This window comes from Phytobacter sp. MRY16-398 (assembly GCF_003925915.1).
Lineage (GTDB): Bacteria > Pseudomonadota > Gammaproteobacteria > Enterobacterales > Enterobacteriaceae > Phytobacter > Phytobacter diazotrophicus.
In genome coordinates this window covers 1-47,417 of record NZ_AP018758.1, presented here as the reverse complement: position 1 = coordinate 47,417, position 47,417 = coordinate 1, and the positions used below count along the sequence as shown (strand labels likewise).

Genomic DNA, 47,417 nt, shown 5'->3' with positions numbered 1-47,417 from the left:
TTATTTATGATTTTAAATCAATGAGTTATATAGCTCTAAAAGACTTTAAAAAGATAAAAAATCTATAAAATACCTTTTAAAAATATGCCTGTGGATATGTGCATATCATCGCTTACCAGCGCCGCTTCGCGGCTCGGTCAACCCCTCAGAACCGCGAAAACAAGTTTCGCAGTTCTTCACGGTTCATGTTTTAATCCAAGCATGGCGCCAGCACCTTCGCGGCACCATCGAGGCCCGCGCTGCTGCCGCACCGGGCCTCACCCTCAAATAAAATAAAGTTTATAAAAATCGTACTTGTATTGACCCCAGTTTATTCTGAGTATATCCTTTCTGTAACCAAAACTACGGAGGCGCCACAGATGGCTCAGAAAAACAGAATTTCAGAAACAGAATGGAAACAGCTGCTGCCGCAAATGGCTTCCTTTGCACACATCACAACAGATATTGGCTATTCCGTGCTTGTCAAAGGTGAGAAATCATCAGACGTAGCCACGCGAGTAGGCCGTTCCAAGCAAAACATTTCCAGCACCGTTAAGCGAATCTGGGATTTGTACCAGAACACCACTCTTAAAGCCGAGAACGGCGAACCATTAAAATTAGTTCAGGTCTGGATACCAGCAAGCCTTGCTGAAACTGTTTTAAAAGAAGCCGCGAAGTACAGCATTAATAACATCACGACCTCGGAAATGGAAAAAAAATAAAGTCCGAAAGGACTTTATTTTAAGACTACTAACGCGGCTTTATTACAGTGCTCGCCACCACAGTAAACCACTATCCCCGGTTTACCCCAGAGATTGATATGACACACCGGGCAGCTGTACTTTTCCCGGTTTGTTTTGTTCACCGGCGCTTCAGGCGGCGGGGTTACAAATCGCATGGCCTCTATGATCTCGTCGTCGAGTTCAACCGGGTCGCGCCCTTCCTCCACCTCCTGTTCGTGTTCGCTATCATCTTCCTCGTCGTCAATATAGCCTTTTCCTGTAGGGCTTAGCACAGCGCCAGGCTTAGGCTGGTAAGGCGGAAACCTGTCCATCCAGGAAAGCCGGAAATGGCCTGTCAGCAGTTCATCACAGGCCATATCGAAAGGGCCACCGGCAATAATATAATGGGTCATGCTCTGGCCCACTTTCCTGCCTCCCGGTTCGCCGGTATCAGAAGGCATTAGTCCTACCCGTTCCATCCGGGCCGCCCACTGTTTGTTGTGATAGCCACGGCGGCCAGGCTCGCCAAAATGGAATTGCCACTGATGAACCATCTCATGCACCAGTGTTGAAAGCGTGGCCTTTATGGTTCTGATCGAGAAATACACCGGATTCATAGCGATCTCGTCTACCGTGTACCCACTCTCACGGCCGACGAAACGCTTAAAGGAACAATAGCCATACGTTCGCTTCTCACGCTGCAACGTTATCAGGCATGGCGGCAGCTCGTTGCTGAATAGCTTCTCATTAAAAAAATCGTAGGCTCTCTGAAGTTCATCGTAGGTTTCGGGCGTAGGCAAATTCACTGTTAACCTCACATATATGTATTGTGCAATACACATAATTTAGCTGATCTTTTATACAGATGAAACGCCTTTTACCGAAAACCGCGAAACCGCGCCGAAACTCGTTTCGGCCGGTTGAGGGGTTGACCGGCCCGCGTGCGGCGCCGGTAATTATTTGATGGTTGCTGTTGGTATCGAGCGCCAGTCTGTCGTGTAATCAGGTGACAACATCTGACGGCGCATGGCAAAGGAGTTATCGATGCCCTGGCCTGCAAAAAACAGCTGGCTCTTGCCACGCCGGTTTATGCCATCGAGAACAGCCATTAACGCCTCGCTGCCAGCTGAAGGCGTAGCAGAGTCGAATAAATCCAGCTGGGCCTCCTTTCCGCTGAAATCGGCCAGCATGATCCCTGCTTTTGCATACGCAATATCTTCCCGCCAGATCCGCGCCAGCGCGGCTTGTGCCGCCTGAATTATCGTGCGGCTGTCCTGGGTTGCCACCGTCAGTTTTTCGGTTGCCTGATTGGCATACTGTGTATCACGCACTGAATAAGGACTGGTGCGGATAAAGACGCTTATGACGCGGCAGTATTGCCGCTCATTACGCAGTTTTTCAGTACTATTATTTTACCATATATCGAGTCATAAAAGCTGATAATTTAACATATTTTTGAGCACTTTTCTTTCACCCAATGGGTGAAAGCTGAATTTCGAAGGAATGCATATTTATCAAGGCTTTGATTATGCTTTTTGAAGTACTGACGTAGAATCTAGGTAGTAAGAAAAGTAGTAAAAAGGGGTTCTAATTATGATTAATAAAATTGATTTCAAAGCTAAGAATCTAACATCAAATGCAGGTCTTTTTCTGCTCCTTGAGAATGCAAAAAGCAATGGGATTTTTGATTTTATTGAAAATGACCTCGTATTTGATAATGACTCAACAAATAAAATCAAGATGAATCATATAAAGACCATGCTCTGCGGTCACTTCATTGGCATTGATAAGTTAGAACGTCTAAAGCTACTTCAAAATGATCCCCTCGTCAACGAGTTTGATATTTCCGTAAAAGAACCTGAAACAGTGTCACGGTTTCTAGGAAACTTCAACTTCAAGACAACCCAAATGTTTAGAGACATTAATTTTAAAGTCTTTAAAAAACTGCTCACTAAAAGTAAATTGACATCCATTACGATTGATATTGATAGTAGTGTAATTAACGTAGAAGGTCATCAAGAAGGTGCGTCAAAAGGATATAATCCTAAGAAACTGGGAAACCGATGCTACAATATCCAATTTGCATTTTGCGACGAATTAAAAGCATATGTTACCGGATTTGTAAGAAGTGGCAATACTTACACTGCAAACGGTGCTGCGGAAATGATCAAAGAAATTGTTGCTAACATCAAATCAGACGATTTAGAAATTTTATTTCGAATGGATAGTGGCTACTTTGATGAAAAAATTATCGAAACGATAGAATCTCTTGGATGCAAATATTTAATTAAAGCCAAAAGTTATTCTACACTCACCTCACAAGCAACGAATTCATCAATTGTATTCGTTAAAGGAGAAGAAGGTAGAGAAACTACAGAACTGTATACAAAATTAGTTAAATGGGAAAAAGACAGAAGATTTGTCGTATCTCGCGTACTGAAACCAGAAAAAGAAAGAGCACAATTATCACTTTTAGAAGGTTCCGAATACGACTACTTTTTCTTTGTAACAAATACTACCTTGCTTTCTGAAAAAGTAGTTATATACTATGAAAAGCGTGGTAATGCTGAAAACTATATCAAAGAAGCCAAATACGACATGGCGGTGGGTCATCTCTTGCTAAAGTCATTTTGGGCGAATGAAGCCGTGTTTCAAATGATGATGCTTTCATATAACCTATTTTTGTTGTTCAAGTTTGATTCCTTGGACTCTTCAGAATACAGACAGCAAATAAAGACCTTTCGTTTGAAGTATGTATTTCTTGCAGCAAAAATAATCAAAACCGCAAGATATGTAATCATGAAGTTGTCGGAAAACTATCCGTACAAGGGAGTGTATGAAAAATGTCTGGTATAATAAGAATATCATCAATAAAATTGAGTGTTGCTCTGTGGATAACTTGCAGAGTTTATTAAGTATCATTGCAACAAAGATGAAATCAATGATTTATCAAAAATGATTGAAAGGTGGTTGTAAATAATGTTACAATGTGTGAGAAGCAGTCTAAATTCTTCGTGAAATAGTGATTTTTGAAGCTAATAAAAAACACACGTGGAATTTAGGTTCAATGAATACTTGAAGGCCAAGGGATAATACTAATAGAGGATTTTTAATGATGACTCAGAGCATTCGCCGCTCAATGTTAACGGTGATGGCGACGCTACCCCTGCTATTTAGCAGCGCAACGCTGCATGCGCAGGCGAACAGCGTGCAACAGCAGCTGGAAGCCCTGGAGAAAAGTTCGGGAGGTCGGCTTGGCGTTGCGCTGATTAACACCGCCGATAATTCGCAGATTCTCTACCGTGCCGATGAACGTTTTGCGATGTGCAGTACCAGTAAGGTGATGGCGGCCGCGGCGGTGCTTAAACAGAGCGAGAGCGATAAGCACCTGCTAAATCAGCGCGTTGAAATCAAGAAGAGCGACCTGGTTAACTACAATCCCATTGCGGAGAAACACGTTAACGGCACGATGACGCTGGCTGAGCTTGGCGCAGCGGCGCTGCAGTATAGCGACAATACTGCCATGAATAAGCTGATTGCCCATCTGGGTGGTCCCGATAAAGTGACGGCGTTTGCTCGCTCGTTGGGTGATGAGACCTTCCGTCTGGACAGAACCGAGCCCACGCTCAATACCGCCATTCCAGGCGACCCGCGTGATACCACCACGCCGCTCGCGATGGCGCAGACCCTGAAAAATCTGACGCTGGGTAAAGCGCTGGCGGAAACTCAGCGGGCACAGTTGGTGACGTGGCTTAAGGGCAATACTACCGGTAGCGCGAGCATTCGGGCGGGTCTGCCGAAATCATGGGTAGTGGGCGATAAAACCGGCAGCGGAGATTATGGCACCACCAACGATATCGCGGTTATCTGGCCGGAAAACCACGCACCGCTGGTTCTGGTGACCTACTTTACCCAACCGGAGCAGAAGGCGGAAAGCCGTCGGGATATTCTGGCTGCGGCGGCGAAAATCGTAACCCACGGTTTCTGATGCAATAAATGGAGCGAGGTATCGCTCCATTTACGTTAAAAATGTGCTCCTGAACTTCAGTCTTGTCTTGCAACGAACCCTCATCTCTTTCTATCATTCCGCTCTTTTTTCTGGACCAAATATCTTAGCTTCAGGAAGGTAATAGATAACAATTTCTTATGTAAACTATTTTATTTTAAATAATGTTTAAGGCATTTAATTATTAGGTTGTTTGTTTTTATTGTAATTATCTGATTTACACTTGCAGTATTCCTAATCGACCTTCATAGCGATCTTCCAAATCACTGTTTACTTATACAGTATCGCTGTTATGGTCAGGTTGGCAAGTTTTACAGGTACTCTACTATATGTAGTGCTGCTTCAGCTGCCAACGAACGCTATATATAGTGTTTGTTGGCTTTCTGCTTTCTCAGTGTCCCCTGTAACCGGCCGCGTGGCGGCGGGCTAGCAGGGAGGGGGGTGGCCTGTCGCTCCGGTCAGTCCCGCAGTTTCCGGCGATTTGCCCCCGGTGTCCGGTGGAGTCCGGCGAGGTCGCCTTCCATGCTCTGACGGGCATAAAATTAGGTAAATATAATCCGTACTTGTATTGACTTTAACGCCCCATTGTACGATAATTAAAAAGTGGCAGGTGATGTGCCTGCCGCTTAACCATCGCCGGTATCGGCTTAAAGAGGAAGTATCATGGAAACTATCGAAATCACCGCCCGCTACATTTCTGAAAACGCCCGCATGAACTTCATGCCTGCGGCATTTCGTGGCGCTTTCTTCAGCGCAGATCACTTCATTCAGTCCTTTCTGAATCGTTACGCTAAAGACTACCAGGGAGGGTATTGGGAATACCTTCAGGCCAGCAATGGCGCGTTTTTTATGGAAGCGCCCCAACCTCTTTGGCTCTCGTTACCTAACTATTTTGAAGGTGAATGCAGCGCGCGCGAAGTAGGGATTATTGTTTGTCTGTATGCCTACAGTTACTTTTGCGGGCTGGCATATGAAGAAGGCAAAGCCGAACTGAACGAAACGATGGCTAACCGGTATCACCTGTTGCGGGAGTACGTTAATACGCTGGAGAACGAAAGCCAGAATCGTATTTATCGTGCCATTGATTAACTGATAACCAGGCGGGCAAAGCCCGCCTTATCGTGACTGTCACGCTCAGGGGAAACTATGTTAGCGACACTTCAACACCCTACCGCCTGGCAATTGCCAGATCGGTTAATGCTTTTGGAACTGTTAATGTTCGATTACCGTAATTCCGATCAGGAGCGCTACGGCCAGCAAATCTATCACCACTATCGTAAACAGGGTAATCATCGCTGGGATACTTCTGTTCATCAGGATAGCGGCGGCCAATACGCGATTATTTTCCGGCACTCCTTCAGCAAAAAACAGGCTGATGGCGTTAAGCGAACGATGATCCGCGATGAAACCGTTATACGGGCAGGTACGGCGCAGGAGCTGACAGAAGCGACATTTCCCGACTTCCAGGATAGCGATATTCTGAAGGCGTCGGATTTCTTTAAGTCGCTTATCCAGCGCAAAGCGGCAGACGTAACACAAACCGATATTTGAGGATCAGCGATGCTGAACAAAACCGAAAACAACACCAACATTAGTAGTATCAACCCCTGTTCTACAGAGAGCCTAATAGCCGTGACGGGAAATGATGGAGAGACGCATATCATTCAGCGTGAGTTAATATCCCACTCTGTTGAAGGGCATGAAGCCACAATCATTCACCTTGTAACCGGGAAGTCGATAAGGGTTTCTTTGTCATCTGAAATTCTGGCAAAAAAACTAGGCATTACCGTGTCTGAATAACGGGTTTTGTTGCTTTGTTATAAGGTTTTATCCGTGTGTGGCAGAGTTCTAAAAAGGGAAACGTGAGAGATTATGAATACGATTAGCATAACGGAAATCGTGTTGAGTGTGCTTCTTGCGGGCGCTTTGGGGCCGGTTTTATTACGTCGAAAAAAAGGTCTGCTGTTACTGTTGTTGATTCTGGTCTGCACGATACTTTTGCTTCATGGTGTCACTACGATTTACTGATGTGGTCGAAAATCTTTAAAAGCGAACCCCCGGACGTCACCCCTCCGGGGCCGTTCTGCTGTGCTGCGCATCGAGCCGCTACGCGTCTCGCCCCGCTCACGCGGGCAGCTGCCACTGACGCCTCCGGCCTGCGGCCTCCGCGCTCCGCTTGGCAACCCCTTCCCCTGCTGCCGCTCATTTCCCCTTCAGCCTCCTATCATGATTCGTCTCCTGCATTATCCGTGGATTGTGCAGCTCAGTGGGGCGCTGGCCGTGACGGTGCGGTGTCCCCCGTAACCGGCCGCGCGGCGGCCGCTAACTCGCAGTACGGCGCCGCGACCCGCAGGCGGGCCGCCGTACCCGCGCGCAGGCGCGCGGCGCCCACTGCGCACCCCCGTGGGGGACGTGCGGCAGCTGCGTGGCGGCGGGCTGGGTTATGGCTTAGCAGGAAGGGGGGTTGGCCTGTTGCTCCGGTCAGTCCCGCAGTTTCCGGCGATTTGCGGCCGGTGTCCGGTGGAGTCCGGCGCGGTCGCCTTCCATGCCCTGACGGGCATAAAAACATGTAAATAAATTCCGTACTTGTATTGACTTTAAAGGCGTAATCACCGATAATTAAATCATCGGGAGGCAACACCGCCACCCGAAAAATTGCCGGTATCGGCGCTTACAGGAGTCGTCATGCACTTTACTAACTTCCTTCAGCGTTACTTCGATATAGAGATTGAACATACCTTTGACCCTACCATTCAGGGCAGCAACGAAACGGGTAAAGACGTCACTAAAATCTGGATCTATGAGAAGGGCGAGGATAGCGAACCGCTGCTTACTCTGACAGAAGCATGGTGGTATACCGAGACAAAAACGGCTGGTAACTGGCTTATCGGCAACGTGTATTCAACGCTTGAGCATGGGCGTGAAATTCATGAAAGCGAATTTCGTAAACTGGTAACAGCTGGCAAGGTGATATCAGCATGAGTAAGGGGAATAAAATGCTTATTAATCGGATAGCGGTTATCGGGCTTGCAGTTGTCGCAGCCGCTACGCAGGCAGGTGTGCCGCCGGTTAAGTTTTTTTACCGGGATACAGTCCCGGTAAGCATTACGCTGGACGAACCCGCAACGGGTTGCAGCATGGCCGGTGTGATTGTTCATCCAGTGGATCGGCCAGCGGCAAAAGTGGCGTGGTTTAGCGAGCGGATTTGCGGTAAAAAACGTTACCCGGTTAGCTTTATCAGTGATGAAATTAGCGCCCCGCATAACGTGATCCATAAAGGGGAAAAGTTTCACGTTACCCCGGCTCAGGTCAATCTCCTGGACGCGCAAAACCTCTAATTAAATCATCGGGTGGCAATACCGCCGCCCGAACAATCGCCGGTATCGGCAACCATCAAGGAGTTCACATGTATCACTATCTCGTTTTTGTCCCTCTCGCATTAATTTTTAGCGCCGCTGCGCTTGCCCTGCCCTGGTTTATCGTTCGTGCGGGATACAGGGATCTGGTGCAGATCACCTGCGCCTGCGTCTCTGTTCTGGGCCTGTGTGCGGCGACAGGGGTTTTCAGCTACTTCGATAATAAGCCGCTTGCGTTTCTGTACGGTTGCGGCGCGCTGGCGTGCTTTTTGTACGCGGTAGACTGCGCGATACCGTTGTATATGACGCGTAAAAAGCCACGTAAGCAGCTGTAAGAAAAAAGGCGGGTAATCCCCGCCTTTTTTATTGAGGCTGTCAGAAAGCGATTCAGGCACTCTATGAACGCTTTGCAAGATATAAAATTTTGTATGCACATTCCGTACTTATATTGACTTTGAGGACATAATCACCGATAATTAAATCATCGGGAGGCAACACCGTCGCCCGCAAAATTGCCGGTATCGGCGCGCAAAGGAGTACATCATGGATTACCAGACCCGCTTAAATTCTGATATAACCAAAGAGATTGATTATCTGGCATCACTGCGTAAACAACGCATGGTGGCGGATCTGCGCACAGAGCTGGTTTACGGCTCCCTGGAGCGTCTGGCAGATATGATCTGCAACACCGTCACTGACTGGTCGCTTCCCTGCCCTGTTCTGCCGCTTTCTTCCGTACAGCAATGGCACAAAGCCCGCGAAATCGTCCTGGCAGATTATGAGGACTTCGGCCACGATGCCTGGGACTTTGCCCGCCACTATATGAAAACAGAGCTTAGCTTCGGTTATGCCTGCTACAAAGACGATATTGCCTGATGATTAACAACATGGGGGGCTAACGCCCCCCTGATAAACTGACCCTTTTAATGGCCTTACCGCCGATTTCAGATGGAACGAGAGATAAACAGCGGCAGACTCCGGGCGTTACCCCTTCGGGGCCGCTCTGCTGTGCTGCGCATCGAGCCGGTTCCCGTCTCGCCCCGCTTACGCGGGCAGCGGCCGCTAACGCCTCCGGCCTTCGGCCTCCGCGCTCCGCTTGGCCTCCGGGCTTCGCCCTCCGCGCTGGCGCTTGGCGGCTGGCGTCAGCCGCCAGCCAGGTTCGCCGGTATCTCAGCTGCCCGGTCATAAAGCCGTTCCGTTGGCGTGGGTCGTTCCGCCTATGACCGCAGTGAAACCGGGCGCGGCAGGTTGTCAACAGACGCTTCGCTCAAGCTGTTGACAACCTGCCTTATTCGCCCGGTTACAGTGCGGCCGTCGGAAACGACACCCCGCCAACTTCTCTACAGGTGCTATATGACCTCTACCATCCTCGAAAACCTACCGCAAATCATCACCTCGCTGGCCGCTCTGATTACGGCCGTAACCGGCCTAATCAAAGTGCTACGCGACAAAGACAAGTAACAGCCATCGGGGCGGCTGTGCCGCCCCTTTGCAGCTGCTTGCCGGTGATCTCTCCAGTTTATGTTCTGACATTGTGCTAAATCCTGATGCCACACAGGGCGTTACCCCTTCGGGGCCGCTCTGCTGTGCTGCGCATCGAGCCGGTTCCCGTCTCGCCCCGCTTACGCGGGCAGCGGCCGCTAACGCCTCCGGCCTTCGGCCTCCGCGCTCCGCTTGGCAGGCCACACCCTGCGCCGGACTCGCCCGGCCGCAAGCGGCCGCCCCGCCCCTTCGGGGTGCCAACGCCCTTCAGGCGTCGGCATCCTTTGCCAGTGCGCTATTGTGTTATCCGTGGATTGTGCAGCTCAGCGGGGCGCTGGCCGTGACGGTGCGGTGTCCCCCGTAACCGGCCGCGCGGCGGCCGCTAACTCGCAGTACGGCGCCGCGACCCGCAGGCGGGCCGCCGTACCCGCGCGCAGGCGCGCGGCGCCCACTGCGCACCCCCGTGGGGGACGTGCGGCAGCTGCGTGGCGGCGGGCTGGGTTATGGCTTAGCAGGAAGGGGGGTTGGCCTGTTGCTCCGGTCAGTCCCGCAGTTTCCGGCGATTTGCGGCCGGTGTCCGGTGGAGTCCGGCGCGGTCGCCTTCCATGCCCTGACGGGCATAAAAACATGTAAATAAATTCCGTACTTGTATTGACTTTAAAGGCGTAATCACCGATAATTAAATCATCGGGAGGCAATACCGCCGCCCGAAAAATTGCCGGTATCGGCGCTTTAAGGAGTACACCATGACTGATATTACGACCCCTTCTGTTTATGTTGGCACTTACCATAAATACAACTGCGGAAGCATTGCGGGAGCCTGGCTCGATCTGACCGATTTTGATAGCTCAGAGGAGTTTTACGAGCGCTGCCGCGAGTTACACGCAAATGAGGCTGATCCAGAATTTATGTTCCAGGATTGGGAGGGTATTCCGTCTGATATGGCGTCAGAGTGCCATATCAACTGGGATTTTATTAACGGCTTTAAACAAGCCCGCGAGGAAGGAAACGAAGCGGCGTTTGTGGCCTTTGTTGATCTGTTTAATAGCACTGATTTCGACCTGTTTAGAGATGCCTATATGGGCGAAGCTAAGGACGAAGAAACTTTTGCAGAGGAATACCTGAATGATAGCGGTCTACTGAATGAAATTCCTGAATCCGTAGCCCGATATTTTGACATCGTAGCCTATGCGCGGGATCTGTTTATTGGGGATTTCAGTTTACATGACGGACACGTATTTAACATGACTTGCTGAAACCTAGTCCCCCGCCACGCGGGGGATATTAAACACCGCTCTAATTAATCGCCGGTATCGGCAAACAGCCATCTGGGCGGCTGCGCCGCCCCTTTGCTGCTGCTTGCCGGTGATCTCTCCAGCTCATGTTCTGCCATTGCGCTAAATCCTGATGCCACACAGGGCGTTACCCCTTCGGGGCCGCTCTGCTGTGCTGCGCATCGAGCCGGTTCCCGTCTCGCCCCGCCCCTTCGGGGTGCCAACGCCCTTCAGGCGTCGGCATCCTTTGCCAGTGCGCTATTGTGTTATCCGTGGATTGTGCAGCTCAGCGGGGCGCTGGCCGTGACGGTGCGGTGTCCCCCGTAACCGGCCGCGCGGCGGCCGCTAACTCGCAGTACGGCGCCGCGACCCGCAGGCGGGCCGCTGTACCCGCGCGCAGGCGCGCGGCGCCCACTGCGCACCCCCGTGGGGGACGTGCGGCAGCTGCGTGGCGGCGGGCTGGGTTATGGCTTAGCAGGAAGGGGGGTTGGCCTGTTGCTCCGGTCAGTCCCGCAGTTTCCGGCGATTTGCGGCCGGTGTCCGGTGGAGTCCGGCGCGGTCGCCTTCCATGCCCTGACGGGCATAAAAACATGTAAATAAATTCCGTACTTGTATTGACTTTAAAGGCGTAATCACCGATAATTAAATCATCGGGAGGCAATACCGCCACCCGAAAAATTGCCGGTATCGGATCACTAAGGAGTAAGCATGACCACTGTTACCACCCCTTCCCAGCTGAAAAAAGAAGTCGAATCTCAGAAAGAATTATTGCTGCGCGCCTGCCTCGAAGCGTTCAACCAGCTGCCTAATCAGCGCCTGCAAGGCGCTTTCACATCGACGTATGCACTGGCGGCAAAATTAGACCAGCTGCTGCAACAAACTAAATAGCACTGACGACCCGGCCAAGCCGGGTCTTTAACAGAAAGATCGAGGACAAACGACATGACCACACAAACCCTTGAGCAGACTCTTGAAGATTTTCGTCGCCAGTGTGAGAGTTTTGCGCGCGAACAGCAGCCCCGCTGCGGCCTGATTTATGAACTGTATCAGCGCCGCCTGAGCGCGGTTATTGACGGCTATCTTGCTGGCGTTCCGGCCGAGTATCGGGAAGAACTGATCGCGGTAGCGCGGCGTGAATTTGACTATCTGACCCAAGACGAGATCGCGGAAGAAATCCGGCAGGATCGGGAAAACGATTATTGCAGCCACGGTATTGAGCGTAATTGTTGCCCGCTGGGCTGCGGAGATCTAGACGATTACTGAGCCGCCGAAAGAAAAAAACCCGGATTGACCGGGCTTTTTTCTTTCCGCTGCGCGGCCGTTTCAGTTATTACTCCGCGCTGCTTTTGGCAATTTCTGTATAGCACAATACACTACACATTAAGCTCGTTTGCTTCGACGGCTAGCCAGCAGTTAAAGGTTTCGCTCTGCCGTTCGCCGCCGCAACCTCCCTCCGCTTTCAGCTTTCCGCAAGCCTGGCATTTCCCCAGCTGCGCCTTTTGCTCCTGCCACTGTTGCCAGTTTCGGATCAGCAGCAGTTGGAAAAACTCATTCGTGGAATAGGCTGTTCGTCCTGGACGACGAACCCGGCAAAGCTCCTGTAACATTGCTTCTTCCTGTTTTGTTAGCGTGACTGTCACGCTAGCGCCTTCCTCTTTGAGTCGCGCGCGGCGCCGGGCCTGGCGAATACGGGCTTGTTCACGCTGTCGGTCATTCATATTTTTCCTCCACGTGACTGTCACGTTGAATTAAACCGGGCATTACCCCTGCGGGGCCGTTCTGCCGTGCTGCGCATCGAGCCGCTACGCGTCTCGCCCCTTCGGGCGGCGGCCACTAATGCCTCCGGCCTGCGGCCTCCGCGCTTCGCTTGAAAAAAAACCGGGACATGCCCGGTTTACATTATCTCAGTAGAATTATGGCTATCGCGGCACCCACGGCGGCGCCCACAATAGTGCAGCCAGCTGTAATAAAAAGGATCTGACGGGTTAACGTCTCAGCTCTGGACGCCTGCGCGCGGCGGAACTTCGTCAGAAATTCCTCACGCGCCTTAGCATCATCACTAATTGCCAGGCTAATTGAACGCTGGTTTTCTACTAAAGTCCGTTTAAGAGAGTCTGCCGTCTCTCCTAAACTTTCGGTGTCTTTTGCCAGCTTTTCCGAAAGCGCAGAAAGTATCTCAGTCATTTCTTTCTGACTTGCGGTGATTTCCTTCGCGTCACCTAAAAACCAATCCATCAGAACTTCAAATTTATCTGGCTGCTTTTCCATTTTATTCTCCCATTAAAGCCGCATATGCTTTATCGAGATTAGCTTTAACAGGAATTGCCTGTTTCATGTAGGTATAACGGCGGGCCAGTTTTTTGCGCTCGTCAGCATCCGTTGTTTGTTTAGCGCGGGCTTTAAATTCTTCTGGATCTTCAGCGGTCAATGCTTCGAATGAGATACGGTGATACGCGAGATATTCGAAAACTTCACTGTTATAAATAACAGATTTCTTGCTGATTTTGCCAACTTTCGTTCGTTTGACAAATTCAAATACCGGCGCCAGTACATCCTCTACTTCACTATCTGGACTAATGCGGTTTGGAACAAAGATGATTTTATCGCTGCTTACACCTGCCTTACTTAACGTATGTGCTGTTTTCAGGCTTTCATCAATGGCCTTATTATCAGGCGTAACCGGGATTACATACTTATCAAATTCATTCGCGCCACTGTCAAAGCGGGACATTGCCATCAGGAACGCTTCTACGTTTGACGCACCAATATCAATAATCCCGGCATCTTCAAAAACAATATCTTCAATCAACCGTGAAAAGTCATCACCTTTAAAAATGGAAACATTCTCAATCCCCAGATCGGAAGCAGACTGGTTGATAGTTTCAACCGCATAGAATTTTGCTCCAGTCAGACGCGGGGCTAACAGGTAGGATGAAATTAAGGTTTTACCAACGCTGCCACTGTAATTAATTACCGCTACTTTCATAAATCACCTCAGAATTTTTTATTGAACATCTTAGGGTCGAAATCTTCACTGATTTTATTGAAGAACTCTTTATCAATAATGCCGGGACTTTCTTTTTTTTCACTTCCTTGCGGTTCAGGCTCAGGCGGCGTTTGTGTATTGTGCAATACACTTTCCTCTGCACCTTTCTCGCTACCTCCTTTTTGTGTATTGTGCAATACACTATCATCATTGTTCGGCATCCTTTCATGTGTATTGTGCATTCCATTTTTCCGGATTTGCCGCGCTCTATATAGGGACGTATCAAAGCTACGAACGTTCACACCTTCCAGGCCGAAGCGTTCAGAAACTGCCTTATAAATTTCCTCCCTGGAAACTCCCAGTGACAGCATTTCTTCTATTTCCGGCAACATCAACTGAAGTGCCGCCCTGATACTTTTGGGCTTCATAGTACCCTCATTTAGAATGATGTAATTTTGATGTAATTTTGATGTACTTTTGATGTACTTTTGTTGTACTGGCTACCTCATGACCAAAGAATGATGTAATTTTGTTGTACTGTCAACCTTCAAGTGATGTAATTTTGATGTAATTTTGATGTACTTTTGTTGTACTGGTATTCATGCAAGCATGAATACGGAATATTGAACGCTTTTTAGCCAGTTAGTCCTTAACCTACGTAGATCGCCCCTACCAAAAAAGATGATTTTTTATCCCTTAACCTGCTATACACCTAACGCAGCGCGATAAATCACGCTATCATACTGATTTAAAAGATAAAAAAATAAATAGCAACAATATTCGGTAATAATTAGGTATTAAAAACACCCAATAACTCATTGTTTTATAATGAGTTTGCTTTATTACTTTGGTAATACTAAGATTTCAGCTTGTTAGATCCCAATTTTTTGTTTAAAAAATGCACAATGTGAGGACTGAATGCCAATAATAACCGCAAAAGTATCAGATGAACTTTTGGCCTATATAGACCTGGTTTCAGGAGGTAATCGGTCAGATTATCTGCGGCGCTGCATTGAAGCTGGCCCAGGTGATCGGGAGTCCGGGTTGAAAATAGTTGCCGACCGGCTGAGCGACGTAAATCGCAAACTGGATTATCTTTTTGACCGTGCTTCAGATGCGGATTTTGGCCCACTGCGCGATGAGCTGAAGGCAATAACCGAAACGCTATCTGGCGTAAAATTCCCACCGGCAGGACAGATGATGTTGCATGAATCACTCGCTATTGAAACGCTAATCCTCCTGCGCTCGATAGCAGAACCGGGCAAAACCAAAGCGGCAAAAGCAGAGGTTGAACGTAACGGCTACAAAGTCTGGGAACCAAAAAAGGAGCGCTGAAATGGACGATAGAGAAAGAGGCTTAGCATTTTTATTTGCAATTACTTTGCCTCCAGTGATGGTATGGTTTCTAGTTGCAAAATTTACCTACGGTATTGATCCATCCACGGCTAAATACCTGATTCCGTATCTGGTTAAGAATACTTTTTCGCTATGGCCTTTATGGTCAGCTTTAATTGCTGGCTGGTTTATTGGTGTTGGCGGTCTGATCGCTTTTATCATTTATGATAAATCACGCGTGTTTAAAGGCGAAAGATTCAAAAAGATTTATCGTGGTACAGAGCTTGTTAGCGCCAGAACACTCGCTGATAAAACACGCGAAAGAGGTGTCAACCAGTTAACCGTGGCTAATATCCCCATACCTACATACGCTGAGAACTTGCATTTTTCGATTGCCGGTACAACCGGTACTGGTAAAACCACAATTTTCAATGAACTGTTATTTAAGAGCATCATTAGAGGCGGCAAAAATATTGCTTTAGATCCAAATGGGGGGTTCTTAAAGAATTTCTATCGTCCCGGCGATGTTATTTTAAACGCCTATGATAAACGCACTGAAGGCTGGGTGTTTTTCAATGAAATTCGCCGTTCATATGATTACGAGCGCTTAGTGAACTCTATTGTTCAGGAAAGCCCTGATATGGCTACTGAAGAATGGTTCGGCTATGGCCGTCTTATTTTTAGTGAAGTTTCGAAAAAACTTCACAGCCTATACAGCACAGTAACTATGGAAGAAGTTATTCACTGGGCCTGTAACGTTGACCAGAAAAAATTAAAAGAATTTTTAATGGGGACGCCTGCCGAAGCTATTTTTTCCGGGTCTGAAAAAGCAGTTGGAAGCGCGCGATTTGTTCTCAGTAAGAATCTTGCCCCACATTTGAAAATGCCGGAAGGTAATTTTTCCCTGCGTGACTGGCTTGATGATGGAAAGCCGGGAACCTTGTTTATCACCTGGCAGGAAGAAATGAAAAGGTCACTTAATCCGCTAATTTCCTGCTGGCTGGATTCGATTTTTTCTATCGTGCTGGGTATGGGTGAAAAAGAAAGCCGCATTAATGTATTTATTGACGAGCTGGAATCACTCCAGTTTCTGCCAAACCTCAACGATGCACTGACCAAAGGGCGTAAAAGCGGTCTGTGTGTTTATGCTGGCTATCAAACCTATTCTCAGCTGGTTAAGGTTTATGGTCGGGATATGGCTCAGACAATTCTGGCTAACATGCGTTCTAACATCGTGCTGGGCGGCAGCCGTCTCGGTGATGAAACGTTGGATCAAATGTCGCGCTCACTCGGTGAGATAGAAGGCGAAGTTGAGCGTAAAGAATCCGATCCTCAGAAGCCCTGGATTGTCCGTAAACGCCGCGACGTTAAAGTTGTTCGTGCCGTAACGCCTACCGAAATATCAATGTTGCCAAACCTCACCGGCTATCTGGCGTTGCCTGGTGATATGCCCGTCGCTAAGTTCAAGGCTAAACACGTTAAATACCATCGCAAAAACCCTGTTCCTGGCATTGAACTGAGGGATATCTGATGCTTGATATAACCACGATTACCCGCCAGAACGTCACTAGCGTTGTGGGCTACTACTCTGATGCAAAGGATGATTACTACAGTAAGGATTCATCATTCACGTCCTGGCAGGGAACCGGAGCTGAAGCCCTCGGCTTATCCGGGGACGTTGAATCAGCCCGGTTTAAAGAGCTGCTTGTCGGTGAGATAGATACCTTCACGCATATGCAGCGACACGTGGGTGATGCCAAAAAAGAGCGTCTGGGCTACGACCTGACGTTTTCAGCGCCTAAAGGGGTATCCATGCAGGCGCTGATACACGGCGATAAAACCATTATCGAGGCTCATGAAAAAGCTGTTGCCGCTGCTGTGCGTGAAGCTGAAAAACTCGCGCAGGCCCGGACGACTCGCCAGGGGAAATCAGTAACCCAGAATACCAATAACCTTGTCGTCGCTACTTTCCGCCACGAAACGTCCAGGGCGCTAGATCCTGATTTGCACACACACGCTTTTGTCATGAACATGACCCAGCGCGAGGACGGCCAGTGGCGCGCGCTCAAAAATGATGAGCTGATGCGTAATAAAATGCACCTGGGCGATGTTTACAAACAGGAGCTGGCGTTGGAGTTGACCAAAGCCGGTTATGAGCTGCGTTACAACAGCAAAAATAACACGTTCGATATGGCCCATTTTTCAGATGAACAGATTCGCGCTTTTTCCCGCCGGTCGGAGCAAATTGAAAAGGGACTCGCTGCAATGGGGCTGACGCGGGAAACCGCCGATGCTCAGACGAAAAGCCGCGTCTCGATGGCTACGCGTGAAAAGAAAACAGAGCATTCCCGTGAAGAAATTCACCAGGAATGGGCCAGCCGCGCCAAAACGCTCGGCATTGATTTTGATAACCGTGAATGGCAGGGACACGGTAAACCTCTGGAGGCTGATATAGCGCGCAACATGGCCCCGGATTTTACCAGCCCGGAGGTTAAAGCTGACCGGGCTATCCAGTTTGCAGTTAAGTCGCTGTCAGAGCGCGATGCCAGCTTTGAACGCCAGAAGCTGATTCAAATCGCTAATAAGCAGGTGCTGGGCCATGCCACAATAGCCGATGTTGAAAAAGCGTACCTGAAGGCGGTACAGAAGGGCGCCATCATCGAGGGCGAAGCCCGGTATCAATCAACTCTGAAGGTCGGTGCTTCAGTTATGGCCGAAACTCTGACGCGCAAAGAGTGGATCGACTCGCTGACGAATAGCGGGATGCGTGCGGATAAAGCCCGTTTTGCGGTAGATGATGGTATTAAAAACGGCAGGCTTAAAAAGACCAGCCACCGCGTCACTACCGTGGAGGGTATTCGCCTTGAGCGTTCCATTCTGACTATCGAATCACGCGGCCGGGGGCAGATGCCGCGACAGCTGACCGCAGAGATTGCAGGCCAGCTGCTTGCCGGGAAAACCCTCAAGAAGGAGCAGATGCGCGCGGTTACAGAAATTGTGACGAGCAAAGATCGGTTTGTGGCCGCACATGGTTACGCCGGTACCGGTAAAAGCTATATGACGATGGCCGCTAAAGAGCTGCTGGAGTCACAAGGGCTGAAGGTCACGGCGCTGGCCCCCTATGGGACACAGAAAAAAGCGCTTGAAGATGATGGATTACCGGCCCGCACCGTTGCCGCTTTCCTCAAAGCGAAGGATAAAAAGCTGGATGAAAAATCAGTCGTATTCATTGATGAAGCCGGGGTTATACCCGCCCGACAGATGAAACAGCTGATGGAGGTGATCGAGAAGCATAACGCTCGCGCGGTATTCCTGGGGGATACGTCACAGACGAAAGCGGTAGAAGCCGGTAAGCCTTTTGAGCAGCTGATTAAAGCAGGTATGCAGACCAGCTACATGAAAGACATTCAGCGACAGAAGAATGAAGTTTTGCTTGAGGCGGTTAAGTATGCCGCTGAAGGTAATGCCGCGCGCGCCCTGAAAAATATCACCGGCGTGAACGAACTGAAGGAAGAAGCGCCCCGACTCTCTCAACTAGCCGATCGCTACCTGTCTCTGTCCTCAGAACAACAGGATGCCACCCTGATAATCTCTGGTACGAACGCCTCACGCAAAACCCTCAATGACTACATCCGGGGCAATCTGGGGCTTGCCGGAACCGGCGAAACGTTCACGCTACTTGACCGCGTGGATTCGACACAGGCGGAACGCCGCGACAGCCGTTATTTCAGTAAAGGGCAAATCATTATCCCCGAACAGGATTACAAAAATGGTATGAAGCGGGGCGAGTCTTACCAGGTTCTTGATACCGGGCCGGGCAACAAATTGACGGTTGAAAGCAGCAGCGGTGAGCAGATCGCTTTCAGCCCGCGTACACACACCAAGCTGTCTGTATACCAGGCAGTCAGCGCCGAACTGGCGCCGGGCGATAAGGTTATGGTAACGCGTAACGATAAAACGCTGGACGTTGCCAACGGCGACCGCTTCACGGTGAAAACCGTGGAGGGTGAAAAACTGACGCTTGAGGACAAAAAAGGGCGCACGGTTGAGCTGGACAAAAAACAGGCTTCTTATCTTTCCTATGCTTATGCAACCACCGTCCACAAATCCCAGGGGCTTACCTGTGATCGCGTGTTGTTCAACATAGATACCAAATCGCTTACCACTTCTAAGGACGTTTTTTATGTTGGTATTTCGCGTGCGCGTCATGAGGTGGAAATTTTTACCGACGATAAAAAATCTTTGGCATCGAGCGTGAGCCGCGACAGCCCGAAAACCACGGCCGCAGAAATTGACCGTTTCTTTGGGCTTGAGGCCAGGTTTAAGGATATTGGCCGCGATACCAGTTTAGAAACCCGATCAGCTGAAAAAGGTCTGCCAGAAGCCACGGGGGAAAGCATGGCGTTTAACCAGAAACCCGATGAACATAACATGACAACCGGCACTGATTATCAGCCGGTGAGCAACGCAGAGGACGCCTTTCATCTTAAGCAGAACCCTATGGATGATTCCGTTGGCCTGCGGCGTCATGAAGCACAGCAAAATGATGCAGAACTGGCCCATGATTATGCTGCTGCCGACGATCAGCAGTGGAGCGCGCAGGAGTATGCCGATTACGAGCATTATGCCGAAGCATCAGACTACGACTTTGACAGCAGCATTTACGACGATTACGCCATGCCGCAGACGTCTCAGGCGGAACAGAGCCATACCGGAAAAGAACACACCCATGAGCATGAGCATGAGCATGAAGAAGGGGGCCATGAAATCTGATGGAGCAGACCGACAAGCGCAAGCAGGATAAACTGAAGTTCGACCGGGTAATTAATCTGGCGCGCAGACTGCCGCAACCGGCGATCCATGACTTACTACGCGCGCTGATACTGCCAATTCAGGCCGATTACTTGCTGGGGTCGTCTCAGAATTCGGAAAATAAAGCACGCTAGCGGTTGATCTGTCAGGTTGAAGCCTGAGAGGCCGAGCGCAGATCGTCAGAAAAGGCGAAAAACGATCCTAATCTGACGCAACATAGGTGGGGTGCCTGACGCCCGGTTGAGGCGTACTTCAACTGGACACCATTCCAGAAAGACCAAGCATGGCATGGCCTGCCGCTGTCTTACCGTGCTTTATTTCCCGTTTTCTCTATCGACCCCTTTCGGTCTACCGCCTGCCGGGCGGGGTCGCGGCGACGGTAGGCGCTGTGCAGCCGCTGATGGTCGTGTTCATCTCTGCCGCTCTGCTAGGTAGCCCGATACGATTGATGGCGGTCCTGGGGGCTATTTGCGGAACTGCGGGCGTGGCGCTGTTGGTGTTGACACCAAACGCAGCGCTAGATCCTGTCGGCGTCGCAGCGGGCCTGGCGGGGGCGGTTTCCATGGCGTTCGGAACCGTGCTGACCCGCAAGTGGCAACCTCCCGTGCCTCTGCTCACCTTTACCGCCTGGCAACTGGCGGCCGGAGGACTTCTGCTCGTTCCAGTAGCTTTAGTGTTTGATCCGCCAATCCCGATGCCTACAGGAACCAATGTTCTCGGCCTGGCGTGGCTCGGCCTGATCGGAGCGGGTTTAACCTACTTCCTTTGGTTCCGGGGGATCTCGCGACTCGAACCTACAGTTGTTTCCTTACTGGGCTTTCTCAGCCCGGGGACCGCCGTGTTGCTAGGATGGTTGTTCTTGGATCAGACGCTGAGTGCGCTTCAAATCATCGGCGTCCTGCTCGTGATCGGGAGTATCTGGCTGGGCCAACGTTCCAACCGCACTCCTAGGGCGCGTATAGCTTGCCGGAAGTCGCCTTGACCCGCATGGCATAGGCCTATCGTTTCCACGATCAGCGATCGGCTCGTTGCCCTGCGCCGCTCCAAAGCCCGCGACGCAGCGCCGGCAGGCAGAGCAAGTAGAGGGCAGCGCCTGCAATCCATGCCCACCCGTTCCACGTTGTTATAGAAGCCGCATAGATCGCCGTGAAGAGGAGGGGTCCGACGATCGAGGTCAGGCTGGTGAGCGCCGCCAGTGAGCCTTGCAGCTGCCCCTGACGTTCCTCATCCACCTGCCTGGACAACATTGCTTGCAGCGCCGGCATTCCGATGCCACCCGAAGCAAGCAGGACCATGATCGGGAACGCCATCCATCCCCGTGTCGCGAAGGCAAGCAGGATGTAGCCTGTGCCGTCGGCAATCATTCCGAGCATGAGTGCCCGCCTTTCGCCGAGCCGGGCGGCTACAGGGGCGGTGATCATTGCCTGGGCGAGTGAATGCAGAATGCCAAATGCGGCAAGCGAAATGCCGATCGTGGTCGCGTCCCAGTGAAAGCGATCCTCGCCGAAAATGACCCAAAGCGCGGCCGGCACCTGTCCGACAAGTTGCATGATGAAGAAGACCGCCATCAGGGCGGCGACGACGGTCATGCCCCGGGCCCACCGGAACGAAGCGAGCGGGTTGAGAGCCTCCCGGCGTAACGGCCGGCGTTCGCCTTTGTGCGACTCCGGCAAAAGGAAACAGCCCGTCAGGAAATTGAGGCCGTTCAAGGCTGCCGCGGCGAAGAACGGAGCGTGGGGGGAGAAACCGCCCATCAGCCCACCGAGCACAGGTCCCGCGACCATCCCGAACCCGAAACAGGCGCTCATGAAGCCGAAGTGCCGCGCGCGCTCATCGCCATCAGTGATATCGGCAATATAAGCGCCGGCTACCGCCCCAGTCGCCCCGGTGATGCCGGCCACGATCCGCCCGATATAGAGAACCCAAAGGAAAGGCACTGTCGCCATGATGGCGTAGTCGACAGTGGCGCCGGCCAGCGAGACGAGCAAGATTGGCCGCCGCCCGAAACGATCCGACAGCGCGCCCAGCACAGGTGCGCAGGCAAATTGCACCAACGCATACAGCGCCAGCAGAATGCCATAGTGGGCGGTGACGTCGTTCGAGTGAACCAGATCGCGCAGGAGGCCCGGCAGCACCGGCATAATCAGGCCGATGCCGACAGCGTCGAGCGCGACAGTGCTCAGAATTACGATCAGGGGTCTGTTGGGTTTCACGTCTGGCCTCCGGACCAGCCTCCGCTGGTCCGATTGAACGCGCGGATTCTTTATCACTGATAAGTTGGTGGACATATTATGTTTATCAGTGATAAAGTGTCAAGCATGACAAAGTTGCAGCCGAATACAGTGATCCGTGCCGCCCTGGACCTGTTGAACGAGGTCGGCGTAGACGGTCTGACGACACGCAAACTGGCGGAACGGTTGGGGGTTCAGCAGCCGGCGCTTTACTGGCACTTCAGGAACAAGCGGGCGCTGCTCGACGCACTGGCCGAAGCCATGCTGGCGGAGAATCATACGCATTCGGTGCCGAGAGCCGACGACGACTGGCGCTCATTTCTGATCGGGAATGCCCGCAGCTTCAGGCAGGCGCTGCTCGCCTACCGCGATGGCGCGCGCATCCATGCCGGCACGCGACCGGGCGCACCGCAGATGGAAACGGCCGACGCGCAGCTTCGCTTCCTCTGCGAGGCGGGTTTTTCGGCCGGGGACGCCGTCAATGCGCTGATGACAATCAGCTACTTCACTGTTGGGGCCGTGCTTGAGGAGCAGGCCGGCGACAGCGATGCCGGCGAGCGCGGCGGCACCGTTGAACAGGCTCCGCTCTCGCCGCTGTTGCGGGCCGCGATAGACGCCTTCGACGAAGCCGGTCCGGACGCAGCGTTCGAGCAGGGACTCGCGGTGATTGTCGATGGATTGGCGAAAAGGAGGCTCGTTGTCAGGAACGTTGAAGGACCGAGAAAGGGTGACGATTGATCAGGACCGCTGCCGGAGCGCAACCCACTCACTACAGCAGAGCCATGTAGACAACATCCCCTCCCCCTTTCCACCGCGTCAGACGCCCGTAGCAGCCCGCTACGGGCTTTTTCATGCCCTGCCCTAGCGTCAGCCTCACGGCCGCGCTCGGCCTCTCTGGCGGCCTTCTGGCGCTCCTGCTGCGGCGTCCGCTCGTGGGCCGTGGCGCGGGTCCGCGCGCCGGCCTCGTGCGCCTGGCGCTCGCGGGCGAGGTCCAGGGCGGCCGTCTTCACGTTCTGCCTTGCGCAGATGAGATAGGGGTCGATAGAGAAAACGGGAAATAAAGCACGGTAAGACAGCGGCAGGCCATGCCATGCTTGGTCTTTCTGGAATGGTGTCCAGTTGAAGTACGCCTCAACCGGGCGTCAGGCACCCCACCTATGTTGCGTCAGATTAGGATCGTTTTTCGCCTTTTCTGACGATCTGCGCTCGGCCTCTCAGGCTTCAACCTGACAGATCAACCGCTAGCGTGCTTTATTTTCCGAATTCTGAGACGACCCCTTGCTGGCCGTTGGCACGGAGGGCCAGGACGCGCGCCCGGACATGAACGAGCGCGAGTTCTTCTTCACAAAAATCATCTGGGCGATGGATTACACGCACATGAAATCACTCAGGCTTGCAGCTGAAGATTTTCCCCTGGCGCTTGCGACGGCCAAGATCCTGCCGTGGCCGTGGGATGAATCAAGCTACCGGAGTGCTTTAGCCGATATAGGCAGCGCTAAGGGCAATCCGTGGGTACAGGATATTAACCACCGCGTTACTTTGTGGTTGCCCTGGCGGATAGGCTTTGTACGAGGAGGGAACCATTCTATTGCCAGCGGCGTTCTGGCCGGTGAGGGTGAGGTAATACCCGATACGGTTTATGATATGCGGTATTTGCTCGATATTGTCAGCACTGACGGGTATTACTGGTACATGAGCGGGAAGATCTGCGAGAGAGTCAGTGACTACCGTACAGCCGCCTTTTTTGAAATAGGCCGCCTGCTTACACTGTGATTCCTTCAAAATATCTCAACGAAATTTCCCGACACCTGTTTAAGCTATCTTGCTGATATTTCTGTTTTTCGATTTTTGCCGGCGCGATGCCGGCGACGTTGGCCAGCTGCCCCGTGCGCGATACTGAGATCAGTTTCTTTGAACAAAAAAAACCGCCTTTCGGCGGTCAGTATTCAGTAGCTGGAACGGTAGTCTCTCCCCCGATTCCAGCGGTCTTGCCAGTGTTCGAGGAATGATTCAGCGAGCTTAGGCATGTTCCAGATCACCACCGCATTCTCCGAGTTTTTCGTTTCGGCCGCTTTGGTGAAATTAAAGCTGCCAGTTTCAACGGTCACATTATCCACGATGATCACCTTGTCATGCTGGATAGGGAAATCACTGTCAGTACGCAAAGGGATGCCGCTGTTCGCTATGTAGTTCATGGCCGCAATGCTGGCGCGCCCCGTATTGCCCCTTTCATCAATTACGATTTTCACATCAACTCCCCGTTTTTTGGCTGCTACCAGCGCCTTCATAATATCCGGGGCGGTAAAAGAATAAGCCATCATCCGTATCGAGGTTTTTGCGGAGTCAATGGCGCTCAGGACGAGAACGCGGGCGCTTCCTTCAGGCGAGTAGCCAACCTGAACGGATGGTTCCACCGCAAAGGCGGGCAGGGCGGCTGTCGTAAATGCTGCGGCCAGAAGCCAGGTTGCTAAGTTTTTCATTACAGGCTCCCGTTCACACACTGCATTTTATATTCAGGGTCAAAATAAATTTCTTTGATTTTCCGCTTTTCCATATGCACCACAACGTCAATGGTGGAGTAGAGCATTCGCATAATATCGCTCATATCGAGCATACGGCCGATAGGGGTCGCCTTGATAAGCAGCCCAATACGGTTAAAGGCATCGCGCGCAGAGTTAGCGTGCGTTGACATAACACCGCCTGGATGGCCGGTATTGGGGTTTGAGAGCCAATGGAACGAAAACGTACGCTAAGAAGTTAATTCATTGTTTAAATTGAAATTTAGTTCTCTCAGTTCCCCCTTCAAAATATCCTCCGGTAGCGTAAACGTATAATGCCCCAGCATATTGATATGCCCGTGCATCAGTGGGGACAACCGGGCGATATCTTCAACCCCGATTTCTTCTCCATTACTGCGTATCCAGCTCAGGGCTTCCTGCATATAAAGTGTGTTCCACAGCACCACTGCGTTAGTGACCAGGCCCAGTGCCCCCAGCTGATCTTCCTGACCTTCACGATAGCGCTTTCTGATCTCACCGCGCTGCCCGTAGCAGATCGCCCTCGCCACAGCATGGCGGCCTTCCCCCCGGTTTAGCTGCGTCAGGATCCGCCGACGATAATCCTCATCATCAATATAATTAAGAAGGTACAGCGTCTTGTTGACGCGCCCCACTTCCATGATCGCCTGTGCCAGCCCTGATGGGCGCGAGCTTTTCAGCAAAGAGCGAATGAGTTCTGAAGCATGAATGGTGCCCAGTTTCAGCGAACCGGCGGTTCGCATCATCTCATCCCACTGATCCTCGGCTTTCGACAGATCGGCACAACCACGTGCCAGTTCGTCCAGTGCACCGTAATTTGCCGATTTATCCACTCGCCAGAATACCGCTTCACCGGCATCGGCAAGCCGGGGGGAAAACTGGTATCCCAGCAGCCAGAAGAGGCCAAAAATAATGTCGCTGGTACCGGCTGTGTCTGTCATGATCTCAACCGGATTCAGCCCTGTCTGCTGCTCCAGAAGGCCTTCCAGCACAAAAATGGAATCTCGTAATGTGCCGGGGACAACGATGCCGTGGAATCCAGAGTACTGATCAGAGACGAAGTTGTACCAGGTGATGCCACGTCCGGAACCAAAATATTTTCTGTTAGGTCCTGAATTGACGGTTTTCACCGGCGTGACAAAGCGCATGCCATCAGCTGAAGCCACTTCGCCACCACCCCAGCGGCCAGCAAGCTCCAGTGTGGACTGAAAATCAACCAGGCGGGCATTGGCGCTGACCAGCGTTTCTGCCCGGAGGTAATTCTGTTTTACCCAGCTAAGCCGGTGGCGCGTCAGCGCCGGTATATTGTGCTTTATCAGCGGTTCCAGCCCGATATTGCAGGCCTCTGCCATCAGGACCGCGCACAGGCTGATGTGCAGATCCTGTGCCCGGGCCCCGGATTCACTGACATGCGTAAACTCACGTGTAAATCCCGTTCTGGCATCTATTTCAAGCAACAGTTCCGTCAAATCTACTGGCGGGAGTAGCAGCCTTACCCGACTGTTGAGACGATGCAACGATGTTGGCTCCTCCAGTTTCTCCAGGCTGCTGATAGTCAGGGAAGGATGTTTACCGTCATGGCAAATATGAACCTCCGCATTTCCTTCAAAGCGGGATGCGACGGTTTTCCAGGTTTCATCTAGCTGGACCGCCAACTGTTGCACGCCTTTATGTCCATCAGTGGGATGTCCCAGCGCCCGGCAAACGGGGACCCGCTGAGCCTGCCATTCTTCCCCCTGCAACAGCTTCTCGCGGGGATTTCCCCAGCGATCGCTGTTTTCGAGCCAGATGTCCCTTCGACGTAGTGCATCCTGAAGGCGCTCCAGCAGACAAAGCGAGTAACCGGCACGCTGTATCCGGCCCTCCGCATCGTATACCAGGCGTTTCCAGGGGCCGGTAATAATATGTTCAGGCGCATTGTCCAGGATGCGCTTTTTCGAGCCGTTCAGTTCGGTCAGATAATGAATGGCGGACAACGTATGTTCTCCGGCTGGCGCTGCCTGGAAATGCAGGTCGCGCAATACCGCCGGAAGAAAGCGCTTTACCCGCCCGTACTGCTCCACCATTTCGTCATGGAAATTGTTGTTCTGAGGCCGGGCCAGCTCATTTACCTTGCTGACGGATTCTGCCAGCCTGCTTTTCGGTATGCTGTTGAATATGGTCTCCCTCAGTTCAGCATCGTCAGCCTGTTCATCCAGCAACAATGAACATGCCCGCGCCAATATTAGCGCAGCACGATCAAGATCTTTAAGCGTCCTGAGCCGTTTTTTCTGCCCCGTTTTCTTCGCCGCACGAGTGATATCCAGTATCAGCATATCGAGCACATCAACGGCCTCATCCAGCGCCGCAGTCTCCTGCGCTTTAACGAATGCTGTGAGTACGGCCAGTTTTCTCTGCTGTGGCATTCGCGCGATATATTTTACCGACGCCATGCCTGCGTAACGGGCCAAATTACGCAGTTGTATAGCAGGCAGACCGGTAAAATTCAGTCGGGAAAATTCCAGGTTTCGCAGCCGGATATACCGCTCCAGCGCTTCGGTAAATGCCGGGCCGCTGACGGTGACCGGTCCCTTTTTCAGTTGCTCCAGCGGTGAAGTACGCTGCCCCTCAGGAATGTCCAGAAGCTCCGTCACGCGGGCGGTCTGCCAGCTGTCCGGCAACGCGGCCAGTTTCTTCCACAGCCGCTGATTTGCCCGTTCGCGTATTTCACTGACGAGACGTACAAGTGTGGTTGCTCCGGGCAGCAGGACCTTATTCTGAAGCAGCCACGCGGTGGCAAAATCAAACATAAGGCCGGGTCGCTCATTACTGAGCCATGCGCGGGTGTACAGCAGGCGCTTCAGGCGGAAAGACCAGGGGAAATCGCCAAATTCATGGTAACCGTAATATTCCTTAATCAGCGCAGTATGCTCTCTGAGGGTGGTAACCCGTTCTGCGTAGCGGGTAAGGACTTCCGGACGGCGAATATTAAGCTGCACCGCGACAAATTGCTGAACACCTGGCAGAACCCGGGTTAAGTCTGTCAGAAAGGTGCCCAGAAAACGGGCGGTGGTGAGCTGAAGCGCAATTCCCAGCCGGTTATGCCTTCCCCGCCGCTGGTTAATGAAGGCAAGATCCCGCTCATCAAGATGAAAATAGCGCGCCAGCTGCACGTCATTGGGTTCTGCAACATAGCGACCATAATTCAGTTCCTGCTCAGTGGTCAGAAAATCGACGGGCATACCGGCCTCCCTGCCTGATGGTCATGAATTAACAATTTCGCAACCGTCCGAAATATTATAAATTCTCGGACACACTAAAATGGTGTTGTCTAGGTGTCTATTAAATCGATTTTTTGTTATAACAGACACCCACTGTCCGATATTTGATTTAGGATACATTTTTATGCGACTTTTTGGTTACGCACGGGTATCAACAAGCCAGCAGTCCCTCGATATTCAGATCAAGGGGCTTAAAGAGGCGGGGGTGAAAGCCAGTCGCATATTTACCGACAAAGCATCCGGCAGTTCTACCGACAGGAAAGGACTGGATCTGCTGCGAATGAAGGTGGAGGAAGGTGACGTCATCCTGGTGAAGAAACTCGACCGGCTTGGCCGCGACACTGCCGATATGATCCAACTGATAAAAGAATTCGACGCTCAGGGAGTCGCGGTCCGATTCATAGACGACGGGATCAGCACCGACGGTGAAATGGGGAAAATGGTTGTGACCATTCTTTCAGCTGTAGCCCAGGCCGAACGCAGGAGGATTCTGGAGCGTACGAACGAAGGACGGCAGGAGGCCAGGCTGAAAGGTATCCGGTTTGGCCGAAAGCGCATCATCGACAGAAATAGTGTACTGGCACTTCATCAGCAGGGAACTGGTGCAACAGATATTGCCCGCCGGCTCAGTATTGCCCGTTCCACTGTTTATAAAATTCTGGAAGATGAGAGCCGGGTTAATCTGAGCAAAATTTGAGGACGAACATGAGTGATGTAAAGGCATTCAACAATTGCATGAGTGTGTTCTGGCGACAGCATGAAGCCGAATTCTCTCGCTTTCTGACATCGAAGACAGGTGATAGCGAAAAAGCAGCAGACCCGGAGAAGACGAAGGTGATTATCGTGACGCTTGCCGAAACGACACCTGTACTGGAAGCCGCTAACCTGCAGCAGGATCTACGCCGAGCTGGCATCGAGCCGTGGGCATGGGTCGTTAATAACAGCCTGGCAGCTGCTCAACCGTCTTCGCCTTTCCTGAAGATCAGGGCGAACCGCGAGCTGCCTCTCATCTCTGATGTGGAAGAGCAGTATGCAAAGCGTATTGCATTAACAGCGCTACAGAGCGAAGAGCCGGTTGGTATTGACCTGCTGGAAGAAATGGCGAAGTAATAATGAAGGGGGCAAATGCCCCCTTCGTCTTTATTTCAGTCTTTTACCTGAATCATCAACGACTTTTTCACCGTCTTCCTTGGTGAAAGCCGCTTTCTGGGCATCTGGAAGGATATCGAGAACAACCTCTGAAGGACGGCAAAGTTTAGTTCCCAGTGGCGTCACTACGATCGGACGGTTGATCAGAATCGGATGCTGTAGCATAAAGTCGATGAGCTGGTCGTCAGTAAATTTATCTTCTGCAAGACCCAGTTCCTCATACGGCTCGACGTTCTTACGCAGCAAAGCCCGGACGGAAATGCCCATATCCGCAATGAGTTTGAGCAGCTCATCGCGTGAAGGTGGAGTCTCAAGGTAAAGAATAACGGTCGGCTCGATACCGCTGTTGCGGATCATCTCCAGCGTATTACGCGACGTGCCGCAGGCTGGGTTGTGATAAATGGTGATGTTGCTCATATCAGTATCTCATTACAAAGTGAAAGAGAGACGTAGCGCCAGCGCGGCCAGCGTTACAAACAGCACAGGCAGAGTCATGACGATCCCGGTGCGGAAATAGTATCCCCATGTGATGGTCATGTTCTTCTGTGAAAGGACATGCAGCCAGAGCAACGTTGCCAGGCTACCAATAGGTGTAATTTTCGGTCCAAGATCGCAGCCAATCACGTTGGCAAAAATCATCGCCTCTTTGATAACGCCTGTTGCAGTGCTGCCATCAATAGAGAGAGCACCAACCAGCACGGTAGGCATATTGTTCATGATGGAAGAGAGGAAAGCCGTCAGGAAGCCAGTACCAAACGTCGCGGCCCAAAGTCCTTTATCTGCCAGCACGTTCAACACACCGGAGAGGTATTCTGTTAGTCCGGCATTACGCAGACCATAGACCACCAGATACATTCCCAGAGAGAATATGACGATCTGCCATGGCGCACCGCGAAGCACTTTGCCAGTGTTAATGGCATGGCCTCGCTTCGCCACCGCAAACAGAATGACAGCCCCTACAGCAGCAATCGCACTGACCGGGATACCCAACGGCTCAAGGACGAAAAAGCCAACCAGAAGAAGGATCAACACTATCCAGCCGGTTCTGAAGGTTGCCAGATCTTTAATCGCTTTTGCCGGTGCTTTCAGGAGAGCCAGGTCGTAAGTTGGCGGAATATCTTTGCGGAAGAACAGATGCAGCATCACCAGCGTGGCGATAATGGCTGCGATATCCACCGGCACCATTACCGACGCATACTCAGTGAAACCCAGCCCAAAGAAGTCTGCAGAAACGATGTTAACCAGGTTGGACACGATAAGCGGCAGACTGGCCGTATCGGCAATAAACCCGGCGGCCATGACAAATGCCAGCGTAGTGCCTTTGCTGAAACCTAATGCAAGCAGCATGGCGATAACAATTGGCGTCAGAATCAATGCCGCACCATCGTTGGCAAACAGTGCCGCCACCGCTGCGCCGAGCAAAACGATATAGGTAAACAGCAAACGCCCGCGACCGTTACCCCAACGTGAAACGTGCAGCGCCGCCCATTCGAAAAAGCCCGATTCATCGAGCAGAAGGCTGATAATAATCACGGCAATAAAGGTCGCCGTCGCATTCCAGACAATATTCCACACTACAGGGATATCACCAAAATGGACTACGCCAGAGATCAGCGCCAGTACCGCGCCCAGCGTCGCACTCCAGCCGATCCCTAATCCCTTCGGTTGCCAGATAACCAAAACGATGGTCAGGACAAAAATAGCGCCTGCCAGTAACATAAATCCTCCAGACAGGACGGCTTTGCCGCCCTGTATATACAAAAAAAATTAAACAACCAGCTCTCTGAGTTTCTCGATGCCAGTGGGCTCTGCAGCCATTACCGGTACTAACGCTATGCGGCTTGCATGCTGGTTTTTCACAACCTCGATTTGAGGACGCTCTTGTAGGGCGCGCTGGCAAAGCAGCGGCGATTGCGTCTGTGCAATCGAAAGGCTGTTATTGATAATCCAGCCCCAGGGATGAATCCCCGCACGTTCAAGATCGGACTGCAGGTTTGCCGCTTCCAGTACAGGTGTGGTTTCAGGCAGAGTGACCAGCAAAACTTTGGTACGTTCCTGGTCCTGAAGCTGCATCATCGGAGTGGTAAAATGACCTTTATCCCCCATCTTCCTGGCAATCTCACGGTGATAAGCCCCGGTAGCATCAAGCAGTAATAGCGTATGCCCGGTAGGTGCCGTATCCATGACCACAAACCGTTTGCCAGCTTCACGAATTACGCGTGAAAACGCCTGGAACACCGCAATCTCTTCTGTGCAAGGAGAACGTAAATCCTCTTCGAGCAGCCGTTTCCCAGCCTCATCCAGATCCCTGCCTTTCGTCTCAAGAACATGCTGACGATAGCGTTCAGTTTCATCGTGAGGGTTGATTCGGCTGACCTGCAGATTTTTGAGGCTGCCATTGAGCGTTGTACTGAGATGTGCAGCAGGATCTGAGGTGGTGAGATGCACATCAAAACCCTTATCCGCCAGACTGACGGCGATAGCCGCAGCCATTGTGGTTTTGCCCACACCACCTTTGCCCATCAGCATAATCAAACCGTGTTCACTGCGGGCGATATCATCAACCAGGACAGACAACGACATATTCTCTGGCTTGTTCTGTGGGCTTTGTTCAGGAAGCGATGTTATCTCAGCGTGTTCGTTGAGCAGGCCTTTCAATGCGGATACACCAACCATGTTCAGCGGCTGCAGGTATAAGTTGTCTGTCGGCAAATCAGATAACCCGGCAGGAAGATTTGCCAGCGCCTCTTGCTCCCGTTGCCATATTGCAGCGGCCAGTGCATCACGTTCTGCTTCGCTCGCAGGCAGGACACCGTTAATGACTAAATACTGATTTTTAAGGCCAATAGCTGATAATTCGTCATGAGTACGAGCGACTTCCTGCAGTGTTGATTTTTGCAATCGCGCGACCAGCACAAGGCGAGTTCGTTCAGGATCGGATAATGCCTCAACCGCATGAGCATATTGCTCGCGTTGTTTTTCCAGCCCAGCCATTGGACCAAGACAGGAAGCACCATCCGGGTTACTTTCGATGAAGCTGCTCCAGGCTCCGGGAAGCTGAAGAAGGCGAATAGTGTGGCCAGTTGGGGCAGTATCAAAAATGATGTGATCAAAGCGGGTCAGCAGAGAAGCGTCAGTCAGTAAGCCAGTAAACTCGTCGAATGCAGCGATCTCTGTCGTACAAGCTCCTGAAAGCTGTTCACTGATGCTGTTAACAACGTCATCAGGCAAAAGACCTTTAATAGGGTCAACGATTCTGGCGCGGTATTGCTGGGCGGCGTCCTGCGGGTCAATCTCCAGAGCCGAAAGACCAGACACAGCAGTCACGGGCTGGATAGTGTTACCGATAGTCTGATCGAATACCTGACCGACATTGGAAGCCGGGTCGGTACTGACAAGCAGAACACGCTTTCCCAGTTCAGCCAGACGTATAGCCGTTGCGCAGGAAATCGAAGTTTTGCCTACACCTCCCTTACCGGTGAAAAACAGGTAAGACGGGATATTCTCTAAGAATTTCATATGTCCTCCTGACATACTCAACAACAGGAAGTTTTACCACCACAGCAACTGGTGGAAGCTAAACCCACCTTTTCCAGCGGTATACCAAACCAGCGAGCCAGTTCAGCGCGTTTTGGGTATCGCCCGGCCATCACCGTTTCACCATCAAGCAACAGCAGCGGAAGCCCTTCAGCTCCAGAAGCCTCAAGGAATGCTTTCGCTTTTTCGTTCTCAACGAAGCTCATAGGCTGCTGCGCCAGGTTATAACGTTCGATCTGAACCCCACGCCCTTTCAGCCATTGCACATCAGCAGAAAAATTGACCAAAACCTGATCGACATCTGAACCACAAACGCCGGTACTGCAGCACATCGCCGGATCAAACACCGTTAACATTTTCATCTTTAACACCTCATATTCGTAAAAACATATATGTACAGGCAAAATTTTTAGATACAAACAGCCTTACCGCTGCCAGAGCAGTTGGCCGATGCCAGCTTACGGGCGATGGCCTGTACGTCGTCCTGTTGACTTAACCAGGCCTGCTCAATCACCAGGGCAGCCCAGGAAGGAATATGCGGGGATAAGCGATAATGAACCCATTTCCCCTGCTTGCGATCCAGCAACAGGCCACTTTCCCGAAGCATCGCCAGATGGCGGGAGGTCTTGGGTTGTGATTGTTCCAGCGCTGTGCAGAGATCGCATACGCACAGCTCCCCCATCTCCCTGAGCAGTAGCACGATACCCAGGCGGGTTTCATCAGATAGTATTTTGAAAAGTTGTAGGGATGCAATTTCTGGCATTATGTACTCCTGCTATGAATGGGTATTGTCTCTCCACCAAAACAAGAAGTCAAAATCATATGTGTTTTCTCGCATGTGAGTGCAGGTGTCACTATGCGGTTGAAAAACGACCTGATGTGCGATCGTTACGTTAGTTGGGTAGGTAAAAAAGTCATTTGAGGCTAAAACATTGCTTAGTGCGGGCTTTCAGTTCATAGAGAAGAATGAATAATATCAATTATAACAATTGGTTATTTCCTTAGCGTACGTTTTCGTTCCATTGGCCCTCAGACCCCAACTACGCCAAAAAGCACGCAGCTAAGGGTAACGGATTCGGTTTTGGCCTCGTTAATCCTGAAAATAAAGAAAGCATTGCCCGTACGCTTTCTGCTCGCTATCACAAAGACGGGTCTGAAATTCTGATAGACCGTGGCTGGGATATGGCCACAGGTGAAACAGACTTCGCGAACGAAGAAAATCAGGCGCATCGGCCCCGCAGGCTGACTCCGCGAGAGTGCGCGCGCCTTATGGGTTTTGAAAAAGTAGATGGCAGGCCTTTTCGCATTCCTGTGTCAGACACTCAGTCGTACAGGCAGTTCGGTAACTCCGTAGTGGTGCCCGTGTTTGAAGCCGTAGCCAAACTGCTTGAACCTTATATCCTGAAAGCGGTTAATGCCGATTCGTGCAAGGTTGAACGAATCTGATCGCTCCTCCCGGTATTTATGCCGGGAGATAATCTATGGAATATCTGCGTAAAGCCCTGTCAGCTCAGCAATAAACGCACCTAGCGTCATTAGCTCAGCTCTCACCGCCTCCGGGTATTTTTTGTGCAGAGATGATGGCACGACCAATCTGACACCCGACTCCCGCATCTCCCGATATTGAGCCAGAGAAACTCCCTCCTGGAGTGTAAACAGATGCACCTGATGAATTTTATCGGCCTCATTCAGTATCTGACGCCAGCGATCCTTACAGGTAGTCTTGACTGCCAGCATGCGCAGATTTTCTACGGGAAACTCAGTATCGTGGTAAGCCCCTGCGGAAGGGAAAAGGAAATCGGGTTTTTTATTACCTTCTGTGATGGCCTGCGTCGCAAAGTGTCGCAGGCCGTGCTCAATGAATAGATGCTCCAGGTGCAGTTCCAGCGACTTCCCGGCTCTGGATTTACGGCGATTGCTGACAGAATTGGCCAGCGCAATAAATTCATCCACAGAGCCAAATCCTTTCCGGATGATATCCAGAACATGCAGTTCCTCAACCAATAGAAATATGTCGTACTCCACGCGCCGGCGGTCAAGAAGTTGCTCATCCGGATCAAGGGAATTTTTCACATAATGGCTGGCTGCATACTGAATAATTTCACTTCCCGACGGAAAGCGCAGGTGCCAGTCTTCAGGTAGAATATATTTATGATTTACTGGCGCTTGCTGTAGAGATAGTCCGCCTAGAATCTGTCCTGCGGGGCCGGATATAAGCGCTCCGGGTATAACTTCACCAATAGCGGTCTCAATGACGTCCTCTTCATCAGTGCTGGCGCATACCCAAATATTTACTTCCTTACAGTCCCCCCCTTGCTCATCAAGCTTGAAAGCCAGGAGCGTCAGAGCCCCTGTATTTTCAGGATCCTGAAGTGGGCTGCCTCTACCCCAGCGGGTAATCCTTTTTTCATTCCGGGTTTTACCAAAATGACGGCTGTTATAATAAATTGCCCTGGCTTCGCTGTCAGGGCAATCATGCGATGACACATGTGCGGTGAGAAAAACCGAAGGGTTCAGTTCACGGGTATGGTTGATAGACGGAAAGAGTTTTTCAACGATACCTGAAGGGATATAAAGCCCTACCTGGTGACCACCTGTTGCGCCGGTATCGTTGGCGGAAAGGCGTTTGATGTAGACGAAGTAATTCTCACATGCGATCTCAAGTAGCCAGTTGTGGAAAACCGACATAAGCATCCCCTGTTACCCTGAAACTCTACTCACCATTTTTTCATGATTATATACAAACAGTGTCATTTTCAGAAGACGACTGCACCAGTTGATTGGGCGTAATGGCTGTTGTGCAGCCAGCTCCTGACAGTTCAATATCAGAAGTGATCTGCACCAATCTCGACTATGCTCAATACTCGTGTGCACCAAAGCGAGGTGAGCATGGCGACGGAGGCTCTGTTGCAAAGATTGGCGGCAGTCAGAGGTAGGCTGTCGCTCTGCGCCGATCAGGCGGCTGCTGCGAAATGGTGGTTGAGCATGCCCATGGCCTCCGTCAGCGCCGAGGGCCCAATGCCAAAAGCTCTCTCCACAAGGCGCACCTCGCCCCTGATGCCGGGCTGCAGGCACCAGGGGCGAGCCTGTCCTTTGCGCAGGGCTCGCATGACTTCGAATCCCTTGATCGTGGCATAGGCCGTGGGGATCGATTTGAAACCGCGCACCGGCTTGATCAGTATCTTGAGCTTTCCGTGATCGGCCTCGATCACGTTATTGAGATACTTCACCTGCCGGTGGGCCGTCTCCCGGTCCAGCTTTCCTTCGCGCTTCAATTCGGTGATCGCTGCACCATAGCTCGGCGCTTTGTCGGTATTGAGCGTGGCAGGCTTTTCCCAGTGCTTCAGGCCTCGCAGGGCCTTGCCCAGGAACCGCTTCGCTGCCTTGGCGCTGCGGGTCGGCGACAGGTAGAAATCGATCGTGTCGCCCCGCTTGTCGACTGCCCGGTACAGGTAGGTCCACTTGCCCCGCACCTTGACGTAGGTTTCATCCAGGCGCCAGCTCGGATCAAAGCCACGCCGCCAGAACCAGCGCAGCCGCTTCTCCATCTCCGGGGCGTAGCACTGGACCCAGCGATAGATCGTCGTATGGTCGACCGAAATGCCGCGTTCCGCCAGCATTTCCTCAAGGTCGCGATAGCTGATCGGATAGCGACAATACCAGCGCACCGCCCACAGGATCACATCACCCTGGAAATGGCGCCACTTGAAATCCGTCATCGTTCCGTCCGTCCAATCTCCGCCAAGCATGCTCAAGCTTCACGATTTTTGCAACAGAGCCCACACGAGTATTGAGCATAGTCGAGATTGGTGCAGATCACTTCTGATATTGAACTGTCAGGAGCTGGCTGCACAACAGCCATTACGCCCAATCAACTGGTGCAGTCGTCTTCTGAAAATGACATTTGGTATCTCTCATAAACGGATGTTTTTGAGAGAACTATCTTCGGCCTTCACACGCACGAAAGGCGGCGAAGCTCCGCCGTTAATCCGTCCGCCGGAGATCTCGCCCAGGCAGGCTGAAGGCCGAGCAAGCCTGACAGGCCCGAAAAGCCCGGCACGGGCGTCGGCGGCGATGACGGCGGCGGCATTATCCAGGGTTGATGATGGAAGTGGAGGATATCGACAACCTCTCGCGCAACCAAGACATCGCGGTCGGACTGCAAGTGATCTTGAAGCCACGGGCCCGTCCCACCCCGACATGGACCTCGATGCCCGAACGGACGTTAGATTTCGAGTTCTAGGCGTTCTGCGATGAAGGTTGGATCCCAGCCGGGATTGAAAGTGTCGACGTGGGTGAATCCGAGCCGCTCGTATAGGCCACGCAGGTTCGGGTGGCAGTCGAGCCGCAGCTTGGCGCACCCCTGCGTTCGCGCGGCATGGCGGCAAGCCTCGATCAGCGCGGAGCTGACACCCCGGCCCGCATGTGTCCGTCGCACCGCGAGCTTGTGCAGATATGCGGCCTCCCCCTTGAGGGCGTCGGGCCAGAACTCGGGATCCTCGGCCGACAAGGTGCAACAGCCGACGATGCCGTCGCTGCAACTCGCGACTAGGAGCTCGGATCTCAGGACGAAGGTCTCCGCGAATGTCCGGTCGATCCGCGCGACGTCCCAGGCGGGCGTTCCCTTGGCGGACATCCACGCCGCAGCGTCGTGCATCAGCCGCACAACCTCGTCGATATCACCCGAGCAGGCGACCCGAACGTTCGGAGGCTCCTCGCTGTCCATTCGCTCCCCTGGCGCGGTATGAACCGCCGCCTCATAGTGCAGTTTGATCCTGACGAGCCCAGCATGTCTGCGCCCACCTTCGCGGAACCTGACCAGGGTCCGCTAGCGGGCGGCCGGAAGGTGAATGCTAGGCATGATCTAACCCTCGGTCTCTGGCGTCGCGACTGCGAAATTTCGCGAGGGTTTCCGAGAAGGTGATTGCGCTTCGCAGATCTCCAGGCGCGTGGGTGCGGACGTAGTCAGCGCCATTGCCGATCGCGTGAAGTTCCGCCGCAAGGCTCGCTGGACCCAGATCCTTTACAGGAAGGCCAACGGTGGCGCCCAAGAAGGATTTCCGCGACACCGAGACCAATAGCGGAAGCCCCAACGCCGACTTCAGCTTTTGAAGGTTCGACAGCACGTGCAGCGATGTTTCCGGTGCGGGGCTCAAGAAAAATCCCATCCCCGGATCGAGGATGAGCCGGTCGGCAGCGACCCCGCTCCGTCGCAAGGCGGAAACCCGCGCCTCGAAGAACCGCACAATCTCGTCGAGCGCGTCTTCGGGTCGAAGGTGACCGGTGCGGGTGGCGATGCCATCCCGCTGCGCTGAGTGCATAACCACCAGCCTGCAGTCCGCCTCAGCAATATCGGGATAGAGCGCAGGGTCAGGAAATCCTTGGATATCGTTCAGGTAGCCCACGCCGCGCTTGAGCGCATAGCGCTGGGTTTCCGGTTGGAAGCTGTCGATTGAAACACGGTGCATCTGATCGGACAGGGCGTCTAAGAGCGGCGCAATACGTCTGATCTCATCGGCCGGCGATACAGGCCTCGCGTCCGGATGGCTGGCGGCCGGTCCGACATCCACGACGTCTGATCCGACTCGCAGCATTTCGATCGCCGCGGTGACAGCGCCGGCGGGGTCTAGCCGCCGGCTCTCATCGAAGAAGGAGTCCTCGGTGAGATTCAGAATGCCGAACACCGTCACCATGGCGTCGGCCTCCGCAGCGACTTCCACGATGGGGATCGGGCGAGCAAAAAGGCAGCAATTATGAGCCCCATACCTACAAAGCCCCACGCATCAAGCTTTTGCCCATGAAGCAACCAGGCAATGGCTGTAATTATGACGACGCCGAGTCCCGACCAGACTGCATAAGCAACACCGACAGGGATGGATTTCAGAACCAGAGAAAGAAAATAAAATGCGATGCCATAACCGATTATGACAACGGCGGAAGGGGCAAGCTTAGTAAAGCCCTCGCTAGATTTTAATGCGGATGTTGCGATTACTTCGCCAACTATTGCGATAACAAGAAAAAGCCAGCCTTTCATGATATATCTCCCAATTTGTGTAGGGCTTATTATGCACGCTTAAAAATAATAAAAGCAGACTTGACCTGATAGTTTGGCTGTGAGCAATTATGTGCTTAGTGCATCTAACGCTTAGATAATCAGCGAAGGTCCACTCAGCATTTTCTACTCTTCGTCGAGTGTGGAGACCTTTGACTGATTCATCGTATTGTTGAACTTCCGGACCCACTGGGGAAAAGCCTCGTGATTATCAGTCGCCAAACTCATGATTTATAATCGGATAGTAACAACCACTCACTATTATCACCACGCTTATTGTCATGAGTTGAGTCCTTTACCCACACTATATTGCTCCGCGTCGAGTACGGATTTTAAGTACCAGCCCAGTTATCATTTAAGCGGGGCCGCCGCTATTCGTTCTGTGACACCACATATTGGGCAAATTAATCTTATGCCTAGCTTATTTAGCATTGCTTGCCATGTTGGCAACTGGGCTGTAATAAACTGCGCTTGTTTACATTGTGCTCTTGCCACATTTAACTTTTCAACCACAGTTGGATGATATATCCCGTAGTAGCGAATAGTGGGTTTGCCTTTTAAGGGCAAGTGCTTCAATACCATACGCGTAAAATTTGGCAGGCTAACTTGCTGTCGTTCAGTCTTTTTGGTTTGGTGTGATTTATATTTAAACGTGATCATATTATTTTTCACGGCAATGAGCTGTTTGTTATTGATCGCACCGCCGCGCATATACCGAGCTAAATATTTAGCGACGCCCACACCGTGAGCATAAGGAGCACAGGCATAAACCTGCCAGTCTATTCGTCCTAGCTTATTGCTCAAGTTCATCAGTTCCGTTGTTTGCTGATCTGGTGGGAACGTCAGTGCGTTATTGGCTAACGCTTGTTTTGTAGCAGCCAAAAATTTGCCCCGGAATAGACGCCGCATGACTTTTACCGGAAACATTATCGCTCGCTTAGGACTGAGCCATTTTCCCGAATCGCTCACACCACCGTGGGTGATCAGGCAGTGAATATGCGGGTGTTCACTCAGATTTCTGCCCCATGTATGCAGGGCTAATAAGTAGCCAGGTTGGGCTCCTAAATGACCACCAGCACGACTGAGCTGCTTAAGCGTCTTCGACACCGCAAGATACATTTGCTCCTGAAACCATTCACGATTATATCGCCATAAACCCAGCAGTTCGTGCGGTACGGTGAAGATCCAATGGTGATGCTGCACATTCAATAGTCGCGCTGACCACTGCGCTAACCACCGCTCTTTCGCCGTATATTGGCACTGCGGACAGCCCCGATGCCGGCAGGAGTTATAAAAGACTCCGCAGAGATGACCGTTACTACAATATTGCCCATGGCTACCCATCGCTTCGGTACGACAACCGCTGATCGCCTGTGCCGCCTTGAGTTGATACAAGGGGATGTTAAGTGCGGGGGCTGCCTCAGCCAATTGCGCTCGAAACAGCTTTTGTAGTGTCAGTTTGTCCATCTAAAAAATATAGAACACCACTGTATATTTATCCAGCTACACTTGATGGTGAATTCACTTCCCCGAGCCTGCGAGGCAAGTTCAACGCCGGAGTTAAGCCGCCGCGCGTAGCGCGGTCGGCTTGAACGAATTGTTAGACATCATTTACCAACTGACTTGATGATCTCGCCTTTCACAAAGCGAATAAATTCTTCCAAGTGATCTGCGCGTGAGGCCAAGTGATCTTCTTTTTGTCCCAGATAAGCTTGCTTAGCTTCAAGTAAGACGGGCTGATACTGGGCAGGTAGGCGTTTTATTGCCCAGTCGGCAGCGACATCCTTCGGCGCGATTTTGCCGGTTATTGCGCTGTACCAAATGCGGGACAACGTAAGCACTACATTTCGCTCATCGCCGGCCCAGTCGGGCTGCGAGTTCCATAGCTTCAAGGTTTCCCTCAGCGCCTCGAATAGATCCTGTTCAGGAACCGGGTCAAAGAATTCCTCCGCTGCCGGACCTACCAAGGCAACGCTATGTTCTCTTGCTTTTGTAAGCAGGATAGCTAGATCAATGTCGATCATGGCTGGCTCGAAGATACCCGCAAGAATGTCATTGCGCTGCCATTCTCCAAATTGCAGCTCGCGCTTAGCCGGATAACGCCACGGGATGATGTCGTCATGCACGACAAGGGTGACTTCTATAGCGCGGAGCGTCTCGCTCTCGCCAGGGAAAGCCGAAGCCTCCATAAGGTCATTGAGCAATGCTCGCCGCGTCGTTTCATCAAGCTTTACGGCCACAGTAACCAACAAATCAATATCGCTGTATGGCTTCAGGCCGCCATCCACTGCGGAGCCGTACAAATGCACGGCCAGCAACGTTGATTCCAGATGGCGCTCAATGACGCTTAGCACCTCTGATAGTTGGTTCGAAATTTCGATGGTCACCGCTACCCTCATGATGTCTAACGCTAAGTTCAGCGGCAGTTTGTAAGTTGCGCGTTGTGGAATACTTTGCGAAGCAAACCACAAAAGCGCAACTTACAAACTGTCCAGCCACGTAGTGGCGTGCTGCAACGACTTGTTAGAAATTTAGTTGCTTGGTTTTGATGGTTTTTTACTTTCGTTTAACCCTTTAACCGCCTGCTCTAATGTAAGTTTCAAGAGTGATGCGTCTCCAACTTCACTGTGACCTGGAACAACCAGTTTTGCCTTACCATATTTGGACTTTAATAATTTGGCGGACTTTGGCCAAGCTTCTATATTTGCGTCACCCAAATTGCCTAAACCGTACGGTTTAATAAAACAACCACCGAATAATATTTTCCTTTCAGGCAACCAAACCACTACGTTATCTGGAGTGTGTCCCGGGCCTGGATAAAAAACTTCAATTTTATTTTTAACTAGCCAATAGTTAACTCCGCTAAATGAATTTGTGGCTTGAACCTTACCGTCTTTTTTAAGCAGTTCATTTGTTAATTCAGATGCATACGTGGGGATAGATCGAGAATTAAGCCACTCTATTCCGCCCGTGCTGTCGCTATGAAAATGAGAGGAAATGCTGCCTTTTATTTTATAGCCACGCTCCACAAACCAAGTGACTAACTTTTCAGTATCTTTAGCCGTAAATGGAGTGTCAATTAGGTAAGCCTCAGCATTTACAAGAACCACCAAACCATGTTTAGGAACAACGCCCCACCCGTTAACTTCTTCAAACGAAGTATGAACATAAACGCCTTCATCAAGCTTTTCAATTTTTAAATCTGGCAAAGACTCTGCTGCGGTAGCAATGCTGCAAAACAAAAATATAAAGAATACAGATAACTTGCTCATACTTTTCCTTTTCTAACGTTTGACATGAGGGGCGGCCAAGGGCGCCAGCCCTTGGACGTCCCCCTCGATGGAAGGGTTAGGCATCACTGCGTGTTCGCTCGAATGCCTGGCGTGTTTGAACCATGTACACGGCTGGACCATCTGGGGTGGTTACGGTACCTTGCCTCTCAAACCCCGCTTTCTCGTAGCATCGGATCGCTCGCAAGTTGCTCGGCGACGGGTCCGTTTGGATCTTGGTGACCTCGGGATCATTGAACAGCAACTCAACCAGAGCTCGAACCAGCTTGGTTCCCAAGCCTTTGCCCAGTTGTGATGCATTCGCCAGTGACTGGTCTATTCCGCGTACTCCTGGATCGGTTTCTTCTTCCCACCATCCGTCCCCGCTTCCAAGAGCAACGTACGACTGGGCATACCCAATCGGCTCTCCATTCAGCATTGCAATGTATGGAGTGACGGACTCTTGCGCTAAAACGCTTGGCAAGTACTGTTCCTGTACGTCAGCAAGTGTCGGGCGTGCTTCTTCTCCGCCCCACCACTCGACGATATGAGATCGATTTAGCCACTCATAGAGCATCGCAAGGTCATGCTCAGTCATGAGGCGCAGTGTGACGGAATCGGTGCTGTTGGTCACGATGCTGTACTTTGTGATGCCTAACTTTGTTTTAGGGCGACTGCCCTGCTGCCTGCTGCGTAACATCGTTGCTGCTCCATAACATCAAACATCGACCCACGGCGTAACGCGCTTGCTGCTTGGATGCCCGAGGCATAGACTGTACAAAAAAACAGTCATAACAAGCCATGAAAACCGCCACTGCGCCGTTACCACCGCTGCGTTCGGTCAAGGTTCTGGACCAGTTGCGTGAGCGCATACGCTACTTGCATTACAGTTTACGAACCGAACAGGCTTATGTCCACTGGGTTCGTGCCTTCATCCGTTTCCACGGTGTGCGTCACCCGGCAACCTTGGGCAGCAGCGAAGTCGAGGCATTTCTGTCCTGGCTGGCGAACGAGCGCAAGGTTTCGGTCTCCACGCATCGTCAGGCATTGGCGGCCTTGCTGTTCTTCTACGGCAAGGTGCTGTGCACGGATCTGCCCTGGCTTCAGGAGATCGGAAGACCTCGGCCGTCGCGGCGCTTGCCGGTGGTGCTGACCCCGGATGAAGTGGTTCGCATCCTCGGTTTTCTGGAAGGCGAGCATCGTTTGTTCGCCCAGCTTCTGTATGGAACGGGCATGCGGATCAGTGAGGGTTTGCAACTGCGGGTCAAGGATCTGGATTTCGATCACGGCACGATCATCGTGCGGGAGGGCAAGGGCTCCAAGGATCGGGCCTTGATGTTACCCGAGAGCTTGGCACCCAGCCTGCGCGAGCAGCTGTCGCGTGCACGGGCATGGTGGCTGAAGGACCAGGCCGAGGGCCGCAGCGGCGTTGCGCTTCCCGACGCCCTTGAGCGGAAGTATCCGCGCGCCGGGCATTCCTGGCCGTGGTTCTGGGTTTTTGCGCAGCACACGCATTCGACCGATCCACGGAGCGGTGTCGTGCGTCGCCATCACATGTATGACCAGACCTTTCAGCGCGCCTTCAAACGTGCCGTAGAACAAGCAGGCATCACGAAGCCCGCCACACCGCACACCCTCCGCCACTCGTTCGCGACGGCCTTGCTCCGCAGCGGTTACGACATTCGAACCGTGCAGGATCTGCTCGGCCATTCCGACGTCTCTACGACGATGATTTACACGCATGTGCTGAAAGTTGGCGGTGCCGGAGTGCGCTCACCGCTTGATGCGCTGCCGCCCCTCACTAGTGAGAGGTAGGGCAGCGCAAGTCAATCCTGGCGGATTCACTACCCCTGCGCGAAGGCCATCGGTGCCGCATCGAACGGCCGGTTGCGGAAAGTCCTCCCTGCGTCCGCTGATGGCCGGCAGCAGCCCGTCGTTGCCTGATGGATCCAACCCCTCCGCTGCTATAGTGCAGTCGGCTTCTGACGTTCAGTGCAGCCGTCTTCTGAAAACGACAAACAGCCAGAAAGGCTGTTACAGGCGATTTGATCTGCAACCTATTGGTTAAATTAATGTATCAAAAACGATGGTTTTTGTGACAGTCTTGAAAAGTCCTGACTTCTCCCGAAAAATGACTCCCCTCATGTAACAAAACTCGTTACTGTATCAACATAACAATAACCCCATAACTAATTAGCGAGAAAAGAATGAAAATCGGCTATGCACGTAAATCTACGCATCTTCAGGATGTGGCGCACCAGGTTGACGAACTAACAAAAGCTGGATGTGAGCAAATCTATCAGGATCAGACCTCACGTAGCGGCCCAAAGCGCGACAAAAAAGGTGCGCCGGAACTGGAGAACTGCCTGAAAGCATTGCGCGAGGGAGATACCCTAGTAGTTTGGGCACTAGATCGGCTCGGCGGTTCATTGGGTCAAGTCATTACTTTACTCGACGACCTGAAGAAACGCGGAATAACTTTCATAGCCATCAAGGACAGAATAGACACAAATGCGCCAGTTATAGGGGAAATCTATACTCATCTGATGGCGATATTCTCTAGCTTTGAACGCAACCGCAATATTGAAAGAACGCGCTCAGGCCTTGCAGCTGCACGCGCAAGGGGCCGTGTGGGAGGGAGAAAACCGTCACTTTCTGAAGAAGATGTTAAACAAATTAGAATCTTACTTGCTGATCCTGAAATGACAGTTGGTGCAGTTGCTAAGCGCTTCAACGTTTCTCGCATGACTATTTATCGCTACACCACAAAATCATGAATGACCGCAGCATGGCGGTTTTATTTTCTTATGCCGTCAGGGCATGGAAGGCGACCACGCCGGAGTTAAACGGGCACCGGCCGCAAATCGCCGGAAACCGCAATGCTGAACGTATCGCCCGACCCAGCCCCCTCCCTGCAAAGCCCTAATCCCGCTCACCGCCACACAGCTGCCGTATGTCCCCCACGGGGGTGCGCAGTGGGCGCCGCGCGCCTGCGCGCGGGAACGGCGGCCCGCCTTCGGGTCGCGGCGCCGTACTGCGAGTTAGCGGCCGCACGCGGCCGGTTACGGGGGACACTACGCCATACGACCAGCGACCCGCTGAGCTGCACAATCCACGGATAACACAAGCTACATACATGTCGATATGGGAATCCGCCCATCTTGCCGGGCGCCGCTGTCGTGTGGAAATCCGCCCACCTTACCGGGCGCCGGTGCCGTGTGGGAATCCACCCACCTTGCCGGGCGCCGGTGCTGTGTGGAAATCCGCCCACCTTGCCGGGCGCCGGTGCCGTGTGGGAATCCGCCCACCTTGCCGGGTGCCGGTGCCGTGTGGAAATCCGCCCACCTTGCCGGGCGCCGGTGCCGTGTGGGAATCCGCCCACCTTGCCGGGCGCCGGTGCTGTGTGGGAATCCGCCCACCTTGCCGGGCGCCGGTGCTGTGTGGGAATCCGCCCACCTTGCCGGGCGCCGGTGCCGTGTGGGAATCCGCCCACCTTGCCGGGCGCCGGTGCCGTGTGGGAATCCGCCCACCTTGCCGGGCGCCGGTGCCGTGTGGGAATCCCCCCACCTTGCCGGGCGCCGGTGCCGTGTGGAAATCCGCCCACCTTGCCGGGCGCCGGTGCTGTGTGGAAATCCGCCCACCCTTTCCGGGCGCCGGTGCCGTGTGGGAATCCGCCCACCTTGCCGGGCGCCGGTGCTGTGTGGAAATCCGCCCACCCTTTCCGGGCGCCGGAGCCGTGTGGGAATCCGCCCACCTTGCCGGGCGCCGGTGCCGTGTGGGAATCCGCCCACCTTGCCGGGCGCCGGTGCTGTGTGGAAATCCGCCCACCCTTTCCGGGCGCCGGAGCCGTGTGGGAATCCGCCCACCTTGCCGGGCGCCGGTGCCGTGTGGGAATCCGCCCACCTTGCCGGGCGCCGGAGCCGTGTGGGAATCCGCCCACCTTGCCGGGCGCCGGTGCCGTGTGGGAATCCGCCCACCTTGCCGGGCGCCGGTGCCGTGTGGAAATCCGCCCACCTTGCCGGGCGCCGGTGCTGTGTGGAAATCCGCCCACCCTTTCCGGGCGCCGGTGCCGTGTGGGAATCCGCCCACCTTGCCGGGCGCCGGTGCTGTGTGGAAATCCGCCCACCCTTTCCGGGCGCCGGAGCCGTGTGGGAATCCGCCCACCTTGCCGGGCGCCGGTGCCGTGTGGGAATCCGCCCACCTTGCCGGGCGCCGGTGCCGTGTGGGAATCCGCCCACCTTGCCGGGCGCCGGTGCCGTGTGGAAATCCGCCCACCTTGCCGGGCGCCGGTGCCGTGTGGGAATCCGCCCACCTTGCCGGGCGCCGGTGCCGTGTGGAAATCCGCCCACCTTGCCGGGCGCCGGTGCCGTGTGGGAATCCGCCCACCTTGCCGGGCGCCGGTGCCGTGTGGGAATCCGCCCACCTTGCCGGGCGCCGGTGCTGTGTGGAAATTCGCCCATCTTCATGACAAAAATTTGTCAAATGACAGGCTCATGTGTGCTGATTTATGTCAGACGGGATTTTGCTTATCAATTATTGAGAACAGAAATTTTCCTGAATCATCAATACTATACTTAGCAAGTAAAGGTGTTTTCTCATTTATCTGCTTGAGTGCAGGATCAAGGAAAGATCGTTTCAACTCTGCCAAGTTCTTCTGTTGGGATTCCGGCAAAAGGAAACGGTCATTTAACCAAGCATGAGTAGTAACCCATAAGCCTGAAGATTTGAATTGAGCAAGACTTTCATAAAGGCGGATCGTCCGTGGATTTCGAAGACTGCCACAATCGCGGAGCGAGTAGGTGGTGAACTGGTTCGTCAGGCCGTAAATGTACCGCAGGAGTTTATGGTTAAATTCGATTTCCCAGATACCACGAGCTGATCGGCTGCCAGCCTCTGTTAGCCAGGGGCGCGCGACGCAGTCAAAACTCCCTTCTTTCGGGTAAAAGATTACCGCAGAACGGCTTAACTCAAACACGCCTTCTTTAACATCCTTGATAGCCTGGTTACGGCTTACCTGAAAAATTTGCTCATAGTCAGCCACCTTTACTTTGAAAGTAGAGTCACCGAGTACAGCCATCTCATCATCATCTTCGCTTACTGAAGCTGTGAAATACGTCTGCATAAGACATAACCAGAGAACGCGCTTTGCTTTTAGCGAGAGGTAGTAAGCAGCTTCGGTAAGCTCGTTAGACTGCTTAACTTTTATCTTTTTGTTCAGCAACTTATCCATGAGCCTTGCCTTTGTGGGTTAAAAATTACTCTCCACACTACCACAAAGTTCAAACAAGTAAATACATTTTTTACAGTTTCGTCTAAGGTGGGCCAATTCCCATAACAAGGTGGGCTAATTCCCATAGTAAGGTGGGGTGTTTCCCATAGATAGGTGGGCCAATTCCCATAACAAGGTGGGCGGATTCCCAGAGATAACAC

46 protein-coding genes and 7 pseudogenes are annotated in these 47,417 nt (G+C 52.3%); 26 read left to right on the top strand and 27 right to left on the bottom strand.

Annotation, left to right across the window (positions count from 1 at the left end; genetic code table 11):
• The first annotated feature begins 359 nt into the window (after window positions 1-359).
• Window positions 360-701 (top strand): antirestriction protein ArdAB regulator ArdK, encoded by a 342-nt coding sequence (ardK, locus tag MRY16398_RS30430; RefSeq protein WP_000057569.1) that lies wholly within the window; start codon window positions 360-362, stop codon window positions 699-701.
• A gap of 14 nt (window positions 702-715) precedes the next feature.
• Here ardK and MRY16398_RS30425 read toward each other — a convergent pair whose 3' ends face one another.
• Both MRY16398_RS30425 and MRY16398_RS30420 read right to left on the bottom strand, forming a co-directional pair.
• Window positions 716-1,507: a SprT-like domain-containing protein gene (locus MRY16398_RS30425; RefSeq protein ID WP_001452808.1), complete on the bottom strand. Its 792-nt coding sequence runs from the start codon at window positions 1,505-1,507 to the stop codon at window positions 716-718.
• Between the two features lie 150 nt (window positions 1,508-1,657).
• Window positions 1,658-2,107, bottom strand: a pseudogene (locus tag MRY16398_RS30420) (DUF4113 domain-containing protein); the annotation flags it as partial.
• A gap of 187 nt (window positions 2,108-2,294) precedes the next feature.
• Here MRY16398_RS30420 and MRY16398_RS30415 point away from each other — a divergent pair.
• The 12 genes from MRY16398_RS30415 (at window position 2,295) to ccgAII (ending at window position 12,082) form a co-directional block, all read left to right on the top strand.
• The gene (locus MRY16398_RS30415) at window positions 2,295-3,557 is read left to right on the top strand and encodes an IS1380-like element ISEcp1 family transposase (protein WP_000608644.1); all 1,263 of its coding nucleotides are present in this window, start codon (window positions 2,295-2,297) and stop codon (window positions 3,555-3,557) included.
• Window positions 3,558-3,813: 256 nt separating this feature from the next.
• Complete coding sequence (locus MRY16398_RS30410) at window positions 3,814-4,689, top strand: extended-spectrum class A beta-lactamase CTX-M-2 (RefSeq protein WP_025368620.1); 876 nt, start codon at window positions 3,814-3,816, stop codon at window positions 4,687-4,689.
• A 681-nt stretch (window positions 4,690-5,370) separates the two neighbouring features.
• Entirely contained in the window at window positions 5,371-5,796 is a 426-nt protein-coding gene (gene ardB, locus MRY16398_RS30400) for an antirestriction protein ArdB (RefSeq protein WP_000447669.1), read from the top strand.
• A 57-nt stretch (window positions 5,797-5,853) separates the two neighbouring features.
• Window positions 5,854-6,258, top strand: coding sequence for an antirestriction protein ArdAB regulator ArdR (ardR, locus tag MRY16398_RS30395; protein ID WP_000881513.1), 405 nt, complete (start codon window positions 5,854-5,856; stop codon window positions 6,256-6,258).
• A gap of 9 nt (window positions 6,259-6,267) precedes the next feature.
• Window positions 6,268-6,507 (top strand): hypothetical protein, encoded by a 240-nt coding sequence (locus MRY16398_RS30390; RefSeq protein ID WP_000932975.1) that lies wholly within the window; start codon window positions 6,268-6,270, stop codon window positions 6,505-6,507.
• A gap of 885 nt (window positions 6,508-7,392) precedes the next feature.
• On the top strand, window positions 7,393-7,689 hold the full coding sequence (gene ccgD / locus MRY16398_RS30385) for a protein CcgD (protein WP_000545925.1): 297 nt from the start codon (window positions 7,393-7,395) through the stop codon (window positions 7,687-7,689).
• Between the two features lie 14 nt (window positions 7,690-7,703).
• Window positions 7,704-8,045: a hypothetical protein gene (locus MRY16398_RS30380; protein ID WP_015344948.1), complete on the top strand. Its 342-nt coding sequence runs from the start codon at window positions 7,704-7,706 to the stop codon at window positions 8,043-8,045.
• Between the two features lie 68 nt (window positions 8,046-8,113).
• Window positions 8,114-8,398, top strand: a complete 285-nt coding sequence (gene ccgC / locus MRY16398_RS30375) for a protein CcgC (RefSeq protein ID WP_001750002.1) — start codon at window positions 8,114-8,116, stop codon at window positions 8,396-8,398.
• A gap of 208 nt (window positions 8,399-8,606) precedes the next feature.
• Window positions 8,607-8,939, top strand: coding sequence for a hypothetical protein (locus MRY16398_RS30370; protein ID WP_012561126.1), 333 nt, complete (start codon window positions 8,607-8,609; stop codon window positions 8,937-8,939).
• A gap of 1,352 nt (window positions 8,940-10,291) precedes the next feature.
• Window positions 10,292-10,801: an antirestriction protein ArdA gene (locus MRY16398_RS30365; protein ID WP_000129958.1), complete on the top strand. Its 510-nt coding sequence runs from the start codon at window positions 10,292-10,294 to the stop codon at window positions 10,799-10,801.
• Window positions 10,802-11,527: 726 nt separating this feature from the next.
• Window positions 11,528-11,707, top strand: coding sequence for a protein CcgAI (gene ccgAI, locus MRY16398_RS30360; protein WP_000214483.1), 180 nt, complete (start codon window positions 11,528-11,530; stop codon window positions 11,705-11,707).
• A 54-nt stretch (window positions 11,708-11,761) separates the two neighbouring features.
• Complete coding sequence (gene ccgAII, locus MRY16398_RS30355) at window positions 11,762-12,082, top strand: protein CcgAII (RefSeq protein WP_001749971.1); 321 nt, start codon at window positions 11,762-11,764, stop codon at window positions 12,080-12,082.
• A gap of 110 nt (window positions 12,083-12,192) precedes the next feature.
• Here ccgAII and MRY16398_RS30350 read toward each other — a convergent pair whose 3' ends face one another.
• The 4 genes from MRY16398_RS30350 to stbA all read right to left on the bottom strand — a co-directional run bounded on the left by MRY16398_RS30350 (window position 12,193) and on the right by stbA (window position 14,233).
• On the bottom strand, window positions 12,193-12,537 hold the full coding sequence (locus tag MRY16398_RS30350) for a hypothetical protein (protein WP_000999874.1): 345 nt from the start codon (window positions 12,535-12,537) through the stop codon (window positions 12,193-12,195).
• 181 nt (window positions 12,538-12,718) lie between these two features.
• Window positions 12,719-13,087 carry a plasmid stabilization protein StbC gene (stbC, locus tag MRY16398_RS30345; RefSeq protein WP_000414913.1) on the bottom strand — a complete coding sequence of 123 codons (369 nt, stop codon included), beginning with the start codon at window positions 13,085-13,087 and terminating at the stop codon, window positions 12,719-12,721.
• 1 nt (window position 13,088) lies between these two features.
• On the bottom strand, window positions 13,089-13,805 hold the full coding sequence (gene stbB / locus MRY16398_RS30340) for a StbB family protein (RefSeq protein ID WP_001749973.1): 717 nt from the start codon (window positions 13,803-13,805) through the stop codon (window positions 13,089-13,091).
• A gap of 8 nt (window positions 13,806-13,813) precedes the next feature.
• Window positions 13,814-14,233 (bottom strand): plasmid stabilization protein StbA, encoded by a 420-nt coding sequence (gene stbA, locus MRY16398_RS31140; protein WP_001749974.1) that lies wholly within the window; start codon window positions 14,231-14,233, stop codon window positions 13,814-13,816.
• Between the two features lie 616 nt (window positions 14,234-14,849).
• Here stbA and MRY16398_RS30330 point away from each other — a divergent pair.
• The 5 genes and pseudogenes from MRY16398_RS30330 to MRY16398_RS30310 form a co-directional block, all read left to right on the top strand.
• Window positions 14,850-15,140 (top strand): hypothetical protein, encoded by a 291-nt coding sequence (locus MRY16398_RS30330; protein ID WP_000706094.1) that lies wholly within the window; start codon window positions 14,850-14,852, stop codon window positions 15,138-15,140.
• Window position 15,141: 1 nt separating this feature from the next.
• Window positions 15,142-16,671 (top strand): type IV secretion system DNA-binding domain-containing protein, encoded by a 1,530-nt coding sequence (locus MRY16398_RS30325; protein ID WP_001749976.1) that lies wholly within the window; start codon window positions 15,142-15,144, stop codon window positions 16,669-16,671.
• Window positions 16,671-19,913, top strand: a complete 3,243-nt coding sequence (gene mobF / locus MRY16398_RS30320) for a MobF family relaxase (protein WP_001749977.1) — start codon at window positions 16,671-16,673, stop codon at window positions 19,911-19,913. The genes MRY16398_RS30325 and mobF overlap by 1 nt, the downstream gene beginning before the upstream one ends.
• On the top strand, window positions 19,913-20,086 hold the full coding sequence (locus tag MRY16398_RS30315) for a hypothetical protein (RefSeq protein WP_001749978.1): 174 nt from the start codon (window positions 19,913-19,915) through the stop codon (window positions 20,084-20,086). The genes mobF and MRY16398_RS30315 overlap by 1 nt, the downstream gene beginning before the upstream one ends.
• 206 nt (window positions 20,087-20,292) lie before the next feature.
• Window positions 20,293-20,934, top strand: a pseudogene (locus MRY16398_RS30310) (DMT family transporter); the annotation flags it as partial.
• A gap of 31 nt (window positions 20,935-20,965) precedes the next feature.
• On the opposite strand, the gene tet(A) reads toward MRY16398_RS30310, so the two are convergent.
• Entirely contained in the window at window positions 20,966-22,165 is a 1,200-nt protein-coding gene (gene tet(A), locus MRY16398_RS30305) for a tetracycline efflux MFS transporter Tet(A) (protein WP_012579085.1), read from the bottom strand.
• A 105-nt stretch (window positions 22,166-22,270) separates the two neighbouring features.
• Between tet(A) and tetR(A) the strand changes: the two genes are divergently transcribed.
• Entirely contained in the window at window positions 22,271-22,921 is a 651-nt protein-coding gene (gene tetR(A) / locus MRY16398_RS30300; RefSeq protein ID WP_000164043.1) for a tetracycline resistance transcriptional repressor TetR(A), read from the top strand.
• A gap of 31 nt (window positions 22,922-22,952) precedes the next feature.
• Here the strand turns inward: tetR(A) and MRY16398_RS30295 are convergent.
• Window positions 22,953-23,193: pseudogene (locus MRY16398_RS30295) on the bottom strand (relaxase).
• Window positions 23,194-23,503: 310 nt separating this feature from the next.
• Here MRY16398_RS30295 and MRY16398_RS31135 point away from each other — a divergent pair.
• Window positions 23,504-23,956, top strand: a complete 453-nt coding sequence (locus MRY16398_RS31135) for a DUF6710 family protein (protein WP_001749956.1) — start codon at window positions 23,504-23,506, stop codon at window positions 23,954-23,956.
• 173 nt (window positions 23,957-24,129) lie between these two features.
• Here MRY16398_RS31135 and MRY16398_RS30285 read toward each other — a convergent pair whose 3' ends face one another.
• The 3 genes and pseudogenes from MRY16398_RS30285 to MRY16398_RS30275 all read right to left on the bottom strand — a co-directional run bounded on the left by MRY16398_RS30285 (window position 24,130) and on the right by MRY16398_RS30275 (window position 27,941).
• Window positions 24,130-24,663 (bottom strand): phospholipase D family nuclease, encoded by a 534-nt coding sequence (locus tag MRY16398_RS30285; RefSeq protein WP_000792636.1) that lies wholly within the window; start codon window positions 24,661-24,663, stop codon window positions 24,130-24,132.
• Window positions 24,663-24,905: pseudogene (locus MRY16398_RS30280) on the bottom strand (P-loop NTPase family protein); the annotation flags it as partial. The pseudogene MRY16398_RS30280 and the gene MRY16398_RS30285, both read right to left, overlap by 1 nt.
• A gap of 27 nt (window positions 24,906-24,932) precedes the next feature.
• Window positions 24,933-27,941 carry a Tn3 family transposase gene (locus tag MRY16398_RS30275; protein WP_001556712.1) on the bottom strand — a complete coding sequence of 1,003 codons (3,009 nt, stop codon included), beginning with the start codon at window positions 27,939-27,941 and terminating at the stop codon, window positions 24,933-24,935.
• 163 nt (window positions 27,942-28,104) lie between these two features.
• On the opposite strand from MRY16398_RS30275, the gene MRY16398_RS30270 reads away from it, so the two are divergent.
• On the top strand, window positions 28,105-28,677 hold the full coding sequence (locus MRY16398_RS30270) for a recombinase family protein (RefSeq protein ID WP_001556711.1): 573 nt from the start codon (window positions 28,105-28,107) through the stop codon (window positions 28,675-28,677).
• Window positions 28,678-28,685: 8 nt separating this feature from the next.
• Window positions 28,686-29,090: an ArsA-related P-loop ATPase gene (locus MRY16398_RS30265; RefSeq protein WP_004118313.1), complete on the top strand. Its 405-nt coding sequence runs from the start codon at window positions 28,686-28,688 to the stop codon at window positions 29,088-29,090.
• 30 nt (window positions 29,091-29,120) lie between these two features.
• Here the strand turns inward: MRY16398_RS30265 and arsC are convergent, their stop codons facing one another.
• Genes arsC through arsR form a run of 5 tightly spaced genes read right to left on the bottom strand, consistent with a single transcriptional unit; the run spans window position 29,121 to window position 33,429 of the window.
• The gene (gene arsC / locus MRY16398_RS30260; protein WP_000065758.1) at window positions 29,121-29,546 is read right to left on the bottom strand and encodes a glutaredoxin-dependent arsenate reductase; all 426 of its coding nucleotides are present in this window, start codon (window positions 29,544-29,546) and stop codon (window positions 29,121-29,123) included.
• Window positions 29,547-29,558: 12 nt separating this feature from the next.
• The gene (arsB, locus tag MRY16398_RS30255) at window positions 29,559-30,848 is read right to left on the bottom strand and encodes an arsenite efflux transporter membrane subunit ArsB (protein ID WP_000922630.1); all 1,290 of its coding nucleotides are present in this window, start codon (window positions 30,846-30,848) and stop codon (window positions 29,559-29,561) included.
• A gap of 48 nt (window positions 30,849-30,896) precedes the next feature.
• On the bottom strand, window positions 30,897-32,648 hold the full coding sequence (gene arsA / locus MRY16398_RS30250) for an arsenite efflux transporter ATPase subunit ArsA (RefSeq protein ID WP_001556710.1): 1,752 nt from the start codon (window positions 32,646-32,648) through the stop codon (window positions 30,897-30,899).
• Between the two features lie 17 nt (window positions 32,649-32,665).
• The gene (gene arsD, locus MRY16398_RS30245) at window positions 32,666-33,028 is read right to left on the bottom strand and encodes an arsenite efflux transporter metallochaperone ArsD (RefSeq protein ID WP_000783215.1); all 363 of its coding nucleotides are present in this window, start codon (window positions 33,026-33,028) and stop codon (window positions 32,666-32,668) included.
• 47 nt (window positions 33,029-33,075) lie between these two features.
• A complete protein-coding gene (arsR, locus tag MRY16398_RS30240) occupies window positions 33,076-33,429 on the bottom strand; it encodes an As(III)-sensing metalloregulatory transcriptional repressor ArsR (RefSeq protein ID WP_001114073.1) in 354 nt (117 codons plus the stop codon).
• 260 nt (window positions 33,430-33,689) lie between these two features.
• Between arsR and MRY16398_RS30235 the strand changes: the two are divergent.
• Window positions 33,690-34,112, top strand: a pseudogene (locus MRY16398_RS30235) (DNA cytosine methyltransferase); the annotation flags it as partial.
• Window positions 34,113-34,145: 33 nt separating this feature from the next.
• Here the strand turns inward: MRY16398_RS30235 and MRY16398_RS30230 are convergent.
• Window positions 34,146-35,354 (bottom strand): type II site-specific deoxyribonuclease, encoded by a 1,209-nt coding sequence (locus tag MRY16398_RS30230; protein WP_001749969.1) that lies wholly within the window; start codon window positions 35,352-35,354, stop codon window positions 34,146-34,148.
• Window positions 35,355-35,415: 61 nt separating this feature from the next.
• On the opposite strand from MRY16398_RS30230, the pseudogene MRY16398_RS30785 reads away from it, so the two are divergent.
• Window positions 35,416-35,481, top strand: a pseudogene (locus tag MRY16398_RS30785) (EAL domain-containing protein); the annotation flags it as partial.
• Window positions 35,482-35,620: 139 nt separating this feature from the next.
• Here MRY16398_RS30785 and MRY16398_RS30215 read toward each other — a convergent pair.
• The 9 genes and pseudogenes from MRY16398_RS30215 to aac(6')-Ib all read right to left on the bottom strand — a co-directional run bounded on the left by MRY16398_RS30215 (window position 35,621) and on the right by aac(6')-Ib (window position 42,621).
• Window positions 35,621-36,385 (bottom strand): IS6-like element IS6100 family transposase, encoded by a 765-nt coding sequence (locus tag MRY16398_RS30215; RefSeq protein WP_001389365.1) that lies wholly within the window; start codon window positions 36,383-36,385, stop codon window positions 35,621-35,623.
• A 117-nt stretch (window positions 36,386-36,502) separates the two neighbouring features.
• Window positions 36,503-36,571 (bottom strand): annotated as a pseudogene (locus MRY16398_RS30780) (EAL domain-containing protein); the annotation flags it as partial.
• Window positions 36,572-36,891: 320 nt separating this feature from the next.
• Entirely contained in the window at window positions 36,892-37,392 is a 501-nt protein-coding gene (locus MRY16398_RS30205; protein WP_000376623.1) for a GNAT family N-acetyltransferase, read from the bottom strand.
• 127 nt (window positions 37,393-37,519) lie between these two features.
• Window positions 37,520-38,359, bottom strand: a complete 840-nt coding sequence (gene sul1, locus MRY16398_RS30195; protein ID WP_000259031.1) for a sulfonamide-resistant dihydropteroate synthase Sul1 — start codon at window positions 38,357-38,359, stop codon at window positions 37,520-37,522.
• Window positions 38,353-38,700, bottom strand: coding sequence for a quaternary ammonium compound efflux SMR transporter QacE delta 1 (locus MRY16398_RS30190; protein WP_000679427.1), 348 nt, complete (start codon window positions 38,698-38,700; stop codon window positions 38,353-38,355). Before MRY16398_RS30190 ends, sul1 begins: the two co-directional genes overlap by 7 nt.
• Before the next feature lie 369 nt (window positions 38,701-39,069).
• Window positions 39,070-40,185, bottom strand: a complete 1,116-nt coding sequence (locus MRY16398_RS30185; RefSeq protein ID WP_032492616.1) for an IS91 family transposase — start codon at window positions 40,183-40,185, stop codon at window positions 39,070-39,072.
• A gap of 140 nt (window positions 40,186-40,325) precedes the next feature.
• Entirely contained in the window at window positions 40,326-41,117 is a 792-nt protein-coding gene (locus MRY16398_RS30180) for an ANT(3'')-Ia family aminoglycoside nucleotidyltransferase AadA2 (protein ID WP_001261740.1), read from the bottom strand.
• A 132-nt stretch (window positions 41,118-41,249) separates the two neighbouring features.
• The gene (locus tag MRY16398_RS30175; protein WP_032492096.1) at window positions 41,250-41,990 is read right to left on the bottom strand and encodes a subclass B1 metallo-beta-lactamase IMP-6; all 741 of its coding nucleotides are present in this window, start codon (window positions 41,988-41,990) and stop codon (window positions 41,250-41,252) included.
• Window positions 41,991-42,066: 76 nt separating this feature from the next.
• A complete protein-coding gene (aac(6')-Ib, locus tag MRY16398_RS30170) occupies window positions 42,067-42,621 on the bottom strand; it encodes an AAC(6')-Ib family aminoglycoside 6'-N-acetyltransferase (RefSeq protein ID WP_012695458.1) in 555 nt (184 codons plus the stop codon).
• A gap of 167 nt (window positions 42,622-42,788) precedes the next feature.
• Between aac(6')-Ib and intI1 the strand changes: the two genes are divergently transcribed.
• Window positions 42,789-43,802 carry a class 1 integron integrase IntI1 gene (gene intI1, locus MRY16398_RS30165; RefSeq protein ID WP_000845048.1) on the top strand — a complete coding sequence of 338 codons (1,014 nt, stop codon included), beginning with the start codon at window positions 42,789-42,791 and terminating at the stop codon, window positions 43,800-43,802.
• Window positions 43,803-44,194: 392 nt separating this feature from the next.
• Window positions 44,195-44,764, top strand: a complete 570-nt coding sequence (locus tag MRY16398_RS30155) for a recombinase family protein (RefSeq protein ID WP_001749988.1) — start codon at window positions 44,195-44,197, stop codon at window positions 44,762-44,764.
• Window positions 44,765-46,497: 1,733 nt separating this feature from the next.
• On the opposite strand, the gene MRY16398_RS30145 is transcribed toward MRY16398_RS30155, so the two are convergent.
• Window positions 46,498-47,217 carry a replication initiation protein gene (locus tag MRY16398_RS30145; RefSeq protein WP_001749982.1) on the bottom strand — a complete coding sequence of 240 codons (720 nt, stop codon included), beginning with the start codon at window positions 47,215-47,217 and terminating at the stop codon, window positions 46,498-46,500.
• Window positions 47,218-47,417: the final 200 nt, after the last annotated feature.

What these genes read in the sequence shown, in the direction of transcription:
- MRY16398_RS30350 (WP_000999874.1), bottom strand. Translation starts at nt 12,537, where the DNA reads ATGAATGACCGACAGCGTGAACAAGCCCGTATTCGCCAGGCCCGGCGC.
- ardB (WP_000447669.1), top strand. Translation starts at nt 5,371, where the DNA reads ATGGAAACTATCGAAATCACCGCCCGCTACATTTCTGAAAACGCCCGC.
- MRY16398_RS30390 (WP_000932975.1), top strand. Translation starts at nt 6,268, where the DNA reads ATGCTGAACAAAACCGAAAACAACACCAACATTAGTAGTATCAACCCC.
- MRY16398_RS30265 (WP_004118313.1), top strand. Translation starts at nt 28,686, where the DNA reads ATGAGTGATGTAAAGGCATTCAACAATTGCATGAGTGTGTTCTGGCGA.
- MRY16398_RS30205 (WP_000376623.1), bottom strand. Translation starts at nt 37,392, where the DNA reads ATGGACAGCGAGGAGCCTCCGAACGTTCGGGTCGCCTGCTCGGGTGAT.
- MRY16398_RS30415 (WP_000608644.1), top strand. Translation starts at nt 2,295, where the DNA reads ATGATTAATAAAATTGATTTCAAAGCTAAGAATCTAACATCAAATGCA.
- MRY16398_RS30215 (WP_001389365.1), bottom strand. Translation starts at nt 36,385, where the DNA reads ATGACGGATTTCAAGTGGCGCCATTTCCAGGGTGATGTGATCCTGTGG.
- MRY16398_RS30275 (WP_001556712.1), bottom strand. Translation starts at nt 27,941, where the DNA reads ATGCCCGTCGATTTTCTGACCACTGAGCAGGAACTGAATTATGGTCGC.
- MRY16398_RS30145 (WP_001749982.1), bottom strand. Translation starts at nt 47,217, where the DNA reads ATGGATAAGTTGCTGAACAAAAAGATAAAAGTTAAGCAGTCTAACGAG.
- MRY16398_RS30180 (WP_001261740.1), bottom strand. Translation starts at nt 41,117, where the DNA reads ATGAGGGTAGCGGTGACCATCGAAATTTCGAACCAACTATCAGAGGTG.
- stbA (WP_001749974.1), bottom strand. Translation starts at nt 14,233, where the DNA reads ATGAAGCCCAAAAGTATCAGGGCGGCACTTCAGTTGATGTTGCCGGAA.
- ccgD (WP_000545925.1), top strand. Translation starts at nt 7,393, where the DNA reads ATGCACTTTACTAACTTCCTTCAGCGTTACTTCGATATAGAGATTGAA.
- MRY16398_RS30315 (WP_001749978.1), top strand. Translation starts at nt 19,913, where the DNA reads ATGGAGCAGACCGACAAGCGCAAGCAGGATAAACTGAAGTTCGACCGG.
- stbC (WP_000414913.1), bottom strand. Translation starts at nt 13,087, where the DNA reads ATGGAAAAGCAGCCAGATAAATTTGAAGTTCTGATGGATTGGTTTTTA.
- arsD (WP_000783215.1), bottom strand. Translation starts at nt 33,028, where the DNA reads ATGAAAATGTTAACGGTGTTTGATCCGGCGATGTGCTGCAGTACCGGC.
- arsB (WP_000922630.1), bottom strand. Translation starts at nt 30,848, where the DNA reads ATGTTACTGGCAGGCGCTATTTTTGTCCTGACCATCGTTTTGGTTATC.
- intI1 (WP_000845048.1), top strand. Translation starts at nt 42,789, where the DNA reads ATGAAAACCGCCACTGCGCCGTTACCACCGCTGCGTTCGGTCAAGGTT.
- MRY16398_RS30380 (WP_015344948.1), top strand. Translation starts at nt 7,704, where the DNA reads ATGCTTATTAATCGGATAGCGGTTATCGGGCTTGCAGTTGTCGCAGCC.
- arsR (WP_001114073.1), bottom strand. Translation starts at nt 33,429, where the DNA reads ATGCCAGAAATTGCATCCCTACAACTTTTCAAAATACTATCTGATGAA.
- ardK (WP_000057569.1), top strand. Translation starts at nt 360, where the DNA reads ATGGCTCAGAAAAACAGAATTTCAGAAACAGAATGGAAACAGCTGCTG.
- MRY16398_RS31135 (WP_001749956.1), top strand. Translation starts at nt 23,504, where the DNA reads ATGAACGAGCGCGAGTTCTTCTTCACAAAAATCATCTGGGCGATGGAT.
- ccgAI (WP_000214483.1), top strand. Translation starts at nt 11,528, where the DNA reads ATGACCACTGTTACCACCCCTTCCCAGCTGAAAAAAGAAGTCGAATCT.
- MRY16398_RS30155 (WP_001749988.1), top strand. Translation starts at nt 44,195, where the DNA reads ATGAAAATCGGCTATGCACGTAAATCTACGCATCTTCAGGATGTGGCG.
- sul1 (WP_000259031.1), bottom strand. Translation starts at nt 38,359, where the DNA reads ATGGTGACGGTGTTCGGCATTCTGAATCTCACCGAGGACTCCTTCTTC.
- ccgC (WP_001750002.1), top strand. Translation starts at nt 8,114, where the DNA reads ATGTATCACTATCTCGTTTTTGTCCCTCTCGCATTAATTTTTAGCGCC.
- mobF (WP_001749977.1), top strand. Translation starts at nt 16,671, where the DNA reads ATGCTTGATATAACCACGATTACCCGCCAGAACGTCACTAGCGTTGTG.
- MRY16398_RS30270 (WP_001556711.1), top strand. Translation starts at nt 28,105, where the DNA reads ATGCGACTTTTTGGTTACGCACGGGTATCAACAAGCCAGCAGTCCCTC.
- stbB (WP_001749973.1), bottom strand. Translation starts at nt 13,805, where the DNA reads ATGAAAGTAGCGGTAATTAATTACAGTGGCAGCGTTGGTAAAACCTTA.
- MRY16398_RS30325 (WP_001749976.1), top strand. Translation starts at nt 15,142, where the DNA reads ATGGACGATAGAGAAAGAGGCTTAGCATTTTTATTTGCAATTACTTTG.
- MRY16398_RS30285 (WP_000792636.1), bottom strand. Translation starts at nt 24,663, where the DNA reads ATGAAAAACTTAGCAACCTGGCTTCTGGCCGCAGCATTTACGACAGCC.
- arsC (WP_000065758.1), bottom strand. Translation starts at nt 29,546, where the DNA reads ATGAGCAACATCACCATTTATCACAACCCAGCCTGCGGCACGTCGCGT.
- arsA (WP_001556710.1), bottom strand. Translation starts at nt 32,648, where the DNA reads ATGAAATTCTTAGAGAATATCCCGTCTTACCTGTTTTTCACCGGTAAG.
- ardR (WP_000881513.1), top strand. Translation starts at nt 5,854, where the DNA reads ATGTTAGCGACACTTCAACACCCTACCGCCTGGCAATTGCCAGATCGG.
- MRY16398_RS30410 (WP_025368620.1), top strand. Translation starts at nt 3,814, where the DNA reads ATGATGACTCAGAGCATTCGCCGCTCAATGTTAACGGTGATGGCGACG.
- MRY16398_RS30230 (WP_001749969.1), bottom strand. Translation starts at nt 35,354, where the DNA reads ATGTCGGTTTTCCACAACTGGCTACTTGAGATCGCATGTGAGAATTAC.
- ccgAII (WP_001749971.1), top strand. Translation starts at nt 11,762, where the DNA reads ATGACCACACAAACCCTTGAGCAGACTCTTGAAGATTTTCGTCGCCAG.
- MRY16398_RS30370 (WP_012561126.1), top strand. Translation starts at nt 8,607, where the DNA reads ATGGATTACCAGACCCGCTTAAATTCTGATATAACCAAAGAGATTGAT.
- MRY16398_RS30365 (WP_000129958.1), top strand. Translation starts at nt 10,292, where the DNA reads ATGACTGATATTACGACCCCTTCTGTTTATGTTGGCACTTACCATAAA.
- MRY16398_RS30175 (WP_032492096.1), bottom strand. Translation starts at nt 41,990, where the DNA reads ATGAGCAAGTTATCTGTATTCTTTATATTTTTGTTTTGCAGCATTGCT.
- MRY16398_RS30190 (WP_000679427.1), bottom strand. Translation starts at nt 38,700, where the DNA reads ATGAAAGGCTGGCTTTTTCTTGTTATCGCAATAGTTGGCGAAGTAATC.
- MRY16398_RS30185 (WP_032492616.1), bottom strand. Translation starts at nt 40,185, where the DNA reads ATGGACAAACTGACACTACAAAAGCTGTTTCGAGCGCAATTGGCTGAG.